Consider the following 57,671-nt stretch of genomic DNA (forward strand, 5'->3'; position numbering starts at 1 on the left):
GCCAGAACCTGAAAGGTTTTTCTGGGCGGTCAGTGAGGCTACGTTGGTGTTGATTCCTAGCATTTTAATTCTCCAAGCAATTTAATTTGATTTACCGGGTCAGTCGCCTTCAGTGTCTAGCACTGTCGTGCGCTGCCTTGTAATTCATTAACGCTCGGAAAAAATGATTCTTTAGGGTTGAGGCGAACTTTTTTTAATCTTTGCCTTTCAGAAGTTGACTCCATGCCTTCAAAGCCAATAACTGTGCGGCCAGGCTGGATTTGATCTTTTCATCAATCACATTGCCGTCGGCATCAAAGCCTCCCGCAAAAGCGTTGGCAAACACCTCTGGCTTGTTCAAAGGGTGCAAATCAAGGTAGACGCAAACCTGCCGCAAATGATACTGGGCACGCGAAGTACCCATGCCCCCACCCGCGCCGCAAATGGCCACTGCCTTGCCAGACAGCAAGGCGTTGTCTGGGTAACGGGAAGCCCAATCGATCGCATTCTTCAGGGCTGGTGCAATGGAATAGTTGTACTCAGGGCAGGCCAGCAACAAAGCATCGGCTTGCTGCAATTGATCAAAGAAAGCTTGCACAGCCGCAGGCCTTTCACCTAGATCTGCATTGAAGAAAGGCAGGTCAATCAAATTGGCAAACTGAATTTCCATGCCTTGGGGCAACTGGGCCGATGCAGCCCTCAACAAACCTGTGTTGCAAGACTTAGCCCGCAAGCTGCCTGAAATTCCCAGTACGCGAATGGTATTGCTCATTTTGAAACTCTCCTTCCTGAATGGTGATCAGTCTTTTTTGGGCGGAATGGCATACGTGCCCACAGCATGTGCAACCGGTTCGGGCAAACCTTCTGAAAACACAGACACCTCGCCAATCGCCAGGGTTTTTCCCACCTTGATCAATTTGCACACACCAATAATGTCGCGGTCCGCCGATGGTTTTCTTAAAAAGTTGATATTCATATTTGTGGTTACAGCCAAAGGCACAATTCCGATTCGTCCCAGTATGCCAACGTACAGCGCACAATCTGCCACCAGAAACATGACCGGGCCTGCCACCGTACCACCTGGGCGCAATTCAGCCTCGGTAATTTTGTGGCGAATGGTGGCTGAATCGCCATCGACGTGTTCAACAGTAATCTTGCTTTGTGGAAATTGCGTGTTGATGAATTCATTCATCATTTCTTTGGTGATCAAACCAGGTCTCCGTTTTTTGGAATTCTTGTGTTTACGATAATACAACCCAAAGCAGGCCCAACAGCGCACTTGCCCCCAGTACTTCCATCACACTGCGCTTGAAAACAAACAACGCAACAGTGGCTGCAAGCGACAAGGCCGCCGATACCCCGTCGAATTCTCCGGCAAAGCCGTCGGGCCACCACACGTGATAGGCAAAGAACAAAGCCAGATTCAGGATAACGCCTACAACCGCAGCAGTAATTGCCAACAGGGGAGCCGTGAATTTCAAATCATCATGCGTGCTTTCTACCAAGGGGCCACCTGCCAGAATGAACAGGAATGAGGGCAAGAAAGTAAACCAGGTCACCAAAGCTGCAGCCAGGGCACCAGCCATGAACGCATGTTCGGGTCCAAAGGCGGCTTGCACATAGGCACCCACAAAGCCCACGAACGCCACCACCATGATCAGCGGCCCCGGTGTGGTTTCGCCCAATGCCAAACCATCTATCATCTGAGTGGGGGTCAACCAGCCATAGTGCCCAACCGCCCCTTGGTACACATAGGGCAATACAGCGTAGGCACCACCAAATGTCAGCAACGCCGCCTTGGTGAAAAACCAGCCCATCTGCGTGAACGTGTTTGCCCAACCCAAACCAGCGGTCAACAAACCCATCGGCACAAGCCACAACAAGGCACCTGCAGCAATAACCTGAGCCAACCGCACTTTGCGGAACCGGGCATGCTCAGGCGTGGGGGTGTGGTCGTCAATCAAGGCTGCGCCATATGATTTCCGCGCGCTTGAATGTGCCACACTTCCATTGAATTTCTCAGGGAAAAACTTCCCGCCAACAAAACCGATCAATGCTGCCGAAACCACAATCAGAGGGAAAGGTACATTCAATGCAAAAATAGCCACAAAGGAAGCAGCGGCGATCGCCCACATCCAGCTGTTCTTCAAAGCCCGCGAGCCAATACGATGTGCCGCGTGCAACACAATGGCAGCCACGGCGGGTTTGATGCCGTAGAAAACACCAGCCACTACCGGCACATCGCCATAAGCGATGTAGACCCACGACAGCGCAATCAGAATAAACAGGGAAGGCAAAACAAACAAAACGCCTGCCAGTACGCCGCCCCAGGTTCGGTGCATCAGCCAGCCCAGGTAAGTGGCCAACTGTTGAGCCTCTGGCCCGGGCAGTAGCATGCAGTAGTTCAAGGCATGCAAGAACCGCTTTTCAGAAATCCATCGCCTGCGCTCAACCAACTCGTCGTGCATGATGGCGATCTGACCAGCCGGGCCACCAAAGCTGATAAAACCCAGCTTCAACCAGAACCAGAATGCCTGAATCAGACTGACTGGCGCTGGGGCTTGTTCCAGATTACTGTTGTCAAGGCGGGAGGGGTGCATGAAGCGGGGAAGCGGTAAATTCGGTAAACGATTCTAACTCATGCTCGGTACGAATCTGGATTCCACGACCCAACAATGTGGACGGTGAAATTCCAAACATTTCCTTGAAAGACGCGCTCAAATGAGCGGAATCATAGAAGCCAGCCCGCAGCGCAGCCTCAGTGAGCGAGTCGCCGGCCTGCAAGGCCTGCATCACCAGTGCCATTCTTCGCCACAGCCTGTAGCGACGAAATGGCACGCCAATCTGTTTGGCAAACAATGCTCTGAATCTTGACACTGACAGGCAAGCAATTTCTGCAGCGTCATCGATGGTTTGAAATTCGTTGGGCGAAGATTCCAGCATCTGCAAAGCGCGGAGAATTCGTGGGCTTGCCTGGGGCTTGGCTTTGATGCCCAATGCGTCTGCAATGGTCTGCAAGTCAATCCCCGACACACCTGCTTGCACCAAGTATGTTCTGGCCGCCAACACATTACTGTTAGTAAGACCGGACACGTCGTCGCACCTCGGATCGAAATAAACAAACAACATTCGGCCTCGGCACAGCATGTGGTGAATTGTTTGACTGGGTATCAAAGCCGCCGTGCTTGAGTGCCATTCACCCCAGCCGCTTTTCGGATGCCAGAAACGCACGTCAAGCGCGCCTTCAAGCGCCAGCGCCACAGTGCAGGCCACATTGAAATGGGGACTCAAATCGAACGCGGGGCCCATATACGCAGCACGTGCATTGCCAAGAATCAACTTTGGAAGATCAGTCACTTTTTAAAAGTCAGGCCGATTGAATTGCTTCAATATAAGTGAACTCTAGCCAAAACGAAAAGGTGTTTCAATGAACTGGATCAGCAATTTAGCCTTGGCAATCGCCGCAATCATTCACTTTTTGCCGGTCAGCGGAATCCTCGGCAAATCGGCACTTCAAAAATTATACGGCGTTGGAATTGACGACCCCAATTTATTGATTGCCATGCAACACCGCGCCTTGCTGTTTGGCCTGCTCGGTGTGCTGTTTGTGGTCGCAATTTTCAAAGCTGATTTGCGGCTACTGGCCATGGGTTTTGGCCTGGTCAGCACAGCTGGTTTTATTGCCATAGCCTGGCAAGTCGGCGATTACAACCCACTGATCGCCCGCGTGGTCAAAGCCGATGTGATCGTGATTGGTGCCCTACTGATTGGTCTGGGCAATGAAATCTGGCTCACACGCTCGTAAAAAAGCCCCCAAAGACCGTCACGAGTCCTCGGGGGCCCCACTACACCCACTCCACTCAATCATGTCAGGCCACTACGTCAGCTTTCACCTGCCGGTAGGCCTTCACATCAAACTTGCCCATTTGCGCGGCATACTGCGTGGCAAAACCGGGGAACATGGTGGCGTTGAATCCATCCTCGGTTAAATACCAGCTTTTGCAACCTGAATTCCAGTTGGTTTTCGCCAATCGTTTTTGAATATTGGCATTGTGTTTGGCCTGCACATCGGGCTTCACATCCAGCATTTTCAGGTTCGAATCCAGAATGGTCCGAATGCCCTTCACCGCATAAGCAATTTGCTGTTCCATGTACACCAGCGCGGAATTGTGGCCAGGTCCACTGTTGGGCCCAAACATGATGTATAGGTTCGGGTAGCCACTCACATTGATGCTTTTATAAGCTTGCGCACCGCGCTGCCATTCTTTGGCCAGCTCCCTGCCCCCCACACCCAGAACCGGATAGGGTGTACCACTTTTCGGCACATCAAAACCCGTGGCAAACACAATGCAATCCACACGGTGTTCAATGCCTTCTGAGGTTCGAATACCCTTTTCAACGATGTTGGCGATTGGCCAAGTAATCAATTCGCAGTTTTCTTTTTGCAAGGCCGGGTAGTAATCGTTGCTCACCAAAATGCGCTTGCAACCCAGTTTGTAGTCGGGTTTCAATTGGCGGCGCATCCAAGGGTCGGGCACTTGCGATTTCAAAAAGGCTTGGCCCAAACGTTCGCCAATGCGAGTCACTGGGGAACTCCAGATCACCGCCAGCGCCATGCTTTCATGCGTCCAGTACAGCGCTTCGCGAATCGCTTTTTGTGTGAAAGGTAATTTCGCAAAAACCTTTTTACTGAACTCCGAAGTTGAAAAATCCGGACGTGGCATCACCCACGCTGGCGTGCGCTGAAACACCTTCAGCTTGTCTACTTTTTTCACCAACTCAGGAATGATTTGAATGGCACTGGCTCCTGTGCCAACCACCGCCACACGCTTGCCAGTGAAGTCGTAATCGTGATCCCACTGCGCGCTGTGAATTTTTTTGCCCTTGAAATTCTCGATACCGCGAATTTTTGGGAAGCTGGCATTGGCCAGAGGACCACTGGCCATGATCACGGTTTTTCCTTTCCACACACGCCCACTGTCGGTGTGAATCATCCAAAGGCCTTGAGTATCGTCCAGCTCCACACGCGTTACATTTTGCTGGTACTGAATCAGTTTCTCCAAACCAAAATCATTCACCAGGCTGTGTACATAACCCAGAATTTCCTGGCTGCCTGAATAGCTGCGCGACCAGTTCGGGTTGGGTGCAAATGAAAAGCTGTACAGGTTTGAGGGAATATCACAGGCCGCACCCGGGTACTGGTTGTCACGCCAGGTGCCGCCCACTTCTGCCGCACGCTCAAGAATGGCCACATTGTGCACACCGGCTTCACGCAGTTTGATCGCAGTTCCCAGCCCCGCAAAACCAGCGCCAATAATCAAGGTGTCGTACACATGATCACCGCCTTTAGCTGTCTCTTTTTTAGCAGCTGTTCTGCGGCGCACCGTGGTGCGCTCGCCCAAGGTTGCATTCAACGCCTTTGCAGGCTTTCTTTTTTCATTGGTCATTGTGTTGTCTCACCTTGTTCAAGCCGTGGTGTGCCAAGTCAATTTATTTACCCAACTTGGCACCTCGGGCAGCCAGCTTTTTGGAATGTAATTGGATGCCTTCACTGCCGCATCCACAGGTGCATGGTAGAAACGGTTCTTGCGGTTGATCACCCACTTGCCGTGCATGCGCATCACCTGGTACCAGGGGTTGCGTCGGCCTTCCGGCGTTTCACCGCCGTACTTTTCAAACTTGACCATGGCTTCATACAGCTTTTCTTCCTTCAAACCCATGGTCACAATGTTGTCGCGCATGCGGTTCAACAAGGGGAAATACACCGCAACACCCAGCAATAGTTTGGGGTTGATGGCCGTGGCAATTGATTCCAAAGCCAAGCGGTACATGGGTCCATGACCGAGCATTTCCAGCACATGAAAATCCACGCCCAAATGGCGGGCTTCATCGGCGTTAATTTTTTTGAACACCTCGTGACACACCGGGTCTTTCACTTCATCCAGCAGGAATTTGCACAAGGCACCATCCAGCGTTACTTCCAGCATGGGAATTACACTGCCCAGCACGTTCAGGGGCATGTCATCGCTGTACTTGTCCAGCCATTCAATGGTTAAGCGCAGGTTGATGTTTGGCTCTGGAATCTCGCCCTCTTCCAGCATGCCCCAGCGCTGCATCAAGGCCAGCTCTGCATTGGCGTGGCGCTGCTCTTCGGCGTGAAACCAGGTGTAGATTTCTTTCAAGGTATCGTTCGGTGCTTTCTTGGCCATGGCTGCAAAACCACGCGCACCAATGTGTTCAATCCAGGTCAAGTCAGCCATGAAGGCCTTCAGCTTGGGCCACTGTTCTTCAGTGATCATTTCACGGCCCGGTGCATCCCAGTCAATATCGGCCAAAGCCCATTGATTTTCCTTGATGCGGCGCAGTGTTTTTTCCAGATCGAGTTGAGGCATTTTGTGTACTCCTTAAAAAGCTTTTGCGGCCACACGGGCCAATAAACCAGCACCGCGCGTGTAGCTGCGGGGCATCAGGCGCTTCATGCGCCAAATCATGCGGGCATCCAACTGGGGCAATACATACAGCTGCCCCTTGTCCAATGCGTTCAATGTTTCTTTCACCACACCGTCAGCGCTGACGCCTGTCCACTCCATCAGCTTGTTGGCCAGTTGATTGGATGCGGCGTCAATACGGCCGTCTTTGGTGATATTGGTTTTCACAAAGGTGGGGCACAGCGCTGTTACATTCACGCCAGTGCCTGCCATCTCGGAAGCGAGCGTTTCGGTCAGTGCCAAAGCACCGGCCTTGGTCACGTTGTAAGCGCTCATCAGTGGCGCAGCGGCAAAGCTGGCTGTAGAGGCCACATTGATGATGCCGCACTTCTGGGCAGTACCCTTCTTGCGCAAGCGTGGTGCAAACACATGGCAACCATGAATCACACCCCACAGGTTCACGCCAAGGGTCCATTTCCAGTCGTCAATGGTTGTTTCACCAATCGGTTTTCCACCGGCGCCCACACCTGCGTTATTCACCACCAAATCAATTGCGGTGTCGTTCTCACTCCCCCCGAAAATCTCCTCGGCCTTCAAGGCGAGCGCCTCAACATCTTTCAGCTTGCTGACGTCGCACTTCACAGCCCAGGCCTGCGGCACAAACACCAGGTCAGGATTCTTCATTTTGCCCGCCACCATGTCCATAATCAGGTCCACGGTTTCCTGTGCGCGGTCCAGGCTAATATCGGCACACACCACGCGGCCCCCCCTGCGAACAATTTCAAGCGCGAAGGCTCGGCCTATGCCGCTACCAGCACCGGTGACCACTGTATTGGCCCCCTTGGTAATCTTTTTTCCGAACATGTGTGAATCCTGTTGCGCTTGACATAGCGACCGTGACATTGAACAATGTCATATTAAAACGAACGTTTGTTCGGATTCAATTCGGATTTTTTCATGACCAGAAAACCCAAACAAAACAGATCTCAAAACACAGTTGAAACCATTGTCCAAGGCGCATTCATAGCACTGGCCAAACACGGTGCAGAAGGTGCAACCACGCGCCAGATCGCAGAATATGCGGGGGTGGGGGTGGGCTCAATTTACGAGTATTTCGAAAATAAAGAGGCTATTTTCAGCGCCATGGGCCAACGCTTTTCTCGCGAGCTGGTGGGGGTAATTCAGGGGGCAACCACAAACGTTGTTCGGCTTTCATTGCGCGATGCAGTGTATGAATTGATCGCTCAAACCGCCGAATTCTTGAAAAAAGACGACGAACTATACCTGCGCTGCGCGCGTGAATCGGCGCTGATGGAAAAGCATGTGCCTTTTGGTGCCGTGTACCGGGCACTGGCTGACCTGTTTGTTCAACATGCCATTAAACACCCTGAAATTTTACGGCTGAACAACCTGCAAACCATGAGCTACATTTTCATCAACAGCGGTATTGCCACCATGATTCGTTATTTGAACCATCCCAATCCCGGTTTTTCTTTTGATGACCTGGCCAAGGGGCTGGCCGACATGGCCGGGCATTACGTCGAGAAGGAACTGCAAATAATCAACAAATAAGCTGCGGAAACAGTCCAAAAGGAGGATCGTTATTTTTAACTAAATGTTTTACTATCGAAAGTTCGATACATGCAACAACGGTTAAATTTTCAGATGAACCAATCGTTCCGGCTGTTTGTTGTTGATGATGAACACGCTCAGCTAGAAGCACTGTGTGCCTTGCTAGAACAAGAAGGATTTAGCGTCACAGGATTTGCCAACCCACAAGATGCCCTCTTAGCGATTCAATCTACTGGCTGCGACCTGCTTCTCACCGACCTGCGGCTACCGGGCATGAACGGCACGGCATTAATCCAGCAAGCAAAAAAATCGGACCCCGACTTGCCTGCCATCCTCATGACTGGTCACGGAAGCGTAAACACAGCAATTGAAGCACTCCATCTGGGTGCAATTGATTACGTGCTCAAGCCATTCAAACTTTCTGTTATGTTGCCAGTCATTCGACGCGCACTTGAAAACAAGGTTTTGAAGAAGCAAAACGCGAACCTTCTGGAATCGGTTACCCGCGCAAATCAGCAGCTCACCGCACTGAACTCTGACTTGGATACATTTGCCGCCAGGGTTGCCCATGATCTGAATTCCGTCATGCATTTGATTCAAGGGCATGCAACCAGCCTGACCAGCCGCTCCAGCAGCAGTCTTGACGAACAGGAAAGGCGGCACATTCAACGCATCAAAGAAACAAGCAGCAGGGGCAGCCAACTGGTGTCCGATCTGCTGGCCTTTGCGCGACTGGGCAATACGCAAATCAACTTCAAACCGGTTAAATTAAAAGATGTGGTTGGCCGCGCAAAAATATTGACTGAACTCGACAGCGATGGCCCACTGCCAGACTGGCAAATTGATGCCCTTCCTGAAGTTCAAGGTGACGAATCACTTCTGGAACAAGTGTTTGTAAACCTGTTTTCCAATGCCTTGAAGTTCAGCTCGAAACGCGAGCACCCAAGTGTGGAGGTCAGGCACTCGGAAACCGAAGACCAGCACTTTGTACTTATTAAAGACAACGGCGTTGGCTTTGATGCAGAAATGGCTGGAGACCTTTTCAAACCTTTCCATCGATTGCACACAACGCACGACTTTCAAGGACATGGCATGGGCTTGGCCAATGTCAAGAAAATCATTGAAAGCCACCACGGAAAGATAGAGGCAAAATCAGTTCCTGGAGAAAGTGCCACATTCATCATTCAACTTCCCAAGCGCCCTCAATCAAGTGTTGAAGGTCAACCTGCTGAATTGGCCAGACCCACAAAGTTGCAGACCAGTCTGCATACCTTGAACATGAACAGCGACGAACTAAGTGACCATCAGCAGGCATTGCAAGCTTTGAAATTCAGCCTTGCTTTGCAACGCATGGGCGGACAGCTTGGAAAAATGGGAAGTTGGTGTATCGACCTTCAAGCAAACAACACCGTTTACTGGTCAGAAGAAACTTTTCGTCTATTGGATGTAGACTCCGGCATCCCCCCGGACCTTGAACGGGGCATGGACCGCTACGTCGGTGAATCACGAACCACACTGGCCACAGCCGTTGAAGCGTGCAGCATCCACGGAACACCTTTCGACATCACGGCCGAGGTGCGCACATTCAAAGGCAGACTAATCTGGGCGAGGGTCTTGGGCGAGGCAATTCGGGATTCTCATGGCAAGCCTGTTCTGATTCATGGTTGCTTTCAGGACGTGACCGAAAAGCAAGAAACTGATTTGATGATGCGCAGAATGAACCGTTTGTTGCTGGCGCAAAATCAGGTCACCGTCACGCTCAATCAATTGGACAGCCCGCAGGCTATGTTCGAAGAAATTTGCCGTGTCGCCTCCACAATTGGTGGTGTTCCCTTGATTTGGATTGTGCAGGTTGATGCACAAAAACAGGCACTTCAGGTTATGGGCAAGGCAGGCGAACACACCGACCTGGTTTCAATTGTGATGGACAACTTAGCAGTCGACCTCGACGACCACTTGATCACACCGCTTCGAGCTGGTCACCTTTATGTGTGTAACGACGTCAGCCAAGAAGCGCTGGCCATAAAATGGCACCAGGAAGCAAGCGCTCGCGGACTGGAATCCTTCGCAGTCATTCCGCTTCATGTAAATGGCAAGCTGAATGCGGCGCTGATCAACTTCGGCCGAGGAAAAAATTATTTCAGCGAAGAAATGGTGGTTTTGATGCAGTCGGTTGCCAAGCACAGGTCATTGGCACTTGAGAGGCTGGTCAACGACATTGAACGGCACCAAACCATGGAAAGCCTGAAGCTGCTTCAAACCTGTGTGGCCCGACTCAATGACATGGTGATCATCACCGATGCACAAGCGGTGAATGAACAAGGTCCCAGAATTTTGTATGTGAACGACGCTTTTGTTCACCACACAGGCTATTCGCATGACGAAGTAATTGGTCAATCACCAAGAATACTCAAAGGCCCACAAACGCAACAAAACGCACTGGAACGCATTCGGCACGCACTTGACCATTGTGAGCCCGTTCAGGAAGAACTCATCAATTACACGAAACATGGAAAACCAATTTGGGTTGAACTTGAGACAGTGCCCATTGTTAACACCGAAGGAAAACACACCCACTGGATTGCGATCCAAAGAAACATTACCGAGAGAAAACGCAATGAAGCAGCCCTTGAAGAAAGCCTTCAGAAATTTCGTTCACTGACTAAGGTGACCAGCGACTGCATCTGGGACTGGGATTTGAACACCAATTCACTATGGTGGAGTGACGGGCTGCAATCCATTTTTGGCCATCCACTTCCAACGCGCGAATCCACGATCGTGTCATGGACCACTCGAATTCACCCTCAAGACCTGGATCGAGTTCAACGCAAAATCAAAGACGCGCTGCAAGACAGCGCTGTCGAGATGTGGCAGGATGAATACCGATTCGCACACATCGATGGGCGATGGCTCGACGTTATTGATCGAGGCTGCTTCATGCGAGACAAACACGGCAAGGCCGTTCGCATGGTAGGTGGCATCACCAACATGAGCCACATTGTTCAAGCCAAGCGTCAAAGCCAGACGCAACTTGAACAAATGCGTCTGCTACACCAAATTACGCGCGCGATCGGCAAACGACATGACATGGACAGCATCTACCAAGTGGTCACCAACCATGTCGAAAAACAGTTACCAGCTGACTTTTGTTTGATGGCCTCTTATGACGCCAAGACAAACACCCTGTGTCCGCGTTCTGTCGGAGAAAACTCCAAAGACCTAGCTAAAAAACTCGGGATAGACGTCGACGCCACCGTGCCGGGCGTGGGTATTCATCTAGAAGATGCATTGAGAGGCAATTCTGTTCACAACGCCAACCTGGGCATCATGCGGGGTCCAATTGGCGCAGCCATGCATGCAGTCGGTGGGCTTCACAGCTTGGTTATCACCCCGCTGATGAAAGACAACTTGGTGCTTGGCATTGCGGTGATTGCACGCAAGGGAATTGATGCGTTTACTGACGACGAAATCACATTCTTAAATCAGCTGGGGGAACACGTTGCGCTGGCCCTGGCGCAAACAGAATTGTTAAGTGAACTGCAAAATGCCTATCGGGACTTGAAAAACACCCAGGAGCTTGTGCTTCAGCAAGAACGACTTCAGGCACTGGCAGAAATGGCGAGCGGGCTTGCACACGACATCAACAATGCCATTTCGCCAGCAGCCCTGTACGCAGAATCACTCATCGCCAATGAACCGACCCTGAGTGAACGGGGCTCGAAACATCTACAGATCATTCAAACAGCCATCGACGATGTGGCCCACACAGTGGCCAGAATCAGCCGGTTTTCACGCCAGGAAGATGAAGCCGAAATTGTTCAGTCCGGTGAGGTCAACCGTGCTTGCATGGAATCGATTGAATTAACCAAGGTCAAATGGAATAGCATCGCGCTGAAGAACGGTATCAACATTCAGATGCGTACCAGTTTTCAGCCCGACTTGCCAGTTGTTGCAATGTCAGAGTCGGAAATGAGGGAGATTGTTACCAATTTGATACTGAATGCAATTGACGCCATGCCCACTGGCGGTGAAATTTCGATCGGAACGTCGTTCTTGAATACCAGCCACAATGCTCAAGTTGTAATTGACGTTAAAGATACGGGAATCGGGATGAACGATGAGCAGCGTGCCCGCTGCTATGAACCCTTTTTCACCACCAAGGGCGAGCGTGGCACCGGCTTGGGTTTGGCCATGGTGTACGGCATTGTGAAACGCGCAAATGGTCAGATGGAAGTTTTTAGCAACCCTGGTGAAGGCACACAAATTCAAATCAAACTACCTGCCAAGAAATTATTGCCTGAAGACAGCAACTTGGATCAAAAAACACAGGTGACCGGCGTGGCTTCACCGTTGAAGCTGCTTTTGGTGGACGACGATTCAAATGTGCTAAGTGCAATGAATGACATTCTGAGCGCCAATGGACACCATGTCGAATTCGCCCGCAATGGAGCCCAGGCAATCGAAATATTTGTAGCAGAGAATCAAAAACAACTTGCATTTGACGCGGTGATTACCGATTTGGGTATGCCCGGTATTGATGGTCGCGAACTGTCTACCTTGATTAAAACCATGCGGCCAGGAACACCAGTGATCATGCTGACGGGTTGGGGAAAACAAATGTCCTTTACGAAGGAAGAATTGCCGAATGTCGACATCCTGCTAAGCAAACCTCCCAAAACCGACGAACTTGAACACGCATTGAACGTACTTTGCAAGAAGTAACCTATACTTCAAACACTATAAAAAAACGTCGTACGGAGACTTTCAATGCGCCTAATTCTGCGCCCAATTCAACAAATTTCCCTGGCGGCTTGCACAGCCCTTTTGGTAGCTTGTAGTCCACCTGCCCCAGATTCACTTGAGAAAATGGCAAACGGCAATATTGTTGAAGTGCAAGGATTAAACAGCGACACGATTACCTTTGTTACTCGCAACCGCATGGTTTCTTTGTTCGCCACAGATGCCTACAACATCATGCGAGAAATGAAGCGATACTATCCGCAGGAATTCAACAGCCACCCCACATTGTCTGTGCAGGCGGTCACGGAGCTGCAAAATCAGCAAGGTGAAGTATTCAACAACCAACCATTGTTCACTGTTCACTGGCGGCGCCCAGATTTGAATCAGATGGATCTGGATTCAAAATTCAGCTTGAACACCGAAGAAATCCTGTTGTATGCAGACCGTGTTGAATCCCACAGCTTGATTGGCGACCAGATTCTGATCGAGCACTGCACGGTGACGGGCGATGGTGAAAAACGCATCCGTTTTTGCGACCAGGTTATTGACGGATTATTCAACAAATAGAAAACGCGCCCTGATCATTTCAGTGATCTAGAAGACGAATGGTTGGGTTTGACGGTAAATGCGCTGTACATTCAGTTGATGCCGCTCAAGGGATTTGGCGCTGGCTTCAGGATCAGTTTGAACATATACAGGGTTCATGAAGAGGTCTGTCTGAGCGCTTAACTGCTCAATCATTTCTACCTCTCCAATGCTAGCTTCCAAACCATACAAAACCGCTTGATGAACCCGCACGAAATAAGCCAGATTCCGTTCAATCCAGTCTGGTCCTAAGGCCCCGAACGAAGTCAACACTGTGTCATCGCTTGTCATTTGAGTCTTCAAACGTGCCAGAAAATCGATACGCTCAGTGATGTCCCCATCATACAAATCAGGTACCTCCCGATTTTGAACAGCGCTAGCGACCCACCACAGCTTCAATTCCTGATTGCGCAAAACAAGAGTTTCATCCGCTTCAAGATTTTGGTAGAGCCTGTATTTCCAAGGCACCCAGTCACTCTGCAAGATCCCGAGATGCCCTGAAAGTCTCTTTAAAATGCGGTCGGGTACTAGAAACTGTGTACCCGACACCGTTGGGCTACCGGTGATTTGCGAAAGTCGCTCGATGCAGCTTGTACAGTGCAGGCGCATTTGATCTGCGGTGCGCTGACCTGCCACCAAGCGATCGCTGAAGCTTTCATCGCCCCGCAACGTGCCTGCAAAGGCGTCCTTGAAAGCGGTGTTGCCCAACACGTGTTCAGCTTTGGCCTGAGAATTCAAAATCCAAACTGGCTTGGTACCAAATTTCGAACGAATGGCAGCCGCAGCACTTTCTCCCACTGCAGCCGTAGCGCCTGAATCAATGACCATCAGCGCCTTGGGTGACTCCACCACCACAATGGAAAACGCATAAGGCTGGGCCCTTGCAGAAAGGCTTTGACCTGCGCAAGTCCACTCATGAACGGTCGCCCGGTGCTGTTGCCAGCATGTATCGAGCTGCGCCAAGGCGTGAAATGGCAAAAGTGCAGCGAGAACAAAGGCATGCCGGAGGATTCTTATTTTGACAAACATGTAAGTTGTGTAGCCTGAATTTGAACGGACCGAAAAAGGATAGCCGATTCAAGCGAGGGGTCGAACCACCTTGGACAGAACCGATGAAAATGCCGCAAGGTACCCGAACAAGTAACTGCGATCACCTTTTATGTCATTCGTATTTTCCCGTAATTTGACCAAAAATGCCTTGTTTTGCCTTGCAACCTTTCGCGTTCTCGGGGATATTCAATTCACAAACAAAAACACGACAACACTTCTCAGGAGGAATACCGCATGGTGCTTCGCAAAGTAAAAACTGCAATTCTGGCCGCTGCCATCACTGGCTTGGCATTCGCCGCAACCCCCGCAAAAGCAGAATTCATTAACATTCTGACTGGCGGTACATCCGGCGTTTATTACCCAATCGGCGTTGCACTGTCCAAGGTATATGGCGACAACATCAAGGGTGCACGCACTCAAGTTCAAGCCACCAAAGCGTCCGTTGAAAACCTGAACCTGCTGCAACAAGGTCGCGGTGAACTGGGTATTTCTTTGGGTGACTCTGTGAAGTTGGCCTGGGAAGGTGATGCAGACGCTGGCTTCAAAACACCCTTGAACAAATTGCGCGGCATTGCTGCGATTTATCCCAACTATGTTCAAATCGTGTCATCCAAAGCATCTGGAATCACAACGCTTGAACAGTTGAAAGGCAAGGGGCTTTCTGTGGGTGCTGCGAAATCAGGCACCGAACTGAACGCACGCGCAATTCTTGGTGCAGCAGGCATGGGTTACAAGGATTTGGGTAAAACCGAATATCTGCCCTACGCCGAATCTGTTGAATTGATGAAAAACCGTCAACTCGATGCGACGCTTCAGTCTGCCGGTTTGGGTGTTGCTTCATTGAAAGACTTGTCTTCCACCATGGACATTAACGTGGTTGCCGTACCCGGCAGCGTGGTCAAGAAACTGGGCCCTCCCTACATTGAGGGTGTCATTCCTGCGAATACCTACCAAGGTCAAACCAAGGATGTACCCACTGCAGCAATCGTAAACTTCCTGATTACTCATTCAGAAGTTTCAGACGAAACGGCTTATCAAATGACCAAACTGCTCTGGGAAAACTTGGCTGCACTGCGCTCTGCACACAAAGCGGCTGAGGCCATCAAGTTTGAAAACGCATTGCAAGGCATGCCAGTGCCATTGCACCCAGGTGCGGAAAAGTTTTACAAAGAGAAAGGCCTGATCAAGTAATCAAGCCCAAGCCATTGCAGTGTGCCGCACCCCGCCGGGGTGTGGCTTAAAACCTCAGTAACCTGTGGCCCGATCCGGGCCTTTCGTCTATGTCAAACACTCTATCTAATCCTCCAGATCCCGCAACATTCCATGACCCAACCTCCGAGGGCTTTACCCGCTCGTTCGAAGGTCGGCTTTTGTTCTGGATAGCAGTGGCGTTTTCCACCTTCCAGATTGCGACTGCTGCGCACCTTTTTGATTTGCCAAGCCAAGTGCAGCGTGCCTGCCACGTCGGTTTCCTGTTGCTGCTGACATTCCCGCTTATCGCGATGCAAAAGAATGCGGCATTTAAAATCATTGCATGGATTCTCGCTCTGTCGGCCGTTGGTGTCGCAGGGTATCAGTGGGTTGAATACGAGCCCTTGCTGCTTCGCGCAGGCGACCCCACTGAGCTGGACATATACCTTGGCATTGTTGCAATCTCAACCGTGTTTGTTGCAACCTGGATGTTGATGGGACCGGCCTTGCCGATCATCTGCGGCACGTTCTTTGCCTACTGCCTTTTCGGGCAGTATTTACCCGCGCCATTTGACCACCGAGGATACGACGTCCATCAAGTCATCGAGCACATGGCCTACGGTACCGAGGGCATTTACGGCATTCCGACTTATGTGTCAGCGTCCTTTATTTTTCTGTTCATCCTGTTCGGCTCTTTCCTCGAAAAGGCTGGCATGATCAAACTGTTCACCGACTTTGCGCTGGGCCTGGTTGGTCATGCGCAAGGTGGCGCAGCCAAGGTGTCCGTGGTGTCATCGGCTCTGATGGGGACCATCTCTGGTTCCGGCGTGGCCAATGTGGTGACGACGGGTCAGTTCACCATTCCGCTCATGAAGCGGTTCGGCTATCGCGCAGCCTTTGCAGGTGGTGTTGAGTCAACGGCATCCATGGGTGGGCAGTTGATGCCACCAGTGATGGGGGCAGTGGCTTTCATCATGGCCGAAACCCTGGGTGTTCAGTATTCGGAAATTGTGAAAGCAGCCATCATTCCGGCGATTCTGTACTTTTTTGGTGCGTTCTGGATGGTTCACCTGGAAGCCGGCAAGCACAATTTGAAAGGCATGGAAAAGAAAGACCTGCCCAACCCTTGGAAAGCAGTTAAAGATCAGTGGTATCTGGTGATTCCATTGATTGCTTTGGTGTGGCTGCTCGTGGGTGGTTACACGCCATTGTTCGCTGGTACCGTTGGCCTGGCTTTCACCGTGGTACTGATTCTGGGTGCATCCATCGCAATCGGCTTGCCCAACAAGGTTATTCGCATTCTGTTCTGGATTGGCTTGGGTCTTATCTGTGCTGCCTTTTTGCAATTTGGTATCTGGGTGATCGCAAGCGCGATTCTTGTGTTGATCGCCATAAACGCCATGAAAAAAGGTGGACGTCAAACTTTGGCAGCTTGCCGTGATTCACTCGCCGACGGTGCCAAATCCGCCTTGCCTGTGGGTGTGGCCTGTGCAATGGTAGGTATTATTATCGGCACCATGACGCTGACTGGCGCAGCAAACACCTTCGGCCAGTTTGTAGTTAGCGTCGGACAAGACAGCTTGTTCCTGTCGCTGGTGCTGACCATGATCACCTGTATCGTGCTGGGCATGGGTATACCCACGATTCCCAACTACATCATTACGTCCAGCATCGCAGGGCCTGCCCTGGAACAACTCGGTGTACCACTGATTGTCAGCCACATGTTTGTGTTCTACTTCGGCATTCTGGCCGACCTGACCCCACCTGTGGCACTGGCCTGTTTTGCAGCGGCGCCCATCGCCAAAGAACGCGGTCTGACTATTTCAATGGAAGCGGTCAAAATTGCAGCGGCGGGTTTTGTGATTCCCTTTATGGCGGTGTACACCCCCGCATTGATGCTTCAAGACGGCGGGCCACTGGCCACTGAAATAGGTTACATTCCAGCGGTAATTTACATTGTGGTTAAAACCTTGCTGGCCATCAGTTTGTGGGGGGCAGCAGTAATCGGTTATTTAGGCACCAAGTTGCCCATCTGGCTGCGCGTATTGGCCATGGCGTCATCATTTACCCTGATTGCTGCTTTGCCTGTTACCGACGAAATCGGATTTGCATTGGCTGTGGTGTTTGGCTTTTTCGCATGGCGCAATATGCGCGCAGTTAAAGGCAAGCTTCAAACTGCATGAGTTTGTGCGTGTTCATAGCAGGGAAATCAGCGGCTTGCCTAATGGGCATGCTGTTTTCCCTGAGTTGGACCCACTCCATTGAAAAAACCAAGTGGGTTGAACACTGGCAAGTTCAAAAGCAACAGTTGGTATTGCAAGAAACATTCGTGAAAGGCAGTGGTGCTGGAGTCGATCCGGCACCTCATGCTGTTCTCCAGAATGGCTGGTATCGCTGGAAACCGGAACAGGCGGTTGTGTTACCGTCCATTTCCCTGGCCAATTCTGAATTAACTCCCGACAACTGGACACTTTGTGCGCTAGATTCAACGACACTTGAATCAGGCGAATGCATTGACTTTGCTCAGTTCGAAAATCGAGACGTTGATTCATTCACGATCAAATCTTGCCAGTGATCTAGGAATATTCGTTCTGCTCAAGGCATCTGCAAAGTCGCATGCCCTCTGATTAGCACCTGCAAAGTCGCATGCCCTCCTCCGCCTGAAAGCCTGAATACCCCCCTTTTGTTGCATTTCCTGACCTAAGCGCACCCGCTACAAAGCGAGCGGGTGCGCTTTCGGCTTTGCCGAACGGACAGGAAATGCAACAAACGGGCAGGCTTTCTTGAAGGCGGCGAGACGGCAAAGCGAACTTCGCAGTTGCCAACCTTGACCAGCGGCTTGCGCGAACATGCTGCGCAATGTGTGGTTTGGGTGATGCACCGCCTTGCCGGATTTGCAAGGCTTCCCGGCGGGTTCGCAGCGCGGGGCGATTGCGAAAGCAATCGATGCGAAGACGCGTTCGCGTTTCGCATGCCCCAAGCCAGAAGCATCACGCCGGAATCAGAAGCATTGCTTAGGCAAGGTGGTGCATCACCCAAACCTCACCAAGCACCAAGCACCAAGCACCAAGCACCAAGCACCAAGCACCAAGCACCTTATCCTCCGCCACGCAGCGTGTACATCTGAAACTGCTTCGAGAATTGCGCCCTTGCATCGGCGCTTACACCTTCAGAAAACGCCAACACCACTTCCATGCGGCTTAAACGAATCAAGGCAATCACGCGATCAGGCATTGGCTTCCACGCAATGCGGGCTGTGCCACCTTCAATGGTGAAATCGGCACAAGAAGATTCTTCTGAAACCATGGGAAAAATGCTGGCAATCATTTGCAGCCAACGCCGCAGTTCACGTTCGGTACAAGACATATCAAGGGCAACATCGGTATTAAAAATCGCCATTTGAAAATCAACCACCTGCAATCGGTGGCCAAATGGCCAACACATCATCGGGGGTCAATACCTTGGTGGCACGATCAGCTGGGTCAACATAAACGCCGTTGACTAACACCAAGTGGGTCAATTTTTCCGGCAAGTGAAATTGGTCGATTATTTGTTGCACGGTGCTGCCGTCTTTAACTTGCAGGCGAACAGCGTTGTCAGTTCGGTTCGCAGGCAAGTAGCCCGTCAGTGTTGCAAAAAGCTTGAATGTAATTTCCATGTACTTTGGGATTGTGCGCAAGCCAAATAGGCTTCCATTAATCGGGTTGGATCTTTCAGCAAATGATCTTTCCATTCACCCAGTTGAATTTTGCCTTGAATCAGCCCGCGCATTACACCCACATGGTTCGTTAACCCCAAACTGGTTGCGCCAATCAGCACATCGCCAAGAAACTCCAAACGCAAGTAGGTAAATTCTTCCTTGTTCTGCAACTCAACGCTTTGCCCACCGTCTGCGCCCCACCACTGCCCAAAAGAGACGGCGATCAAGCCCAGCGTGTCCAGCACATTCATGGCCAAGCTACCCTGAGTTTGCGTGCCTTGCCCCATCATGTTTTGTGCGGCAATTCGTGCGTCGTCTGCGGCTGCAGGTTGAATCATGTTCACAGTTTTCTGACCAGTGGAAAAATCACGCACCTGAGCCACATCGCCTGCAGCATACACATCGGCAACATTGGTCTGCATGTGCTCGTCGACCAGCAAACCCAGATCAACATCCAGGCCACTGTCTTCCAGAAAATCCAGGTTGGGCTTCACACCCGTGGCAGAAATCACCAAATCGCATTCAACGACTTCGCCTGTAGACAGCACGGCACGCAATGGCGCGCTGCCATTCAAATTATTGGCAGCATCGCCTGACTCAATGGCCTCCACTCTGGTGGAACAGTGAACATCCACACCCTTTTTGATGCACCAATCGCGAATCATGGAACCCGCGCCCTCGGTCATCATGCGCGGCACCATTCGGTTGCCCATTTCAACCACTGTCAGCTTCACGCCGCGCAGGGCCAGTGCTTCCATGATGATGCAGCCAATAAAGCCAGCGCCCATTTGCAACACCCGTGAACCCGGCTTGGCCAGCTCGATAATCTGGCGGGCGTTTTCCAATGTCCAGCAAGGGTGCACGCCGGGCAAATTCACACCGGGGATGGGGGGCGAAACAGGGCGTGCGCCGGTTGCAATCAGCAACTTGTCGTAGTGCAGCACATCGCCACTGTCGAGCATCACTTTTTTTCCAGTCGTATCCAGCTTGGTGGCGCGTGCAAGAATTTCCTGAATGTTCTGCTTCTTGAAATGGTCCGGGTCTTTGCGAAGGTAAGTACCCTTTTCGCCCACTTTGCCAATCAGCAGGTAAGGAATTGCCATGCGTGAATAAGGCGGCTCTGGTTCCGCACCCACCATCACGATTGAATCACGCGGCCTTTGCTTGCGAATTTGCTCGGCAACAAGCACGCCGGCGGGCCCGTTACCCAAAATCAAGTAACGGGTTCGTTGAACCTCGTCGGTCATAATCCCAAACGCACTAGCGTTGCGGGCGTTGGGCGACCCTCGATGTCCCAGCCTCGAAGCTCAAAGTACTCGGGCAGCATTTTGTCAATGCCATTGACCAGACCTTTGGCTGGGCCTACTTTGGCAGCGTCTTTCTTCAAGCGCGCCGGCAGGTCATCGTCTGCCTTGGTAAAGCCAGCATTCAGGTTGAATTGGCGCTCCAGGTTCCAGATGCGCTCGCCCATGGTTTCCAGATTGGCCATGTCAAACTCGTCGCCGCACGCAGCGGCCACTTGGGGCTGCACATCGGCCAGGGTCCAGGCAAAACTGGTGAACACGCAAATACCCGCTGAATCAAACACAGCGGTTGCATCCTGAAACGCCTTCACCAAAGCAGGCTTGCCGTCGGTTACCAGCGGGTCTGTTTTCACAGGAATGCCCAGCACCTCGGAAGCCACTGTGTAGCCCCGCAAATGGCAGGCACCGCGGTTTGACGTGGCATAGGCCAGACCCATGCCTTGAATACCGCGTGAATCATAGGCCGGGAATTCCTGCCCCTTCACGCTCATCGACAACTCAGGGTGACCGTACTTGGCGGTTAAACGCTTGGAGCCCTGACCAATTTCCACGCCAAAGCCTTCACCATTGCAAGTGTCTTCACTCAACTTCACCAAAGCTTGTGCAGACCCAAACGGGGCTTTGCAACCCAAATGTGCCTCGGTCAGCACGCCCATTTCGTAAAGCTCCATCACCGCAGAAATTGTGGCACCCAATGAAATCGGGTCGATGCCATGTTCATTGCACAAGAAGTTCACATACGTCAGCGCTTCCAGATCGTTCACACCGTTCGATGATCCCAAAGCCCAGGCGGCTTCATATTCCAGCCCGCCTGATGCACCATGATATTGGGGCTTGTTTTCCACGGTGAAGTGGGTTTCATCAATTTTCGAAATACGGCCACAGGCAATGGTGCAACCGAAACAAGCCTGGTTGGTCACCAGATTGGCCTTGCCGTCGGTTTTACGGGGCTCATGCATTTTCTCGCCAGAGATATCTTTTGCACCATCAAAAATCACATCGCGGTGATTGTTCGTGGGCATGGCACCCATTTCGTTGATGACGTTCATCAACACCTGCGTGCCGTAAGTGGGCAAGCCAGTGCCAGTCACTGCGTTCTCTGCGAGGATTTTTTTCTTCTCGTAGGTTACCTTCATGAATTCCTTGGGGTTGTGAATGTTGCCAACACCCTTGGTGCCGCGAACAGCAATCGCTTTCACGTTTTTGGAACCCATCACAGCGCCAACGCCTGACCGGCCAGCCGCACGGTGCAGGTCGTTCACAATGGCGGCGTACAACACCTGGTTTTCACCGGCCTTGCCGATGGAACAAACACGCATTAGCGGGTCTTGGTGCTTGGTTTTGATCGCGGGTTCGGTGTCCCACACGCTCTTGCCCCACAGGTCAGAAGCGTCCATCAGTTTCGCACTTTCATTTTCGATCAACAGGTACACAGGTTTGGGCGACTTGCCTTCCATAATCACCATGTCCCAGCCTGCGCTTTTCAGTTCATTGCCGAAATACCCGCCGGAATTGGAACATGCAATTGCGCCGGTCAATGGGCCTTTGGTGATCACTGAATAACGCCCGCCAGTGGAAGCCATCGTGCCGGTGAGCGGGCCTGTTGCATAAATAATTTTGTTGTCGGGTGAAAGTGGATCCACTTTCGCATTCACCTCTTCAACGAAGTACTTGGTGGCCAAACCACGTTGGCCAAGGTAGCTTTTCGCCCAATCCATTCTCAGGTCTTCGCTGGTGCAGGTGCCTGTTGTCAGGTTCACGCGCAATAATTTGCCGGTCCAAGCCATGTTGTCTAACTCCCCTCATTGAATCTAAGCGTGTGTCTGATTGCTAAGGCGCTCTGCCCATTGCTTCATTTTGTTCAACCCAGTCCAGTTGGAATCCACGTAGGTAATTGCACCGGTTGGGCAGGCGGTTACGCACGCGGGGTCGCCACCACACAAGTCACACTTCTGAACTTTGCCAGTTTCCTGAACGTAATTCACGGTGCCAAACGGGCAGGCAATGGTGCACACTTTGCAACCCACGCAAGTGTCTTCCGACACCACTTTCACGCCATTGGTTTTGTCCATGGTGATGGCCTCGACCGGGCAGGCGTGCATACACCAGGCTTCATCGCACTGGGTACAGGTGTAAGGCACTTTTTTGCCAGTGTGATGGAAGTCGAACACTTTGATTCGTGACAGCGAGGTGTTGAAAACCTGGTAGTTTTCATAGCTGCACGCCATTTCACACTGAAGGCAGCCCGTGCATTTGTCGGGCGTCATGTGAAGAGATTTTTGCATCTGGATTGTCTCCTGCTTTTTTTGGGTTTATGGCATTTGTATAACGCACAATATGTTTTTGTGCAACAGGTCGAATTTGTGGAACCGCCACGCAGCGATATTCACTAAAAATTTACTTTTAATCGTCTACCCTTCAATTTCATGCAACTCGTTTCCCGGCAGTTTGTACCTTCACTTCAAACACCAAGCTTACAAAATCCGGCCAGCACCGCCACCACAAATCCTTTGCGAAACAAAAATATCCATCTGGCCCAAAGACCCGGCAACATTCGCATGGCGCGAATACAGGAGGCTGCTCAACAAATACAGTCTGCTTGGGAACACACCATGCAATTGTCCAAACCAGGCGTGCACTTTGGATCTGGATTTGCGCGAACTGCGGTTGATTCAATGTTGAGCACTGCTGTGAACAGGCATGTGAAACACCCACACACCAAAGGCGTTTTAACCCAGCTGTCAAAAACAGCAGGCTTGGCCGCACAAATTTCAATGCTGAAACCGGGCGCATTTACATTGGGTATGGGCGCAATAATTGGATTGGGTGGCGCGGCCAGCCACACCGTCAAATCGCTGGCGCGACTATTGGGTCATGTTTACCTGGTCAAGGCGTTGCTGGAAGTGGCGCGGGGTAATTTTGCTGCAGCGAGCAGCTTAGTGGCTTCAGTGGGTGGTGCGTATGCAGGCAAAATGTTCGGCGAAATGGTGCAAAAGCATCATACCAGCAAGCCGTCTGACGCCGAACAAATCGGAAATACCGCTTTCCCAAGAGGGGCTGGGAATTTCGCCCTGCCGATTCCGCATGGGGTATTACACGCCTTGGCCACAGTGACTCAATCCATGCGGAAAACAGACAGGCAACTGAGTGAGGCGATTGACCACTATTTGCACCCCAATTTTTTACTGCGGCAATTGTTGCCTGGCGACCAACTTCAAAATATTCAACCAGCACTAACTGCGCGTGTGTCGATTGGTGCACGCGTTGAGTAATACACAGGCCAATCAGTTCATTCGATTTGCGGGTATGGCTGCAAGCACGAACAAATCGCGCAAGCGGCCAAGCGAATCTTCGATATAACATTGAAGTGCCCACACGGGCACCTCATCCAGCCGCATTCGCTGCTGAAACTGCACATGAAAACCCGACTCATCCAGCGTAAAGCAAGCTGGCAGTGCATTGTCACGTAGCAAGTCTCGGTTCAGATGCAACAACTGCGCCAAGGTAGCAGCATCGGCCACACTGAAGCCTGTTAAGGTAAATACAAACAACACTGAAGCACTGGCTTTTTGTAAAGCCAAGGGCACCAATTCAAGCCGTGCATCATCATCAAGTACAAAAGCAGTTTGATTACAAAGCACAGGTTGCCCAATCGCAGTTCCGACTTGGGTTAACAAACGCGAAAACAGTTTGTGACCAGCATCGTCGAGTACGCTCATAAACCCACCCTTTGTTGGTTTGCAAGCCGAGCGGCAAACATTTCCTCAGCCTTGTTTTCAACCGCCTGCCCCATTCTCTGGCTGGCCTCGGTGGTTTGCCCGCCAACGTGCGGCGTTGCAATCACATTCTTGTGTTTCGCAAGTTGATCACTAACGCTGCCTGGCGGCGCGGGGTCGTGTACAAACACATCAAGTCCGGCACCGGCAATCTGGCCATTGTCCAGCGCCTCAAGTAAAGCCTTCTCGTCGACAATTCCACCGCGTGCGGTGTTAATGACGACTGCGTTTCGACCCGAAAGTTGGGCAATTTGTTTAGCGCCAATCAAGTTTCGGGTGGAGTCGCTCAATGGCAAATGCACGGTCAGTACATCGGCCCTTTGGCACAGTTCATCCAGCGAAACTTTTTCGCTCAGGTACGGTGGCAACTCCTTTTGCTCAGCGGGTTGGCGTGTGGACATTAAACCAATCACGTTCATACCCAACGCCTTTGCAACAGTTCCAACTACACCACCAATGCGCCCTACGCCGACAATGCCCAAAGTTTTTCCGCCAAGTTCTGAACCAGTCAAAGCGCCTCGATTCCATATTCCATCTTTGACCTGTGCGTTGGCCTGTGAAATTTTGCGACTCACATCCAGCATCAATGCCACCGCCAATTCACCCGTGGCTTGCGTGTTTACGTCGGGCGTGTTTTGACAGGCAATCCCAACACTCTTCAAATAATTGATGTCGAGATTGTCCATTCCGGTACCGGCTCTTAGCACGCAAGAGGGGCGTTCATCTTCACTCAACTGGTCAATTAATTGTTCGTTCACTGGGCAGTTGCCGCGGACCACTAGCAAATCGGTTTTTCGATCTTTCATGGCTGCTACCACAGCGCTTTGCAAAGCCGATGGCACTACTGCGGGTACCGAAGTGACCTGCGCCTTGCGTGGTGGAAGTAAACCAATCGGTCCCATGGCGGCGGTGCCCATCGGTTCGGCCAGCAACACCTGAATCGGTTGATTGTGATCACGCGCACCGACATTCTGCAACGCATCGCCAAAGGATATTCGTGACGCCAGAGCGCCATTCGTTGATAAACCATGATTTGTTAGTGGAGGCTGCTTGTATGTTTGATTTGTGTTTTGACTACTTGTGGTTGAGATGTTTTGCATGGTGCTCTCTTTTGTAGTTTGTTTTGACTAGGCGCCATTAAGTAACAAAAGAGAAACACAGAGTTCATTCACACAATCGAACAGCGAGAAATTCGACGCACACACGCAAGCGCGCGGAGCTTGCCAAACGCGATGGGTACACTGCATACACATTGGCCTCCTGAAAGTACTTTGGCAGCACACGCACAAGCTTTTTGCTGCGCAAAAAAGGCGCTGCATCCCACACACTTCGCAGACCAACGCCGTGACCGTCGACGATCCATTGCCGAACCGATTCGCCACTGTTAGAAGCCATGGCGCCGCGCACGCGAACAGTTTCCTCACCCCGCGGCCCCTGTAGCACCCACCGACCAGGCTGTTGATCGCGTTCCCGAATCACCAGGCAAGCATGGTTTTGCAAATCGGCCAACTCTTTCAGTTCAGGTGCGCTTTTTAGATAGCTTGGGCTGGCACACAAAATTCGCTGGTTGCCTGAGATATGGCGGCAAATCAAATCGGGTTCACTCGTTTCGCCAAGCCGAATGTCGAGATGGAAACCCTCAGTGAGCAGATCGATGGGGCGATCAATCAACTCCAGTTGAACTTCAAGGGCAGGATACTGTTTGACCAGCTCTGACAAAGCTGGCGCCACGCGCGAATGCCCGTAGCCTGAACTTGAGCACACCCGGAGCAATCCCTGCGGTACTGATCGCTCTGCCGACAACGCATCCATCAGGTCTTGTGACGAATCGAGAACACGCTGCCCCCACTCCACAAAAGTTTCCCCAACCTCGGTCAATGCCAGGCTCCGGGTTGTGCGATGAAAAAGTTTCAACCCCAAACGTTGCTCAAGCTGTGCCAAGCGCTTGCTGACATAAGCTGTTGAAACGCCCATGGACAATGCGCACGCGGACAGTGAGCCATTGCGGCACAGTCCAAGCACCAAATCCAGTTCATCCAAGGAAGGATTCTTTAAATTCATTAATTAACCTTTTGGTTGATAGTTATTTAACTTATATCAACATTATCAACCGAATGGTTAAGCAATATACTAGGCGACTGAATAAAATTTTCTGACAGGAATACGCATGAACTCTAGAAAAATCGCTGTGTTGCCCGGTGACGGCATTGGCAATGAAGTCGCTCCCGAAGGACTGCGGGTGCTGGAAGCGGCCGCGCGCCGCTATAACCTTGACTTGCAATTCACGCATTTTGACTGGGCGCATTGCGACTATTACCTGAAGCACGGTCAGATGATGCCGACCGACTGGTTCGATCAGCTGGTTAATTTCGACGCACTGTTTTTCGGTGCTGCTGGCTGGCCCGACAAAGTGCCTGATCACATTTCACTGTGGGGTTCACTGCTGAAATTCCGCCGCGAATTTGACCAGTATGTGAACCTGCGCCCCGTGCGTTTGATGCCCGGCATTCCCTGTCCACTGGCCAATAAAAAAGTCGGTGACATTGACTTCTATGTGGTGCGCGAAAACACGGAAGGTGAGTATTCTTCCGTGGGTGGCCGCATGTTTGAAGGCACAGAACGCGAAATAGTGCTGCAGGAAGCTGTTTTCAGCCGCAAAGGCACAGACCGCATTTTGAAATACGCGTTCGACCTGGCCCAAAGCCGCCCCAAGAAACACCTGACATCGGCCACCAAATCCAACGGCATCGCAATCAGCATGCCCTACTGGGATGAACGTGTTGAGTCCATGGCCAAGCAGTACCCTGAAGTGAACTGGGACAAATACCATGTCGACATTCTGGCTGCGCGTTTTGTACTTAGCCCTGAACGTTTTGATGTGGTGGTGGCTTCCAATCTGTTCGGCGACATTCTTTCTGACCTGGGCCCAGCCTGCACGGGCACCATCGGTATTGCTCCGTCAGGCAACCTGAATCCTGAAGGCGACTTCCCTTCACTGTTCGAACCTGTTCATGGTTCAGCACCCGATATTTTTGGCAAGAACATCGCCAACCCGATTGGCATGATCTGGTCGGGCGCCATGATGCTCGATTCAATTGGAAAAGGCGACCCACGTTTCAAAGCGGCTCATGATTCAATTTTGAAAGCCATTGAAACCGTTTTGGTTGAAGGCCCACGCACACCCGACATGGGCGGAAATGCCAGCACGTCGGATGTCGGCAAGGCTGTTGCAGAATGTGTTCAGTAAGTTGCTAAAAACCGAATACCCGCGGGTCATCCACAATTGACCCGCGGCTTGGCAGTGAAATAATGGCGCAGGTTTTACCCTCTGGCCCCAACCCCATTATTCCAACATGAATCAATTCAATGTGCTCTCTGAAATTCTGGGAGTCACCGCCCCTGTGTTTGCCATGGTCTTTATGGGCCTGGTACTTCGCAAAGTCAATCTGATCAACGATTCATTCATTCAAACCGCTTCCACGCTAACCTACAAAGCCACCATGCCCACTTTGTTTTTCCTGTCCATTTGGCAGGCGGATTTGCAAAGCGCATTCAATGCACAACTGGTGTTTTTCTTTTGTGCGGCAACCATTGTTGGGTTTCTGGCGAGTTGGTGGTGGGCAGCCAATTTCACCCCCTATGGCCAGCGGGGCGTGTTTGTTCAGGGCTCATTTCGGGGCAACTGTGGCGTTGTTAGTTTCGCACTGGTGGCGAGTTATTACGGCGACTATGGCCTGTCGGTGGGCGGCGTGTTGGTGGGTTTTACCATTTTGTTGTTCAATGTACTTTCTGTGCTGATTCTTTCAGTTTACAGCCCCACCCTGAAATTCAGCCCGGCCGCTGTGGGCAAGGAATTGATCAAAAACCCACTGATTATTGCGGTGGTGTTGGGCATGCTAGCGAGCGCAATCGATTTGTATATTCCGCAGTGGCTGTTAAAGTCGGGCGAATATTTTGCGGGCCTTACCTTACCGCTGGCCTTGATTTGCGTGGGTGGCACCCTTTCGCTGGCTGGGGTAAAGGCTTCCGGCATGGCGGCCATTCAATCCAGCGCCATCAAGATTGCCATCTTGCCCGTACTGGCCTGCTTTGTGGCTTGGTTCATTGGCATTGAAGGCCGTGAACTGATTATTCTGTGGATGTTTTTTGCAAGCCCCACTGCGGCGGCAAGTTTCGCAATGGCTGTGGCTGCCGGGGGCGATGGCAAACTGGCGGCCAACATCATTGCGCTTACCACCTTGGTGTCGATCGCCACGATGACAATCGGCATTTATGCGCTCACCGCGCTGGGGCACTAGGGGCGCGCGTTAAACTGCTGAATCGCAGATGAAAATAACTCAAACAGCGGGTAGCAGTACATGGAAGCAAAACCGGCATGCAGTGTGAACTTGACCCCCAAAAGGGAATGGGCTTTGTTGCTGATTCTTGCGGGCATTCAGTTCACCCACATTCTCGACTTCATGATCATGATGCCGCTGGGACCGCAGCTGACCCAGGCGTTCGCCATTTCAGACGCCAAGTTTGGTTTGCTGGTTTCGGCTTACACATTCGCGGCCGGTGCGTCGGGCCTGATGGCCTCGCTATACATTGACCGCTTCGAGCGTCGGCGCCTGCTGCTGGTGTTGTATGTTCTATTTGCACTGGCCACACTTGCCTGCGGCCTGGCGCCCACGTATGAAACGCTGATGAGTGCTCGCATTGCAGCCGGCTTGTTTGGGGGTATTTTGTCGGCAATGATTCAAACCATTGTGGCCGATGTGGTGCCCTTCGCGCGCCGTGGCAAAGCAATGGGTGTCATTATGACCTCATTCTCGGTTTCCACGGTGATGGGCGTGCCGCTTGGCTTGTATGTGGCAGCCAATTCGGATTGGCACACACCCTTCTTCGGCATTGCGGCCATTAGTTTCATTTTGTTGATCGCTGGCTGGTACGTTATTCCAAGCTTGCAAGGTCACCTGCATGCGCGGGGTGAAACTGGCCCGTTGCAAGGCATTGCCCAAGTACTACGTGACACCAATCACTTACGCGCATTCTGCTTCTCGTTTTGCATGATATTCGCAGGGTTTTCCATCATCCCGTACATCACGATTTACATGCAAATCAATGCAGGCTTGTCGCCTTCTGACATTCCCCTGATTTATTTGGTGGGCGGTGCTGCCACTTTGGTCAGCGCCCAAGTGATTGGGAAGCTGAGTGACAAAATCGGCAAATTGCGCATGTTGCAAATTATCGCCTGTGTTGCGATTTTGCCTATGGCCTTGATCACATCCACTGAAGGCATGGGACTGGTCGCGATATTGCTTGTGACAACCTGCTTTTTTGTTTTTGTCAGTGGAAGAATGATTCCCGGCATGGCATTGGTCAGCGCGGCGGGCAACCCCAGAAACCGGGGCACGTTCATGACCTTGAATTCATCCATGCAATCAGCCGCCATGGGGCTGGCGGCATTGGTCGGCGGATATGTGATTTCAAGAAGCCCGGAAGGCTTGATTGAAAATTTCTGGATGTGCAGTGTTATTGCGATCTTGTTTAACCTGACCGCCCTGTTGATAGCCAAAAAGCTCAGGGTGTACCAATAAGAAATTAAATTGCTTAGCTGGCCATGCGGCGAATGATGGACGACACCACCATGCGCAAGCCCTTGATTTCTTTCACTTCAAGCGGGCGCTTGTCCTTAAGGTCTTTGTCTTTGCTCAGCTCTTCAAGCTTTTGCTCAATTTCTTTCAACAGCTCAAGTTGTTGTTTCATGATCATGGACCCATGTGTTTGCGTACGCGAAATATACACGGATGCGCATACTTATTGGATGACAGTTTTGTGACAAAACCAGACTCACGATTCAAGTACTATCCAATGATTGTCAAGTTCAATTGCGGGTTTTGACAGCGCAGGCTTGTGGCCCAGCCACACCTTGTTGCCGCTACTTGCCAGTGCACAGGCAGCATCTGCGGGCGTTATACCCAGCCGCCTGCCCTGCGTATCCACATGCAGCACAACATTGCTTTGGGTACAACTGACCACAAAACCTTCCGGTGTAGCAGCAATGTCGCCAGCATACCCTTTCATGTGTGTTGAAGCAGGCACAGGTTTCAGTCCTCCATGGCTTAACATGGCCAACACAGGCGCGGCATCGCGTTGCTTTTCGGTATTGTGGTGTGCCTGCATGGCAATTCCAAGCACACCGCTTTGATGTTGTACAAGGTGTCGCAAACTTAACCGTGAATCATCAAGGGTCCACTGCTTCAGCAGTTTGCCGGTGCTTGCATGAATCGCGACCAATGAAGAGTCCATGGGCGATTGGCTCAACTGGGTGCGCCCCATGTCAGCGTGGGTTTGAATTCCGCCATTGGCCACCAACAAACAAGGCTCGGTTATCCCAAAGCAGCCCTGCGGCAGAACCAAAAGTTCGTGCGGATCGTGGCCGTGTGTAGGCCACACATCAAGCAACTTCAATGTTGCGCGGTCGCGAACACCCAAAGCACCGTGACCTGTCAGCAAATCCGTTTCTGCAGTGAAAAGCAATTTGCCACATACAGCACTGTGACCATTCAAGTGGCGACCCGAGTCTTGCCAAGTGCGCTGAGTGGTACGAGTGTGAAGATTCAATTGCATCAACCAGTCGCCGGGGCGGCGAGCAATTACCAAATAATCATCGCCCTGAAAGTGCATCAAACCGTGTGGTCGAGTTGGCAAATCGATCGCCCACTGCACCTCAAAAAAACCATCCGTGTGCGGTTGCAGTTCCAAAATACCGGCCTGATAGTTACCGCTTGCCTGTTGCCATGCAGCCAACAAGGTGGCTTTGGTATCGTTAAGTCGTAGAGGTGTTACAGCCCTCGCCAAAGGCATGGCCATGCACACCGTGGCACCACCTGCCGCTGCCAAAAATGCTCTGCGATTCACTTTCAACTATTAGTCCCCATCAGAAGATGAAAACTGAATCGACACGCTCAATTCCTTGGCAAGCTCTTGTGTCATGAAACCCTTCAACACTTTTACAGCTTTCACTGCCCTTTCTGTGCTGTTCGCACTTGCAGGGCGGCTTAAAAGCAAGGCAGTGTTTACCGCTGTGCTGTGTTTTACCAATTCATCGGCCAAATCAATTTTCCCAAGGCCGCGCAAGTACGCTTCCAGCGGTACCACGTTCAAGTTTGCCTGCGGAACCACTTCGCTTTTCAAGACCAACAGAGGTTCGATTCCGTGCCAATGTGCAAGCCAGCTTTGCTGTGCCAAACCCAATCCGGAAAGTGGCCAGCTTGCCGGTTCACCGCGCGCTTCGGCATCCTTGTTTTTTAACATGGGCTTTTCCATTCGTTCCCAACTTAAATTGTGGAGTGCACCCACTTGCTGGTTAAAGTACAAAGACATGGTCAGCTTGTCCGCGGGCTGCCATTTTAAAGCGCCAGTTGTTCGGGCGATGTCTTGCACCAACTCCATGGCGTAAGCACACGGCGCAGTGGCTGGTTTGAAGTTTGGCTGCAAAAGCAAATATTCAAGCGCTGGGAAACCTTTGGCTGGGCTACCCACCAAGGCCATGCCTTGTACACCTTTGGGCTGCTGATTGATGGCTCGTTCAAGCAAGTTGGCACGCACTGGTCGAAAATCAATTTGGCGAACCGTGTTGTTGTCGAGCATTGGTCCCACCACCACTGCCGATAATTCCAGCCAAGCAAGGTAGGTTCTTGCATATAGCTCTTTCAACGTATCCAGGGCTAGGTCGCCGCCACAGAATTTTGAAGTGCTCGATTCAAGTAATTGCAATTGTTCCAACAAAGCGGAGGTCTCTTTTTCATAATGCTGCTTTACCACACTATTCAATACTTCTTGCGGCTCATAGTAAGGGAACAACATGGTGCTGCGGTCGAATGCTTTGGCCTCATTGAACCAATTCAAAAGCAGCAACAAAACGCCTGCCGCAGCCACCCAGATCAAGCCCCGCAACAGGCCGTTTTTGAATTCATGCTGATGCTGAGGTTTCATTACAAAGACTCCACAAATCGAATGAGGGCGGCGCGTTCTTGCGCCGAGTAGTTCATGAACTTGTTTTTACTTTGCTCTGCTTCACCGCCATGCCACAGAATCGCTTCTTCCACACCATCGGCCCTGCCATCGTGCAACAAGCGCTGGTGGTTGTTCACGTCGGGAATCAGTCCAATGCCCCACAGCGGTGGCGTTTTCCATTGCCTGCCGTTGGCTTTGAAATCAGGGCGATTGTCCGCCAGGGCTTCGCCCATGTCATGCAACAGCAAATCGGTGTAGGGCCAAATTTTCTGCCCCTGCAGTGCGCTGCTGCTTAAAGCTGGAAACGGCACTTTTCCGGTGGTGTAAGACGGGCGATGACACACAGCACACTGCGCGCTTTCAAACAACTTCTGCCCTTTCAAAACCTGTGCGTCATTCACATTGCGGCGGGCTGGCGGTGCAAGAACAGCCTGATAAAACACAATTTCATCGAACAGCCTGTCGCTGAGTTCAGGTTCGCCGTTTTCTGAACCATTGGGCGCCTGCAGGCAATCCGTTTGTGATTCGGTGCAGTTCTCGGATGGAAACAAGCTGCTGGTTATGCCGATGTCGCCAAGAAATGCCCCACCAGTTTGGTGGGCAAGGCTGGCCACATTGGCCTTCCAGCCAAATCGCCCTAGCATTTCTTTTCTGGCGTACGAATCCCAGACATAATTGGGCACGCCCTTGATTGAATCTGCGCGCGCAGCCTGCTGCTGTGAATTGCGCAACACCTCTTGTTCATCAATCGCTTCAAGCAAACCCAGCCCGATGACCTGTGGTGCAATACGCGGGCTGACCATTACATTGGGGTGCATTGGCCCGTAAGCCAAATTGGTAAAAGAATAAGTTGGCTTTTGCAGCACGTAGGGTGTGCCGTCGGGGTACACACCTCGCACTGGTGTGGTTTCAATTTTTATTTTGCCTTCTGGTTTCACCCCGTTGACCGCAGCGTTGTTGAGCTGATCGCCATACACAGGCTCCGGCACTACACCGTGTATGGAATCTTTGCCTGGAATAGACAAACGGAACAGCAAATCAACGGGTTGTTCTGTGTTTAAGTGCTCAAGAATTTCAGGCGGTTTTCCACGACCATCCTGAACATGGCAGCCACCGCATGAACGCGCAATAAAATGAGGCCCCAGACCGTCCCGTGCTGTGGTGGATGCGGGGGCCTGCACCCAGTTGCGCTTGAAGAACGAATTGCCGATTGCAAAGCGAGTGCGTTCATCGTCTGGCAAATTGGCAGCGGGAAACGAAAATGCATTTCTGCCATCGACAAACACGGTGACGTCGCCTGCAGTGCGCGGATCCATTCCTTCCACTGCGGCCCATGCAACACTCAAAAATAATCCCGAAACCGCTGAAACAAGCGCTACTTTCTTGATGTCCACAAGCTTCTTCCTCGTGGACCGTTCAAGGCAGTGTTAGGGTAAGTCGTGTGATACCGATTGCACTGGCCGATTCAACCAGCAAAACGCTTTGCTCGACCAAACTGTCAATAGTGGCTTTGACCCGTTTGGGTCCAGCCGCATTGGAACCCCCAATAATTTCACGGTCGAATGGCGCTTGAATGGCAGAGGCCGCATTCACCGAATTCTGAATTTGTTGCGTGGTGCGTTTTGCAAGATCAACCGACTTTGCGCCCACCAATTCAGCCAATGATGGCACCTTCAACACAGCACCGTCGGCTTGTTTGTAAGTACCCGTCCACACGTTCAAAATGCCTTGGGCGTTGGTCACCGCATCGCGGTGTGTGTTGTCTGAAAAACAGGAATGCTCGTCTTCCTGATCTTGGCTGAACAGCGCCACTTCGAGACGCTCACCCGCCAATTCACCACGCGACAAAGAACCCAATCCCACCAATATTTTACGAATTGATTCTTTGCCCCCTTGTTCAAATTCAGCGCGGAAATTATCTGCCTCATTGGGCGCCCACGCAGACTGTACAGTATTCAAATCGTGAATCAGCAGTGCCGTGATTTCGCGCAAATAGGCGGCACGGCGTTCTGCATTCAAACCCTTGCCCGGCACGTAATCGGTGTAAGGTCGATTGCCTGGGCCGTCGGTATTCAAATCCTGCCCCCACAGCAAAAACTCGATTGCATGCCAGCCTGTGGCAATATTCTCTTCGCCGCCGCGCTCGTTTTCCGCAATCAAGGCCTCGCGGTTAATGTTGAATTGGGTATTGTTGATGAAGCCGGCCTTTTGATTGCCCTGCACGTAATCCACATACGATTCATCCATGGGCCAGGCATTGATTTGCCCCTCGGGTCCGTTTTCATCATCAATTGGACCGCCATAAAAACGAAACGCTTCGGTTTGCCCGTAATACTCACGCGCATTCAGCCAGGCTTTTTTCGCCGCATCCAAACCAGCTTGCGATGGGGCTGCCAAAAAAGCATTGATTGCGTTTTGCATTTGCTGGGCTGAATTCAATGAATCAGCGTAATTTGCATACACCAGTTTGCTGTAGCCCTGCACAACACTTTCAGGCGTGGGTGCCGCGCAAACTGAGTTGTGAATGGCCAAGACCATACCCGCAAACACTAACTTTCTTCCGAGCAACAACTTTGAATACTTCATGAGAATTACGAACCTTTGAAATAATCGACGATGATCGACATGCTAATAGTAATGAGAATTATTTGCAATAATAAGACTATTGGACTACACTTTGCATCAATGTTCAATCGTCATTCACTGATTAAAACTCGCCATGAATACTCCTACATCACCCAACAAAACCAAAGGTTCCACGGGCAAACCTGTCGGATTTGAGCCATTGAATACAAAAGCACTGTTCCCCACGGGCAGCAAGGAAAGGACCATAGTTCACGAAGACAGCGAATACCGCCTGCGAATTACCGCGCAAGGCAAGTTGATATTGACCAAATAAAGTTTCTCTCATCCTCAATCGCAAGCCAGCCAAAACCAATTCAGCCAGCCAGCGTTTTTTTCATCAAATCACCATGACCACGAAAAAAATCCTGCCCTGCGCAATCAGCGCCATCACCCTGCTTTGGCCACAGTTTTCCAATTCGCAAGAATCCGCAACCCTGCCCGCGGTCAAAGTGGAAGGTCAAGTTCAAACCGAGGAAAAGGCTTCCACGCCAGTGGAAGGCTACAAGGCCAACAGCTCGTTTTCCGCAACCAAAACCGGCACACCCATTGTTGAAGCACAGCAATCGATTTCCGTGATTACAAAAGACCGAATTCAGGATAAGGGTGCCTTGACCGTGCAAGACACGCTGGGCTACACCGCGGGTGTTAGTGCTGGTTCATATGGCTTCGACAACCGGGGCGACTGGGCCTTTATTCGTGGAACATCTTTCGTGCAGTATCAGGATGGCCTGCGTCAGCTATTTGGTTTTTACAACAATGTACGCCCCGACCCCTTCACGCTTGAGCGCGTAGAAGTTGTGAAAGGCCCTTCGTCTGTGTTGTATGGGCAAGGTGGGTTTGGCGGGCTGGTGAACATGGTCAGCAAACGCCCCCAAGGCCAACAAGCTGGCGAGGTGGGTGTTCAGCTTGGCGAGTATGGCCGAAAACAGCTTGCGCTTGATTTGACTGGCCCCTTGAATGAAGAAGGCACGCTGCTGTACCGCATGATCGCGCTGACCCGTGACAGCGACACCCAAGTGAATTTTGTACCCGATGACCGCGACTTGTTCGCACCCTCCATCACCTGGCGGCCCAATGCGGACACCAGCCTGACTGCTTATGCGCAGGTTCAGCGAGACCGCACCGGGTCGTCAGTTGGATTTTTCCCGATTGTGGGCACACGCTTTGAAGGCCCGAATGGAAGAATTCCCTCAGACACTTTCATTAGCGAGCCTGGTTTCGACTTGTACCTTGCCAAGCAAACTTCTTATGGACTTGAATTTGATCATCGCTTAAACGATGTATTTACCTTCAGCCAGAAAATCAAGCAAAGCGACAGCGCGGTGTCTTACAACTCCATCTACTCCGCATTCACGCCTGCCATCAATGCCGATGGCAGAACAATCAATCGCGTAGCCATTTCGCAATACAACGCTGCTGACAGCTTCACCAGCGATTCACAACTGATCGCCAAATGGAATTTGGGCGCATTCGAGAACACCAGCATTGTGGGGCTTGATTACCAACGCGTGGCGCTGGGTGGTGCACGCGGTGTAGGTGGCAGTGCCGCCCCCATCGACTATTTAAACCCGGTGTACGGCAATTTTGTGGCCCCTGTGCTGGTCGACATTGCGGGCACACTTCAACGACAAACCGGTGTGTATGCCCAGAACCAGGTGAAATACAACAAGCGCTGGCTGGGCACAGTGGGCATGCGCCGCGACTGGGCAAAGTCTGAAACAGACAACGCACCCGCCGCCAGGCTGGATACATCCACCAACACCGCAAAAGCCAGTTTGGGTTACATCACTAACCTCGGCGCCATGCCCTACGTCAGCTATTCCGAATCATTCTTGCCAATTGGCGGGCTCGACTTCTTTGGCAACCCTTTCAAGCCCCAACAGGCAGAGCAAATTGAGGGGGGCGTGAAGTATGAAACGGCAGACGGAAAATCACTGTTCACAGCGGCCGTGTATGAGATCACCGAAAGCAACCGACGTACCGCAGACCCAAACCAAGCTGGCAATCAAATTCAGGTTGGCGAGGCCAAAAGCAAGGGCGTCGAACTTGAGGCCAACCACCGCATCAGCCCCACGGTTGACGTACTGGCCGCCTACGCCTACACCACTGCCAAGGTAACCCGCGACAACGGAGCAAACCAGGGCAAGCGACTGGCCACAGTGCCCAAGCAAACGCTTAGCTTGTGGGGTCGCCAGAAATTCTCAATGCTTGGTATGCCGGGCTGGCAATGGGGTGCCGGTTTGCGCTTTATTGATGAATCCTGGGATGGCGCCGATAAAGTGCGCACACCCAGCGTAGCGCTGCTGGACGCCATGCTTTCTTACGAAACAGGCGACTGGCGTTATGCCGTGAACGCAACCAACCTGGGTGACCGTGAATATGTGTCCACCTGCCTGGCGCGCGGCGACTGCTTCTATGGTGTCGAACGCAATGTGGTGTTCAGTGCGAATTACAATTTCTAAAAAAAGTTTTGAATATCAGCAACAGGTCATTCATTGGCCTGCTGCTGTAACTGCACAAGTATTTCCATCTTCATTGGATAATCAACATAACGAAGTATTTTAGGATCCGCTTGCGCGGCCCGCAACACGAAATTCCGATTGGTTTTAAGCGCATCACTTGCGAATTTCATTGCGTAAGAATCATTTTGAACTGCTGCAAAAACAATGCCTTCGTCATGTTTGAGTGAATCGCTGGCGTGCTCTAGTTCACGCCCGCTGGACTGAACTGCAATCATCACCAACTCCCTGTCATTTTTCAAACGTTCGCTGGCTTTGAAAAGGGTGGTGGCAAATTGTTGAATTGCGCTCCTCATTATTTCCTTGTCGTCTAAAAACCGGCTAGCAACATGGTGCACAGCCAAGCCGTCGTTCTGAACGGCCACCACGACAAACTTTCGATCTGCCTTGAACTGTTGATTGAAAAATCTAAGCACGTTGCCTTGATGCAAAATTGCTGCCATCGCGATTTCTTTGTCAAGCTGCAGCGCTTCGCTTAAAGATTGATAGGCCATAGCACCATTGCTGACTGCTTTCAATGCAAAAGCTTTATTCTCCTTGTATTGATTGCCTGCGCTGTTGAGTACATTGCCATCATTTTCAATGGCAGCCCAAACCACCTCGGGATCGTTTTTCAAATCCTCACTGGCAAACTGAAGGGCATTCCCGCAGTTTTTTACAGCCGCCAGAACAATTGCTTTGTTGCTTCCATGTGTTGCTTTAACCATGTGCAAAACGTAACCATTTTTCTGCACTGCTGCCAAAGCAACTTGTTCGTCTTTTTGAAGCTCGTGACTTACATGAGCAAGTGCATATCCGTTTTGACGAACCGCAGCGAGAGCAAGGTCCTTGTCATGCTCAAACCAATTACCAAGATGTCTTAATGCAGCACCATCTTTCTGCACCGCAGCCAATGCAATTCTTTTATTGACCTTCATTTGGACACTTGCGAATTTAAGCGCCTCGCCATTTTGCTGAACAGCGGCCAACACCACTTCCTCGTCGTTCTTGAATACGTCATCAACAAACTCGAGCGCGTATCCATTTTGCATGACTGCGGCCAATGCAATTGCTTTGTTCTTTTTTAACGTATCGCCCAAATACTGAATTGAAATTCCGGAGTTTTTAACAGCAGCCAATGCCACTTCTTCATCATTTTTTAAGTCATCACTGGCAACATTAAAGCCATGCTCACTCCCATTATTAAAAGCGAGCAACATAAGTTCTTTGTTGTTCATCAATGTGGTGTGCGCAAATTCTATGGCGCTCGGCATCAGCTGCAACACCCTTGATACAAATTCTGGATTGCTGCGTAGCGCTTCGCTGGCATGTGCAAGCGTCCAACCATCCCTGGAAAACTGCATGGCCTTGAGCACAACTTCTTCGTCACTACGAAGTTCTTCGCTGGCATTTAGCAAAGTATTGCTGTCTAGCTCAACTGCCATCAATACAAGCTGCCTGTCATTTTTCAATCGATCACTGGCAAGGTGCAGCATCAATGGGTAGAACTCAACAACCGTCCACACAATTTCCCGGTCATCTCGCAGTGGTTCGGGCAAATGAACAAAGGCCTGACCTGCATTTTTCACTGCGATCAGCGCAATTTCCCGATCACCTTGCAATTGTGGGTCTGCAAATTCAATCGCAAATCCATTGCGGGAAACTGCTGCCTGCACCACCTCGCGATCGTTTTTCAAATCTTCGTGGACATGCTGCAAAATCATTGGCGCAACTTTCACTGCGCGCAAAACAAATTCGCGGTTGGCTTTAATTGCATCGCCTGCATGTCGAAAGGAGGTATTAAATCGATTCATGGCACACCACACCACATCGGGGTCGTTCCTCAGATCTTCGCTGGCGGTTTCAAGCGCTGCCGTGTTGATTCGAAGCGCAACCAGCAAATCGCGCTTCTGTACTGCATATTCAAGCTGAGTTTTTAGTGGCAACCTGGCTTCGTCATTGCAACGCTGAAACAGTTGATGCATGGTGTTCAACACTTCGGTGTCCAAGGTGTACAAAGTCTGCTTTTCGCTGATGGGCTGCAATAGCACTTCACACAATTCGGTTAACTTGCCGATCGCCCGGTTGCTCACTTCCACATCAGCCAAGGTTCGTGGCCTGTTGAGTAACAGGGGATCAATGTGGGCCTTGCAAAGGCCCAATGACACAGCAGGCAAAAAGCGGTTCAACGGCAATGCACACCGAAGTTCAAATGCGCAGGGCAACTGGTCGACTGTGCAGGCGTTGACCAACTGGCTGAGCCCGTTGGATTTACTGAAATCAGTATTTCTGGACGCAGCCACCGCCATGTTTGTTGCTTCAAAGAATCCTTGGTTGCCAAGAAGCTCAGACACCTTCAGCAGCCGGCTGGCGGGATTCTCGAATTCAGATTCTGCCGACCGAACTGATGCTGAAGACCCGCGCATCAGGCAGCAAGACAAAGCTGTTACAGCGGCTTGAATGGCTTGCCTGAAAGACCGCGGGGCCCCTGCCTGTACCGCAACTGTTTCGATAGAATTCTGATTAACAACATTGGAACGCATCGGCGTACTGCCCAAACAAAGAACAAAAATTAATAGAATGAATGCTCATTGAGTTGAATTAGTTGATCACATAGTTCAACCAAAGCGTAGAAAAAGGGGGTGAGAGTATAATCAAGCATCATTTCACCGAGCAGTACCTATGATTACCCGCCTTGCCACCGCCGCCCTTTTGCTGTTTGCCAGCCTCACCACCCACGCCCAAGCCCAGTCGCCGAATATGGCTGAGCGTGTTCAGGCTTGTGTGGCCTGCCACGGGGCCGAAGGCCGCGCCAGCGCTGAAGGCTACTACCCTCGCATTGCGGGCAAACCGGAGGGTTACCTGTACAACCAGTTAATCGCGTTTCGCGATGGTGGCCGCGAACACGCCGCCATGAATGGCATTGTTCAGCACTTGTCGAACGATTACCTGTTGCAAATGGCAAAGTACTTTGCCGCGCAAAACCCACCCTACCCGGCACCTGCAAGAACCACCGCCACAGCCGCAGAACTTGAGCAAGGAAAGCGCCTGGTGTTTGAAGGCCTTGCATCGAAAAAAGTACCCGCTTGCGCAGCCTGCCATGGCCAAGCGCTTACTGGCGTTGAACCCTACACGCCAGGATTGCTGGGCCTGCCACGCGACTACCTGAATGCTCAACTGGGCAAGTGGCGAAACGGGCAGCGCCAAGCTGCTGACCCTGATTGCATGCACGCCTTGGTCAAAGCATTGAGTTCTGAAGAATTGAATACAGCCACAGCATTTTTGGCAGCGCAGCCGGTGCCTGCCAATTCAAAAGCCGCCCCAACAAACAGCATGAAATTTCCGCTGAAATGCGGTACACACACTGAAACTGCCGCGCCGAACAACAGCAATGTGTCGCCCGAGGCCATTTCACTTGAATTGCTTTCAGAACAGGAAAAGCGTGGTGCTTACCTGGCACGAATCGGAAACTGTGCAGGCTGCCACACAGCAGACCCCCGGAAGCCCTACGCGGGTGGCCGCGCCATTGAAACACCGTTCGGTCAAATTTACGCCACCAATCTGACCCCGAATCCGGAAACTGGTTTGGGCCACTGGACCTCTGATGATTTTTACAAAGCCATGCACAGTGGCGTGTCGAAGAATGGTGATTATCTGTACCCCGCATTTCCGTACACCGATTACACCAAAATGAGCCGCGCCGAGGTGGACGATTTGTTTGCCTACCTGAAACGCTTGCCCGCAGTTGCGCAAAAAACTCCGCCACCCGCCTTGCATTTCCCCTTCAACCAACGGCCGTTACTTGCCGTGTGGCGCGCACTGTATTTCACAGAAGGTGAATTCAAGCCCGACATGACACAAACTGCACAGTGGAACCGCGGCGCTTATTTGGTGAATGGCCCGGGCCACTGCGCTGCCTGCCACACTCCGCGCAATGCGCTGGGCGGATTAAAAGATAATCTGCACCTGAGCGGCGCCACCATACCGGTGTTGAAGTGGTTTGCACCGGCGCTGAACAGTCACCCCATTCACGGCTTGGGCAAATGGAGCGAAAGCGACATTGCACAGTATTTACAAAGTGGCGTGAACAAACACGCCGCCACCTATGGGCCCATGAGCGAAGTGATCGCGCACAGCATGCAGTTTGCAAACAATACAGATACACAAGCCATGGCGGTGTACCTGAAAAGCCTGCCAGCGAGTGCACCTTCCGAAAAAGAATCCACAGGCCTGGGGGAGCGTACGCTCCAACCCTTGATGGTTCAAGGCAAGGCCATCTACACTGAATCTTGTGCGGAATGTCATGGCCAACAGGGTGAAGGAAAAACCAGTCAATTTCCGGCACTTGCCGGCAATGCGAACGTGATCGCTCCCAACCCTGCGAATCCCATTCGCATGGTGTTGAATGGCGGCTACTCGCCCAGTACAGCTGCCGTACCCTATCCTCATGGCATGCCACCGTATCGGGTTGAATTGAACAACACCGAGATTGCCGCGGTGGTCACCTACATTCGAAGAAGCTGGGGTAACCAGGCCAGTGGAGTCGCATCAATTGAAGTGGACAAGCTTCGGGGCCTGAAACATTGAACTAAGTGTCGGCAAATGGGACTCAGTGGTCCAAAACCAAAAACCTGAAGCCTTCTTTATGCCGATTTCATCAATCTCCAGGCTCGCAAACATGGGCTTGCAAAACCTGCACTGTGCATCCGTTCCTGTCGGGCTGCGGGCACTCCGCGCTTTGGGAAAAGCACACCCCGGCGTAAATCCCGAAAAGCTGCTTGCCACCTGCAATCAATTGTTTGGCGAGCCGCGCAACTACACATTCATCGGTTCAACCTCCTTGCACCTGCAAGCCCTTCGATTTCTGAAACCTGAACAAACCTTGCCGTTGCCCAACGACCTGGATGTTACGGTGAATTCAACGGGTATGCGCCAGTTCAACAACATCGGCAAGCGCGTTATGGAAGATCTCCAACTGACATCCGATCCGTGCGGCATTGTTTTCATGCCACGTGAACGCGGCGACACCCTGAAAATTGATGTGACTTCCGACCATGAGTTTGGATTTGCCAAGTACACGCAATGCCCCAACTCCATTGAAGGAATGAATGTGGCGCAAATTACTCACACCTACGACGAAGACCTGCTTCGCTTGATTGACCCGCTTTACATTGAACTGTGCGGCGGGCTGGACAACACCAAAAGACTATTCAATGAACGTTGGCAGCATTTTGATCAAACACAGTTGCGAATGCTAAGCATGACTCTGTGCCCGCCCATTCAAGCAATACTCAATTTTTCTCTTAAACCTGTTTCGGATGTGGTGGTGATCAATCACAGCACAGGTCGTAACCAGGTCAAATAAGCTTGGAATTATATGGAACACATGAATTCAGCCCCCACAACCCCACGTGATCAAATCATTTCAAACCGGAGTTTTTTTGAAACCCCACCGGCCTCGCAAACCAAAGTGAACTCGAGCAGCGAAGCAACGCGTGCATTGGCACAAGCATTTCCCCAGGTAAACGCCGCAAGCCTGCTAAGCAATCTGCACCAGTTTTTGGGTTCTAAACACAATTACAGCATTGCGGGTAGCGCTGCGCTTTACATTCATGCGTGCTTGGCCCCCAACGCAGCCAATACCCTGCCTGCAAGGCCTAATGATCTGGATGTGGTTGTGAATTACGCAGGCTTAACACGCAGCGAATACATGGCGACAAGCATTCAGGAACTTGGTTTTGTTGAGGCGGAAATGCACCCCGGCCGATACCACTACACAGACGCCGCCAACGGGCACACAGTTGACGTGGACTTGATACCCGAAAGCCGTCGATCTTTTGGAAGATTTTTAAGAGATGCACAATGGGTAGAAGACTTTCAACTGGCCAAGCTGGATGATTTACTGGATGCGGCGCACGAGCAAATCAGTAGTAATTCCTTGTCTGCAAAAGACCTAAGTGCCGAGAAAAAAGCGCACATACAAACTAGATTGAATTACTTCAACCGACAATCGTAATGATTCTCGCAAACTTGGTAACAAGGACCTGGAAGTAAGTTCCCTCCATTTAAGTACAGGTGAGCCACGTTTTTCAGTTCAACTGCCGCTCTGTTAGGTTTTCTGTACCCACCTAACACTTCGGAGCAACTCAATGACATCAGTTTCAAACTTCGTTGAAACGCAATTAGGCTGCAGGCTTTCAGCCGGGCTGGCAACAAGCAATACAACTGGACTTGCCACCGTTGCCGCGAACGCGCCAAGGCGCCTGAACTCGTATCTGTATGATGCCGTAGTAGGCCTTTACCAAGAAATAAGGCTTGACGGTCGCCTTTCAGAAAATGACTTGAATCTACTTCTTGATTTGAGCGAACAATCCCGACAAATAACATCATCGCCATTGACACAAAATGCCTTAGAAGAATTTGGTTTCATGTGCCGAAGGTACATGCAGTTGTTAAACAACTCCACACAGACCAACGCACCCCAGATCATGAACAAGCAGGTGGCGAATTCAGCATTCCCTAACGCGGTTCCGAAACACACCTTGATTGCCACGAACGGTCAACTGTTTGAGCACTACACATGGATCAACTCGACAGAATTGGTGCGCATGAATTCGAGATATTCGTCGGTCAATGGGCTTCAAGCCTTGAAAATAGACAAAGAAAAAATTCATACCCGGTATGGCGCTACAGAGAGATTAGCGAAATGCGCAGTGGGCAAAGGCTCGTATGGTGTGGCTCGTTTAGGTCGATCCGTAAATGATGATCAATACATCGTCGTTAAGAAATCGCACCCAAGATATACCGACGAATTGCCCCAAGCGCTGCTCAAGATCATAAAGCCCAAAAAAGTGGCTGTTATTCCACACTTGAATGATGGCTCTTTGGCAGGTGTCTCTAAAGTGTATGCCTCACATTTGGCCGCCTCAACGGCCTCGTCAAGAAGCGTAAGCGGAGCTTCTTCGTTTTCATATCTTGAACTGGGCGTCGCTGATTTACATGGCTTCATTGTCGATTTCAATTTGCTAAGATTTGTCGTTGAGGGGGGGCTCAGCTCGGAAGGTCTGGGTTATGAGCTGTTGCACGACATGTGTGTTTCCCTTGTCCGAAACACCAGCAAACAGAAAAGCAAGTCTGAAAAAAATGCCTTGATATTGGCGCAGATCGATCGGTTGAATCAAAGTCCATTTACCAATCCATACAAAGTTCGACGGTTCTTGAACCGACTGGCTTATCAAATGCTTGAATGCGTACAGCAAATGCACAATCGCAACGTCGCACACAACGACATTAAACCCAACAACTTTGTTTTGGCAAATCATGATGGCAAACTTCGGGTGAAACTGATCGACTTTGATATGAACTCCGCCATAAAACAAACAGCTGACATACCGCTGGTGACTTCCACCGAACTCTATTCAGCACTGCAAAGCCTCGCCTTTGAAGCGGACCTTGATCCCGAAAGCCGCGATGCCTACGCTGTAGGATGCTCGATTCATCAGATATGTGGTGATGCACCAATAGAAATCGCAGGCTTAAGAAACAGGATTAAAAGCGAAACTTTGGAATTCATGGGGATAGATATGAAATCCGTTGAAGACCGCCAAAGGGTGGAAATCATGCAAAAGATTATTCCGGAACTGGCTAGCTTGAGTCAGGTGGCAGACTTGTTGTGCCAACCCGATACGGAAAAACGATATTCTGTTGGGCAAGCCATGGAGAACATCGTGTTCAGTCAGAGTAATTCCATGGTCAGCGAATCCGAATTCAGCGAGTTGGCCATCACTGCGCTGCGCGACGGCGGGCTGATCAGTAAAGAATTTAAAGAACGCCTATTCCCCCCAGGAAACCAGGAAGCAGCCATATTCAATGAACTTGAAATATCGCGTGCCAACAAGAAAACAGCGCGGGATTATTTACTGAAGCAATTCACCGACGAGTACGGCGAGCGCGAATTAATGGAACGCCTTCAATGCGTTGATCAGGCGGTTTGCTGACTCATATTGCTGACCTGAACCAGAGTGTTGTGCGCTTCAATTTCACTTTGGCAGTGCATACGGCACTGTCCACAACCAGAACATGCACCGGTTTTCATGGTGATGTCGTCTACAGAACCACAACCGTTGCGCACTGCTTCAGAAATGGTGCTGTCACTAACGTTGGCACAAATGCAGACGATCATGGCGAGACCTCAAAAGCGTTGAACTTGATATTAATAATAATGATTCGCATTACTATAATCAAGTATTTTTTCAACGCACTTTGAAATCGTTGGTTTCTGATAGATATCGCTTATTCTGAAACACCCATCATGGACTGCTCAAAATTCTGCAGACCCACCCGGTCAATCAGGCTGAGTTGGGTTTCCAGCCAATCAATGTGTTCTTCGGTGTCGTCCAGAATGACTTGAAGAATGTCGCGTGACACATAATCACGCTCTAATTCTGCGGTCGCTATACCATCTTTGATGGTCACTTGCGCAGCACTTTCCATTTTCAGGTCACTTTCCAGAATTTCGCGAGTGTTCTCGCCAATCATCAGCTTGCCAAGGTCTTGCAAATTGGGCAAACCATCCAGCATCAACACACGTTCAATTAACAAATCTGCATGTTTCATCTCACCAATTGATTCCTCGTACTCCTTCTTCTTAAGTACTTCAAGGCCCCAGCTTCCAAAAATTCGCGAGTGCAGAAAATACTGGTTGATCGCCGTGAGCTCGTTCTTCAATTGAGCATTCAACGCGGCAATTACCTTGCTGGAACCTTTCATCGTTCTTCTCCCTAAGCACTTAATTTGATTCAATACGACAGTGTACAACGCGGGCCAAGGCAGCCAAAACCCTTTTCCTGCAAGACTTTTAAAAAAACCCTTGCAAAATCCAAAAAGCTAAATAATAATGAGAACACTTCTCGTTAACATCTTTCCGAACGAGATTGCCGTGGGTCTACCGCTCAATCTCCTTCTTCGCAACAGTTGGCATCCTCGTCGGTGGCCTTCCTTGTTCGGAAAGATCCTCCTTGACCAGTCAGCAATTCGCTGACTGGTTTTTATTTGATGTGAAGTGAACAAACTTGCTTTGGTGCCGATGTGGCAGACTGCGAAAGGCATTTGCTGATTTAATGAATACCCAATCTGTTTCGATGAGTTTTTCTCTGAATATCCATTCGCAAAAACTGATTAACACGCTGACATTTGCCGCAGTCTTGCTGCTGCATGCATTGGGCCTGGTGTGGGCTGCGCAACAACTCAGTATTACTGAACCAGCAATTACACCACCCAGCGTGGTTGGCGTGTTGGTGGCTCCAGAACCTGTGCCTGCGCCGCCACTGCCGAAGGCGGTTCCGCCATCATCCAAGCCCGAGCCCAAACCTGTGCCCAAACCCAAGCCCGTGGCAAAGCCGACTCCTGAGCCCAAAACCGAGCCTGCACGTGAAGTCGCCTCCGAACCCGTGTCACCAGCTGCGGCGAGCGTGCCCGCGCCTGCGGCACCGTCAATGCCGCCAGCCTCACCGGCGCCCGAGGCCTTGGCCCCGGTGACCCCACCACGCACCGATGCCGCCCATTTGAATAATCCGGCGCCGCAGTACCCGGCATTGTCACGCCGACTGGGTGAACAAGGCCGCGTATTGCTGGACGTTTATATTTTGCCCAATGGGAATGTAGGCGAAATCAAATTGAATCAATCAAGCGGTTTTCCAAGGCTGGACAACGCCGCCCTTCAAGCCGTGAAAACCTGGAAATACGTACCCGCCAAACGGGGCGACAAGCCAATTCCGTTTTGGTACGTACAACCTGTTTCCTTTGTATTGAATAACTGAGAACATTGAATTTAAGCGAGGTTTATTGAAATGGAAAACAACCCTTACGGCATGGCTGCCATGTGGGCCCAAGGCGATTGGGTCATCAAAAGTGTGGCATTGTTGCTGTTGATTATGTCGATTGCGTCTTGGTATGTAATTATCAGCCGCAGCATTCGCCTGTATCGGCTTCGCAAAAATGTGGGTGCAGTCGACCAGTTCTGGCACACCCACAGCTTTGCGGAAGGTTTGCAGGTGTTGGGCAAAGACACCGGCAACCCTTTTCATCACATGGCCATTGAAGGCCAGGCTGCGGTGAACCACCACAGCACCAATAAAGACGACCTGCACGGGCAAATCAGCCTGGCCGACTGGCTTAGTGAGGCTCTACGCGGCGCGATGGACGAAGCTGCCGAGAAACTACAATCAGGCCTGTCAATTTTGGCTTCTGTGGGTTCCACAGCACCATTCGTCGGTTTGTTCGGAACAGTGTGGGGCATCTACCATGCGCTTGTGGCCATTGGCGTGTCGGGTCAGGCCAGCATCGACAAAGTGGCTGGCCCTGTGGGCGAGGCATTGATCATGACCGCTTTTGGCCTCGCTGTGGCCATTCCAGCCGTGCTGGGTTACAACGCATTGACACGCGCCAACAAAGGGCTGCTCAGCAAATTGAACCGTTTCGCACGACAATTGCATGCTTACTTTCTAACCGGTTCGCCCATGCAGAAAGATTCTGCCGTGCGCACCATGCCTTTGAAAAAGGAAGCGTAAGCCATGTCGTTCAATTCTTATGACGACCAACAGGAAATGAGCGAAATCAACATGACCCCCTTGGTGGACGTGATGCTGGTGCTGCTGATCATTTTCATTATCACTGTGCCGGTGATTACGCATTCCGTGAAAGTGGATTTGCCGCAAGCCAGCCAGCAGCCCACCGAGGTGAAGCCTGATGTAGTCACGTTGACCGTGCAGCGCGATGGCAGCCTGATGTGGAATGACGAAACACTGACTTTTGAGAACCTGGAGCTTCGCTTTCAAGCAGTGGCGCAGCAAGACGCGCAACCCGAACTGCGCATTCAGGGCGACAGGGCTGTGGAATACGAGAAAGTTGTGCAAGTGATGGCAGCCGCGCAACGCGCTGGCGTTGAAAAACTGGGATTTATGACGGAACCGCGTGGTACTCCGTAAATTGACTATTTACCATTCACCAAGGCCATCCGTTGAACAACGCGATGGCTTTTTTATACCCCCTTGCAGTGACCCACCCGACACACTGCTTGGCGTGTCACGGGCGCAATGCTAGCGTGTGCAATTGCCTGAAACAGAGAGACCATCGAAGCTTTTGATTTGATGATGTGACAAGCAAATTGTCGCAAAGTCATGCGAAACTTGAACGAACAGTCAAGTTAAACACTTTTATTCTCTATTTGTAATCATGTTATCCAATTGACGGCGCAACGCATGAAACCATCTTCCACGACTACTTCGGCCTTGAACCCAGGATATTTGTCCCGGTCAATTGGCCCACTTCACATTAATCTGGATCGCCAACTCTACAACATCAGCCATGTTTTGAGTTTCGAGCAATCCGAGGCCAACCAGCGCCTTTCAAGCTTTATTCAAAAAATGTTCAGCGGGCAAGTAGTCAACGGCACTGAACAGCGCCCCGCCGGCCACTGGGCGTTGCGAGCGGCCTGCAATGCGCAAGCGTACCCGGCGCCCGTGTCGCTGTTGGTGAATGGCCGTGATGAAATCGAATTGGCCAGGCAGGTTCAGGAACACATGCAACTGTTTGTCGAGCAGGTGCGTTCTGGCCGCTACACCACACCCGATGGAGTACGCTACGACAGCATTTTGCACCTGGGCATCGGTGGTTCAGACCTTGGACCGCGCTTGCTCAATGATGTGTTCAGCAAACTTGAGCTGGGTGGTGAAGATGCGATGAAAATACGCTTCGCTGCAAATGTAGACTTTCATGAAATGAAAGCCGCACTGGCTGCCTTGAATCCAAAAACCACCTTGGTGGTGACTGCAAGCAAATCATTTTCCACCCGCGAAACCTTGCACAACGCCCAACATATTTTCAAATGGCTGGATTCAGCAGGCCCCGACTACCGCGGAAAGGCTTTGGTGGCGGCCACCTGCAAACCTTCCAAGGCGATGGAGTTGGGAATTCCACCCGAACGCATATTCGAGTTCAGCGAAACCGTGGGTGGCCGTTATTCCCTGTGGGGGCCCGTGTCCATCGGCGTGCGCATGGTGCATGGCAACTTGGTATTCAATGAATTGCTGGAAGGCGCCGCATTGATGGACGGTCACGTGTTACAGAGCAAGGCCAGCCAGTGCATTCCCACCCTGCTGGCCATGAGCGATTTGTACAATCTGGAACAAGGTGTAGCCTCGCTGATGCTGAGCCCCTACGATTCCCGCTTGTCCCAATTGGTGCCTTACCTGCAACAATTGTGGATGGAATCACTTGGCAAAGGCGTGAACAACCATGGCGAGCTGCTGTACAAACCGAGCTGCCCAATACTGTGGGGCGATGTGGGTACCAACGGTCAACATGCGTTTTTCCAAATGCTTCATCAAAGCAGAATAGCAAGCTCGGTAGAGCTAATGGCCATTATTCACCCCAATCATGATGAAGAGCAGTCTCACCAAGTACTTCTTTCTCATGCTTTGGCGCAGTCTGAAGCATTCTCGGTGGGTCGCCTGAACTCCATGGAAGAGCTTGCCGACACTGTGAATAATTTCAAGGCGTGCCCAGGTAAGCGGCCGGTGCAAATGGTGTTTATGGACTCTCTTACACCCTATTCACTGGGTGCGCTATTGGCCATGTGGGAACACCGCACCGCTGCATTGGCTGCAATGCAGAACATCAACCCGTTCGATCAATGGGGCGTAGAACTTGGCAAGGGCATCGCGGAACAGCTGGAACACAGTGTACCTCCTGGCGAAGCCCCAGCTGAAAATCCGGTTACAGCACACTTCATCAATCATTTCTTAAAAAACGCGGGCCAACGATGAACTGGCAAGCACTGCAACTGCCTGCATGTGGTCTGGCGGAAAGCCCCCGCTATGCCCATGGCTGCTGGGCTTGGGTGGACATTGACCAGCGGGTGCTGTACCGGCTGAATCAAAGTGATATTTTGAGTTCGGGGCAACCCAATTTACACGCCCTTGAGCTGCCCGATGAAATTGGCTGCGTGCTGCCCACCGCACGGGCCGAAACCTGGGTGCTTTTGGGTCGCCAAGGCGCATGGCTGCTTGAACACAATTCACTCACCTTGAAACTTGCTGCGCCCTTCGATTCTGCCAAACACCGGTTCAACGATGGACGGGCAGACCCGGCAGGCCGCGTGTGGATTTCATCGCTGGTGGATGCTCGCAGCCCTGCCACTGCTGCGCTGTATTGCATTGAATCAGGAAAGGCAGAACTGAAGATAAATGACCTGATTGTGGGCAATGGCCTGGCATTTTCACCCCAAGGAAATTCCATGTTTTTAAGCGACACACGCCACAAGTGCCTGTGGCGATTTGACTTTGACAGCGCCACAAGTGTGCTGAGCAACAAGCGTTTAATCAAGCAATACACGGAAGGACCAGCGCGTCCAGATGGCGCCTGTTTTTCAAACGACGGGAGCTACTGGGTGGCCATTCTGGAAGGTTACCGACTTGAACGTTTTTCCGAGCAGGGTGAGTTTATGGAAAACATAGAAATTCCGCTAGCCAAACCCACCATGCCCTGTTTTGGCGGCGAGCACGGGAATATATTGCTGGTCACCTCGGCCAAAGCCGATGAAAAACTTCCCAACAAACCTCGCTTCGGTGACGTCAGTTTGATTGCCTGCGAATCTGGTTTCAAAGGCCTGCCAGAGTCATTTGCAAACCCCGCTCACTTGAATTGAAGTTTTTGATCCTCCCCTACTTCGCGTAGCGGCTTTCAATCAGATTCTTTTTAAGACGTGCCATATTTTTTTGCACGCTGTCGCCCAATTGCAATGCAACCTGGGTGGCCAAAACATCCACAATACACAGATGTAAAAGTCGCGATACCATTGGGCTGTATTGCTCATAATATTCGCCATGGTCGGCAGGGATGTGTACCTGAACCTCTTCAGCCAGCGGCGAACCTGATGCTGTGATGGCAATGGTTCCCGCACCGGCCTGCCGCGCAATCCGTGTGGCGTCGAGCAGGTCTTGACTTCGACCAGAATTGGAAATGATGATCAGGGAATCGCCCTTGTTCAACATCGACGCAGCCATTATTTGCAAATGACCGTCCGAATAGGCTTGCGCAGCACACCCCATGCGAAAAAATTTGTGCTCAGCGTCCAGAGCGATGAAACCTGAATTACCCACACCGTAGAAGACCAGGCGCCCCTTGGTTGAAATTGCCTTCGTGATCAATTTGGCGGCTTGACTAATTGGTTGGGCTGGCGCCGTGTTCCGGAAGTTACTCAAGGTGTGAATTGCATTGTCGAGCACTTTTTGAATCAGTGTTTCACCGGTGTCGCCTTGTTGCACAGCCTGATGAATGAAGGGCACACCTGAATTCAGACTGGCCGCGAGTTTTAGCTTGAAGTCGCTTAAACCTTCGTAACCCAGGGTTCGACAAAATCTGACCACAGAGGGGCTGCTGACTCCAGCCCGCTTGGCCAGGGTTGTGACTGGCAACTTTTGAAAGCCACTGGGGTCTTTCAGCACCAGCTGCGCAACTGCTTGTTCTGCGCCAGACAACTGCTCCAGTTCCCTGCGAATTCGATCCAGAAGATTCATACGCGTATCCCAAGACAGGTTACAAAGTAATAAAATTACATTGTACTAGTGTATTAAGCCGCGTGACTTGAAGTATTGAACCAACACATTGGGCTCAAAAGGCTTTGAATAAAAAGCGTCGATGCCCGCCGCCATCGCCCTGGTGTACTCTGCCAAACGCGAGCCTGCGGTCACAGCGACAATCGGCGTCTTGATGTGTTCTTTCATGTCACGTATGTGACGAGTTGCGCTGAAACCGTCCATCACAGGCATGTGCAAATCCATCAGTATTGCGGCCACACCCACACTTTTGTCTTGAAGCATCTCAACTGCAAGTTGCCCGTTTCCAGCCACAATGACTTGTGCGCCCAACTTGCGCAAACGTATGGCATTAATTTTTGCAACGGTTGCATCGTCTTCAACCAGGAGTAATTTCAAGTTGCTCAAGGGCAATTCGCCTTGATTGCTGTTTGAGGTCAAACATTGACCAATCGCCTTGCCCACGACCTGCAAGGGCAGATGAATGATGGCTTGAGTGCCCTGCCCCAGTTCACTCTGCAGCTTGAATTGACCCTTCATCAGTTCAAGGTATTTGTGGGTCAGATAAAACCCCACCCCCATGCCACCACCGCCACGGCTTCGTCGCTGAGACTGATTGGCAAATGGCTTACCAATGGTTGTGACCAAAGATTCTTCCATGCCCACACCGTTGTCTTGGACTTCAAAACGCAGTTGCGAACCTTGTTGGGCATCAAATGTAATTTGCACTTGAATTTGACTGGCATCGGAAAATTTCAGTGCATTGTCAATCAGCCCGTGCATCATACGACCCAGACGGATTTTGTCACCCAACACCAAAGGATCGAAATCGAATTTTTCTCGAATTTTCAGCAAATGGATTTGACCTGGATGTGCGCGTTGAACCAGGCGCAAACGGTCCAGCCACAGGGCACGAAGATCGAACTCTTCTTCCTCAAGCTGGAGTTCACCCAGCATGCTGTCAGCGTAATCCATCAACATTTTTACGCTTCGAGTCACATCGATGTTGGCTTTGTCCAAATCCTGAAACAACTCGGCCTGGTCTTCATTTAGTTGTGTGGCCGAAAGTTGATTCAACATTTCGAGCGAATTGTTCAGCGGAGTTCGCAACTCGTGACTTACAACATTCAAAAAATAGTTCTGCTGGCGTACCACCTGCATTAATTCTCGAGTCTTGTGACGCAAGCGTTCGTTGCCCATCCGAAGCTCACTCAGCACGCGTGCTTGTTCGCTCACATCGACAATAGCCAGGGTTAGTGTGATCGCATTTTCGTACCGAAGAATGGTTATTCCAAGCTGCACAGCAATTTCATGCCCGGCTTTGTGAAGCGCAGGAAAATGTTGTACGCCAGCGCCCTGACCAACGACCCGACTTTCGTCAGATTGAACAAATCGGTTAAAGAACTCCCCATTCTTAGAGCGTATTTCAACAGGTAACAAAATGCTGAAGGACTGCCCCAACAGTTCATACACTTCGTACCCGAAGATGTCGGCACAAAGAGTATTCAACTTTAGGATTTTCCCAAGCTCGTCGACCTGCATCAAACCAATTGGGCTTTGCTCCAACACATCGGGGGTGGCATTTTCAGAGTTCAAGGTGGACCGGTTTGCATGGAGTAATGCTGAACAGTGTGACCGACCCAAAAAAAGCACAAGGGGGCATTAAGACGGTAAAGCCCCCTCTACTTTTGCAATTGATAAATTAAAGTTCTCGAAACCTTAAAATTGCGACTCAATCAATTTCGGAAGGCAGTTGAAGACCAACCTCGCCTCGAGTTTACTGGCCCGGCCGGCAAAGGCACACCACCAATCAGTTTCTCTGAGGCTGTGCCATAACGCAGCCAGGTTTGAGTGGGTTGTGTACCCACGCCGGGCTGGGTGTAATCACACACGCCTTGAGGAAATATTTCTTTGACTTGCACCACAAAAGCTGCGGTGTCGATGATGGACAAAGCGCCAGCATAATCAGCGGCATCCACTGGCTTCAATACGCATTTGTTGGTCAAGGTACGAATGTCGTCGCCTGCCACTGTGCGTGGTGTTCCAAACCGAGTTTGAACCAAGACATGCTGCAACGCTGCCACAGGGCCTGTGAGTTGAGCCAACATGCCGGTTGGGTCAAATGCCGACAAATCCAGCCCACACACCTGATTGCTCAACTGATCAAAAATTTGCCCAGCCTCGGGAGGTGGCTTGGGAATGCTGCTGGAGTTGACCACCGGCAAAATTGGCTCTGGATAAAACAAGTTACCACTCAAGGGTATGAAAGGGCCATCGTCAGCGTAAATGCTTTGAGCAGACAAACACTTGTCGCGCGCTGCGGCAGGTTTGTTGGCCACCACTTTTTCAGGCAAAGGCTTGTTACTACCATCGGCCTCAATCTGGCTTAGCCAGCGGTCCATCACCAACAGCGCTTCCGTGCTGTACGTGGAGTCGCCAGCCAACACAAGCTGACCAAACCAAATGACATGATTGTCAAAATGACCCTGGACGGCATTCAGGCGCGCGCGCATTTGCCAACTGTGAAAGGCATCATGTGCAATGCCGGGGTCAGGACCACGCAAATCAATAATTGGAATATTGCTAAGGTGTTCGGCCGTGTTCACCGCACCCGTTTTGTAAGCGTTGGTCAATGCAAGCGGGTCGGCCACGGTGCGGTTTGCCACACGCTGAATGTCCACATCAAAACCACCGATATTGCGGTTCAAGTCCAAAAACTGGTCGGCGGTGATTGTGCCTTGCTGCAGGGCGCCCAGGCCATATTGCACGCCCACGTTGTCCAGGGGAATGCCGCCAAAACCCCGACCGATTTTCTTCTCGTTTTCACTCCACACATCGACTGTTCTAAAACCAAATTGCGAACTCATGTAGTCAATCAAACCGCAGCGCAAACCACCAGGATTGTTCACTGGATCGTAAGGTGTCGCCGCGCCATTCAGTCCACGGCAATTGCCTGCAAACGGAAACGCCTTGGGGAAAAACGCATTGTCGGACAACACAGGGTTAACAGGCAAATGCCCATACACTGCGCTCCACTGCACAAAAGGCAAAAAGTTTTGATTGAAGTTTGGAAACTGGCTGGAATTTTCGGCCTCATTGACACCTGGGTAACGGTTGCCAAAGTAGGAATTCAGCAGGTTGTAATCCGCAAACTGGGAAGCCGTGGTCCACACATCCGGATAGGAACACTGCACGATGATGCCCTGGTAAATACCAGGGTACGCATTGGCAATGTGCTGCTGGGCAATTGCCCCACCCGAACAGCCAGTGCCCATGGTGTAACGAATTTCACCGTATCGCTCCACGATGCGTTCTTTCACCATCATCAGCGATTCTGCGGCTGTCACCAAATTCACGTTGTGCCCCAAATTGGCCAGCGCAGTTGATGTGGCAATGAAGCCTCGACCCAGCGCCACGGTGATGCTGTCACCCAACAAGAATTCCGCACCATCCGGTGCAGTGCCAGAGATATCACCATTTGGCGGGTTGCCTGGCCCGTAGGTTACACCTACGTTGCCACCATGGTGAATCAACACCTTGCCGTTCCATTGAGGCTGGGGTTTCCAGGGTTGCCAATCCTCTGCGGGATTGAACAAAGTACGAATTTGGTAGCGGTCACGGTTTTGTACACCACGCTCGGTGCGAACAATGAACGGCACGGTGGTGCCATTGTCGGTTGTGGTGGTTGCGATTTCGCTGGCGGGTGGCGGGTTTTCAGGGTCGTATGGCAAGAAGGTAGGTGCGAATTCCTGTTCTTGAAAATTGGAATTCATCAACACATGCTGCAATTTGTTGGCTGGTAAATATGAAAAACTGAATTCTGCAGGCTGGTTGCATTGTGCATCCATGGCGGTCTCATTGGTGCAAGTCCAAGGCTGCACCTGAGGCCCCGAAAACACAGGACCACCGTTGGGGTGATTGATGACTGTGGTCACAATTCGCCCCGTATTTTTAAGTACAGCCATGATGCGGTTTTCACCCAGCGCCAGCCCTTCCAGGCGGCCCATGTAACGGCCATTTTCTCGCATGGAGAATTGATCACTTACATCCAAAGTGCCCAGCATCACTTTCACATTTTCCAAATTGCCTGGATTTTGTGCAGTAATTTCAATCAGTACATTGCCATCACTGATTAAATCGGATCGATTAGACAGTATTTGAATGCTGTCGCCCGGCTCCAGCTCAACGGGAGTTTCTTCATTGGGATCGGTCACTGTGGGGCCATCGCCACTTGCCACTGTGGACGAATTGCCACCACCCAGGCAGCCTGAGATCAGAGCAAGCGTGCTTAAAGCAAGCGCAAGGTGAATTGATTTGGTCATGATTTCTTGTAAGTTTGAATTGTCTCCAAACCTTCATACTTCATGCCCTCATTTTCAGATTCACCTTGTAAATCAGTTACTTACTTTACGAAGTAATTTACTTAAGTACAAAGACAAGAATTACTGACGGTGTTTTTTCGGCATGATGTGGATCAAACCCAATTCCATTTCAACCACGCAGGACGCTCCTTTCTTCAAACCAAGGCGCTGCATACCGGGTACCGCCATTTTCAGATTTTCAAAGGGAGCAACATCCATGATCAGGTCGATCAAACTGAGTTCGCCCAAATCCCGGTGACTGGCCACATGAACGGGCACCAGCACAAATCCGTGGCGTTGCAAATTGTAACCCTCGGGTTTTAAGGCGAGTCCATCGCTGTGGACCACCCAGTTCACCGGAAATCCAGCAGGAATTTTCCCCTTGTCTTTCACGCAAAGTTCAAAGCTGTTGACATCGTCGGCTTGTTGGGTGTCCAAGTTTCGTGTCCACTTTAGAAGGCCGACACCGGCTGCATCAGCTGGCCCCAGCCATGTGCCGTGAAAGCGGTTTTGTATGCCCATCAAATCAGCCACGCGGGAATTGCGGGGCCGGCGGTGCACATCGAATGCAAGCCCTTCCTGCAACACTTCCCCTTGGTCCAGCACCACAAGCTTGTCACACAGCATGCGGGCTTCGTTCAAGTCGTGTGTGACCAACACAATTGGGATGTTCAAATCAGCACGCAATTCAGCCAACAAACGGTAAAGGCTTTCGCGGTTCATTTGATCGACGGCGGAAAACGGTTCATCGAGCAACAACAGTCTTGGCGTTCTTGCCAATGCACGTGCCAAGGCCACTCGCTGTTGTTGCCCACCAGACAATTGCGCTGGCTTTCGCAAGGCTTCATCAGTGCTTAGTCGCACGCGCTTTAACCACTGCAGCGCTTCAATAATTCGATCAGTTTTGGGCAAGTGCTGCAACGCCAAAGCCACATTGGCTGCTGCGCTTAAGTGCGGCATCAATGCATAGTTTTGAAACACCAGGCCAACCCGGCGTTGCTGCGGGGTTTGAAACACGTTGTTGGTAGTGTCAAGCCACACCTGCCCACCCACTTGAATGCGACCTTTTGCAGGTTTCATCAAGCCCGCCAAGACTCGAAGAATTGAGGACTTTCCCGCACCGGAAGGCCCCACCAAAGCAAGCAACTGGCCCGCCTCACAGCTGAACTTTCCGCGAAGCGGCATTGGCTTTTGTTGTTCAAACTCGATATGCAAGGAATTGGCTTGGCTCATTTGTTGTGCCTTTTGCGCCCCGACAACAACAGGG

The 57,671-nt window shown here is 51.2% G+C and carries 53 protein-coding genes (1 of these 53 running past the window's edge); 24 read left to right on the plus strand and 29 right to left on the minus strand.

Translation table 11 applies throughout. The annotated features are described in order from the left end of the window. Positions 1-193: 193 nt before the first annotated feature. From NSP04_RS02300 to NSP04_RS02315, 4 genes are read right to left on the minus strand one after another with little or no spacing between them, the layout of a single operon-like run. A complete protein-coding gene (locus NSP04_RS02300) occupies positions 194-751 on the minus strand; it encodes an NADPH-dependent FMN reductase (protein ID WP_257510728.1) in 558 nt (185 codons plus the stop codon). Between the two features lie 27 nt (positions 752-778). Beyond that, positions 779-1,189 carry a PaaI family thioesterase gene (locus NSP04_RS02305; protein ID WP_257510729.1) on the minus strand — a complete coding sequence of 137 codons (411 nt, stop codon included), beginning with the start codon at positions 1,187-1,189 and terminating at the stop codon, positions 779-781. Positions 1,190-1,220: 31 nt separating this feature from the next. Then, a complete protein-coding gene (chrA, locus tag NSP04_RS02310; RefSeq protein WP_257510730.1) occupies positions 1,221-2,579 on the minus strand; it encodes a chromate efflux transporter in 1,359 nt (452 codons plus the stop codon). Beyond that, positions 2,560-3,336, minus strand: coding sequence for a helix-turn-helix transcriptional regulator (locus NSP04_RS02315; RefSeq protein WP_257510731.1), 777 nt, complete (start codon positions 3,334-3,336; stop codon positions 2,560-2,562). Before NSP04_RS02315 ends, chrA begins: the two co-directional genes overlap by 20 nt. Before the next feature lie 70 nt (positions 3,337-3,406). Here NSP04_RS02315 and NSP04_RS02320 point away from each other — a divergent pair, with 70 nt between their 5' ends. After that, positions 3,407-3,784: a phosphopantetheine adenylyltransferase gene (locus NSP04_RS02320; RefSeq protein WP_257510732.1), complete on the plus strand. Its 378-nt coding sequence runs from the start codon at positions 3,407-3,409 to the stop codon at positions 3,782-3,784. Between the two features lie 64 nt (positions 3,785-3,848). Here NSP04_RS02320 and NSP04_RS02325 read toward each other — a convergent pair whose 3' ends face one another. Genes NSP04_RS02325 through NSP04_RS02335 form a run of 3 tightly spaced genes read right to left on the minus strand, consistent with a single transcriptional unit; the run spans position 3,849 to position 7,271 of the window. Then, positions 3,849-5,426 carry a flavin-containing monooxygenase gene (locus NSP04_RS02325; protein WP_257510733.1) on the minus strand — a complete coding sequence of 526 codons (1,578 nt, stop codon included), beginning with the start codon at positions 5,424-5,426 and terminating at the stop codon, positions 3,849-3,851. 18 nt (positions 5,427-5,444) lie between these two features. Next, positions 5,445-6,371, minus strand: coding sequence for a hypothetical protein (locus tag NSP04_RS02330; protein WP_257510734.1), 927 nt, complete (start codon positions 6,369-6,371; stop codon positions 5,445-5,447). 12 nt (positions 6,372-6,383) lie between these two features. Then, on the minus strand, positions 6,384-7,271 hold the full coding sequence (locus NSP04_RS02335; RefSeq protein WP_257510735.1) for an SDR family NAD(P)-dependent oxidoreductase: 888 nt from the start codon (positions 7,269-7,271) through the stop codon (positions 6,384-6,386). 93 nt (positions 7,272-7,364) lie between these two features. Here NSP04_RS02335 and NSP04_RS02340 point away from each other — a divergent pair, with 93 nt between their 5' ends. The 3 genes from NSP04_RS02340 (at position 7,365) to NSP04_RS02350 (ending at position 13,286) form a co-directional block, all read left to right on the plus strand. Beyond that, positions 7,365-7,979 carry a TetR/AcrR family transcriptional regulator gene (locus NSP04_RS02340; protein WP_257510736.1) on the plus strand — a complete coding sequence of 205 codons (615 nt, stop codon included), beginning with the start codon at positions 7,365-7,367 and terminating at the stop codon, positions 7,977-7,979. Between the two features lie 93 nt (positions 7,980-8,072). Then, on the plus strand, positions 8,073-12,701 hold the full coding sequence (locus tag NSP04_RS02345; protein ID WP_257510737.1) for an ATP-binding protein: 4,629 nt from the start codon (positions 8,073-8,075) through the stop codon (positions 12,699-12,701). 45 nt (positions 12,702-12,746) lie between these two features. After that, on the plus strand, positions 12,747-13,286 hold the full coding sequence (locus tag NSP04_RS02350; RefSeq protein ID WP_257510738.1) for a hypothetical protein: 540 nt from the start codon (positions 12,747-12,749) through the stop codon (positions 13,284-13,286). A gap of 27 nt (positions 13,287-13,313) precedes the next feature. Here NSP04_RS02350 and NSP04_RS02355 read toward each other — a convergent pair whose 3' ends face one another. Further along, the gene (locus NSP04_RS02355) at positions 13,314-14,333 is read right to left on the minus strand and encodes an MBL fold metallo-hydrolase (protein ID WP_257510739.1); all 1,020 of its coding nucleotides are present in this window, start codon (positions 14,331-14,333) and stop codon (positions 13,314-13,316) included. A 255-nt stretch (positions 14,334-14,588) separates the two neighbouring features. Here NSP04_RS02355 and NSP04_RS02360 point away from each other — a divergent pair, with 255 nt between their 5' ends. From NSP04_RS02360 to NSP04_RS02375, 4 genes are all read left to right on the plus strand, one after another. Then, a complete protein-coding gene (locus tag NSP04_RS02360) occupies positions 14,589-15,545 on the plus strand; it encodes a TAXI family TRAP transporter solute-binding subunit (RefSeq protein WP_257510740.1) in 957 nt (318 codons plus the stop codon). Between the two features lie 89 nt (positions 15,546-15,634). Next, the gene (locus NSP04_RS02365; RefSeq protein ID WP_257510741.1) at positions 15,635-17,728 is read left to right on the plus strand and encodes a TRAP transporter permease; all 2,094 of its coding nucleotides are present in this window, start codon (positions 15,635-15,637) and stop codon (positions 17,726-17,728) included. Then, entirely contained in the window at positions 17,725-18,120 is a 396-nt protein-coding gene (locus tag NSP04_RS02370; RefSeq protein ID WP_257510742.1) for a DUF1850 domain-containing protein, read from the plus strand. The genes NSP04_RS02365 and NSP04_RS02370 overlap by 4 nt, the downstream gene beginning before the upstream one ends. Before the next feature lie 252 nt (positions 18,121-18,372). Next, positions 18,373-18,672, plus strand: a complete 300-nt coding sequence (locus tag NSP04_RS02375; protein WP_257510743.1) for a hypothetical protein — start codon at positions 18,373-18,375, stop codon at positions 18,670-18,672. Here the strand turns inward: NSP04_RS02375 and NSP04_RS02380 are convergent. Genes NSP04_RS02380 through NSP04_RS02400 form a run of 5 tightly spaced genes read right to left on the minus strand, consistent with a single transcriptional unit; the run spans position 18,642 to position 22,834 of the window. Continuing rightward, a complete protein-coding gene (locus NSP04_RS02380; protein ID WP_257510744.1) occupies positions 18,642-18,944 on the minus strand; it encodes a hypothetical protein in 303 nt (100 codons plus the stop codon). The genes NSP04_RS02375 and NSP04_RS02380 overlap by 31 nt on opposite strands. Before the next feature lie 7 nt (positions 18,945-18,951). Next, positions 18,952-19,203, minus strand: a complete 252-nt coding sequence (gene thiS / locus NSP04_RS02385) for a sulfur carrier protein ThiS (RefSeq protein ID WP_257510745.1) — start codon at positions 19,201-19,203, stop codon at positions 18,952-18,954. Beyond that, positions 19,170-20,492, minus strand: coding sequence for an NAD(P)/FAD-dependent oxidoreductase (locus NSP04_RS02390; protein ID WP_257510746.1), 1,323 nt, complete (start codon positions 20,490-20,492; stop codon positions 19,170-19,172). The genes thiS and NSP04_RS02390 overlap by 34 nt, the downstream gene beginning before the upstream one ends. Further along, positions 20,489-22,336 carry an aldehyde ferredoxin oxidoreductase family protein gene (locus NSP04_RS02395; protein WP_257510747.1) on the minus strand — a complete coding sequence of 616 codons (1,848 nt, stop codon included), beginning with the start codon at positions 22,334-22,336 and terminating at the stop codon, positions 20,489-20,491. Before NSP04_RS02395 ends, NSP04_RS02390 begins: the two co-directional genes overlap by 4 nt. 24 nt (positions 22,337-22,360) lie before the next feature. Next, positions 22,361-22,834 (minus strand): 4Fe-4S dicluster domain-containing protein, encoded by a 474-nt coding sequence (locus NSP04_RS02400; protein WP_257510748.1) that lies wholly within the window; start codon positions 22,832-22,834, stop codon positions 22,361-22,363. A 273-nt stretch (positions 22,835-23,107) separates the two neighbouring features. Here NSP04_RS02400 and NSP04_RS02405 point away from each other — a divergent pair, with 273 nt between their 5' ends. After that, positions 23,108-23,821 carry a hypothetical protein gene (locus NSP04_RS02405; protein ID WP_257510749.1) on the plus strand — a complete coding sequence of 238 codons (714 nt, stop codon included), beginning with the start codon at positions 23,108-23,110 and terminating at the stop codon, positions 23,819-23,821. A gap of 12 nt (positions 23,822-23,833) precedes the next feature. Here NSP04_RS02405 and NSP04_RS02410 read toward each other — a convergent pair whose 3' ends face one another. The 3 genes from NSP04_RS02410 to NSP04_RS02420 all read right to left on the minus strand — a co-directional run bounded on the left by NSP04_RS02410 (position 23,834) and on the right by NSP04_RS02420 (position 26,386). Further along, entirely contained in the window at positions 23,834-24,268 is a 435-nt protein-coding gene (locus NSP04_RS02410; RefSeq protein WP_257510750.1) for a type III secretion system chaperone, read from the minus strand. After that, positions 24,265-25,302: an NAD(P)-dependent oxidoreductase gene (locus tag NSP04_RS02415; RefSeq protein WP_257510751.1), complete on the minus strand. Its 1,038-nt coding sequence runs from the start codon at positions 25,300-25,302 to the stop codon at positions 24,265-24,267. The genes NSP04_RS02410 and NSP04_RS02415 overlap by 4 nt, the downstream gene beginning before the upstream one ends. Positions 25,303-25,489: 187 nt before the next feature. After that, positions 25,490-26,386 (minus strand): LysR family transcriptional regulator, encoded by an 897-nt coding sequence (locus tag NSP04_RS02420; protein WP_257510752.1) that lies wholly within the window; start codon positions 26,384-26,386, stop codon positions 25,490-25,492. A gap of 106 nt (positions 26,387-26,492) precedes the next feature. On the opposite strand from NSP04_RS02420, the gene NSP04_RS02425 reads away from it, so the two are divergent. The 3 genes from NSP04_RS02425 to NSP04_RS02435 all read left to right on the plus strand — a co-directional run bounded on the left by NSP04_RS02425 (position 26,493) and on the right by NSP04_RS02435 (position 29,904). Continuing rightward, positions 26,493-27,572, plus strand: coding sequence for a tartrate dehydrogenase (locus NSP04_RS02425; RefSeq protein ID WP_257510753.1), 1,080 nt, complete (start codon positions 26,493-26,495; stop codon positions 27,570-27,572). A 106-nt stretch (positions 27,573-27,678) separates the two neighbouring features. Further along, complete coding sequence (locus tag NSP04_RS02430) at positions 27,679-28,623, plus strand: AEC family transporter (RefSeq protein ID WP_257510754.1); 945 nt, start codon at positions 27,679-27,681, stop codon at positions 28,621-28,623. 60 nt (positions 28,624-28,683) lie between these two features. Then, on the plus strand, positions 28,684-29,904 hold the full coding sequence (locus NSP04_RS02435) for an MFS transporter (protein WP_257510755.1): 1,221 nt from the start codon (positions 28,684-28,686) through the stop codon (positions 29,902-29,904). A 13-nt stretch (positions 29,905-29,917) separates the two neighbouring features. On the opposite strand, the gene NSP04_RS02440 is transcribed toward NSP04_RS02435, so the two are convergent. The 5 genes from NSP04_RS02440 to NSP04_RS02460 form a co-directional block, all read right to left on the minus strand. After that, positions 29,918-30,073, minus strand: a complete 156-nt coding sequence (locus NSP04_RS02440; protein ID WP_257510756.1) for a hypothetical protein — start codon at positions 30,071-30,073, stop codon at positions 29,918-29,920. Positions 30,074-30,157: 84 nt separating this feature from the next. Then, positions 30,158-31,228, minus strand: a complete 1,071-nt coding sequence (locus tag NSP04_RS02445) for a DUF1513 domain-containing protein (RefSeq protein WP_257511203.1) — start codon at positions 31,226-31,228, stop codon at positions 30,158-30,160. Positions 31,229-31,237: 9 nt separating this feature from the next. Then, positions 31,238-32,305: an imelysin family protein gene (locus NSP04_RS02450; protein ID WP_257510757.1), complete on the minus strand. Its 1,068-nt coding sequence runs from the start codon at positions 32,303-32,305 to the stop codon at positions 31,238-31,240. Next, positions 32,305-33,672: a di-heme oxidoreductase family protein gene (locus NSP04_RS02455; protein WP_371824987.1), complete on the minus strand. Its 1,368-nt coding sequence runs from the start codon at positions 33,670-33,672 to the stop codon at positions 32,305-32,307. The genes NSP04_RS02450 and NSP04_RS02455 overlap by 1 nt, the downstream gene beginning before the upstream one ends. A 70-nt stretch (positions 33,673-33,742) precedes the next feature. Continuing rightward, positions 33,743-34,864: an imelysin family protein gene (locus NSP04_RS02460; RefSeq protein ID WP_257511205.1), complete on the minus strand. Its 1,122-nt coding sequence runs from the start codon at positions 34,862-34,864 to the stop codon at positions 33,743-33,745. Positions 34,865-35,045: 181 nt separating this feature from the next. Here NSP04_RS02460 and NSP04_RS02465 point away from each other — a divergent pair, with 181 nt between their 5' ends. After that, entirely contained in the window at positions 35,046-35,225 is a 180-nt protein-coding gene (locus NSP04_RS02465) for a hemin uptake protein HemP (RefSeq protein ID WP_257510758.1), read from the plus strand. A gap of 73 nt (positions 35,226-35,298) precedes the next feature. After that, positions 35,299-37,413 carry a TonB-dependent siderophore receptor gene (locus NSP04_RS02470; RefSeq protein WP_257510759.1) on the plus strand — a complete coding sequence of 705 codons (2,115 nt, stop codon included), beginning with the start codon at positions 35,299-35,301 and terminating at the stop codon, positions 37,411-37,413. A gap of 26 nt (positions 37,414-37,439) precedes the next feature. On the opposite strand, the gene NSP04_RS02475 is transcribed toward NSP04_RS02470, so the two are convergent. Next, the gene (locus tag NSP04_RS02475; protein WP_306815231.1) at positions 37,440-39,434 is read right to left on the minus strand and encodes a DUF4116 domain-containing protein; all 1,995 of its coding nucleotides are present in this window, start codon (positions 39,432-39,434) and stop codon (positions 37,440-37,442) included. Between NSP04_RS02475 and NSP04_RS02480 the strand changes: the two genes are divergently transcribed. From NSP04_RS02480 to NSP04_RS02500, 5 genes are all read left to right on the plus strand, one after another. Then, positions 39,433-39,909 carry a hypothetical protein gene (locus NSP04_RS02480; RefSeq protein ID WP_257511226.1) on the plus strand — a complete coding sequence of 159 codons (477 nt, stop codon included), beginning with the start codon at positions 39,433-39,435 and terminating at the stop codon, positions 39,907-39,909. The genes NSP04_RS02475 and NSP04_RS02480 overlap by 2 nt on opposite strands. Positions 39,910-40,131: 222 nt before the next feature. Next, positions 40,132-42,036 (plus strand): cytochrome c, encoded by a 1,905-nt coding sequence (locus NSP04_RS02485; protein ID WP_257510760.1) that lies wholly within the window; start codon positions 40,132-40,134, stop codon positions 42,034-42,036. A gap of 58 nt (positions 42,037-42,094) precedes the next feature. After that, positions 42,095-42,814, plus strand: a complete 720-nt coding sequence (locus NSP04_RS02490) for a hypothetical protein (RefSeq protein WP_257510761.1) — start codon at positions 42,095-42,097, stop codon at positions 42,812-42,814. A 21-nt stretch (positions 42,815-42,835) separates the two neighbouring features. Next, complete coding sequence (locus NSP04_RS02495) at positions 42,836-43,465, plus strand: hypothetical protein (protein ID WP_257510762.1); 630 nt, start codon at positions 42,836-42,838, stop codon at positions 43,463-43,465. Between the two features lie 133 nt (positions 43,466-43,598). Then, on the plus strand, positions 43,599-45,446 hold the full coding sequence (locus NSP04_RS02500) for a protein kinase domain-containing protein (RefSeq protein ID WP_257510763.1): 1,848 nt from the start codon (positions 43,599-43,601) through the stop codon (positions 45,444-45,446). Here NSP04_RS02500 and NSP04_RS02505 read toward each other — a convergent pair. After that, on the minus strand, positions 45,431-45,631 hold the full coding sequence (locus NSP04_RS02505) for a (2Fe-2S)-binding protein (RefSeq protein WP_257510764.1): 201 nt from the start codon (positions 45,629-45,631) through the stop codon (positions 45,431-45,433). The two genes, NSP04_RS02500 and NSP04_RS02505, sit on opposite strands and share 16 nt — an antisense overlap. Positions 45,632-45,741: 110 nt before the next feature. Then, positions 45,742-46,218 carry a bacterioferritin gene (gene bfr / locus NSP04_RS02510; protein WP_257510765.1) on the minus strand — a complete coding sequence of 159 codons (477 nt, stop codon included), beginning with the start codon at positions 46,216-46,218 and terminating at the stop codon, positions 45,742-45,744. 350 nt (positions 46,219-46,568) lie between these two features. Here bfr and NSP04_RS02515 point away from each other — a divergent pair, with 350 nt between their 5' ends. From NSP04_RS02515 to NSP04_RS02535, 5 genes are all read left to right on the plus strand, one after another. Further along, positions 46,569-47,267: an energy transducer TonB gene (locus NSP04_RS02515; protein WP_257510766.1), complete on the plus strand. Its 699-nt coding sequence runs from the start codon at positions 46,569-46,571 to the stop codon at positions 47,265-47,267. A gap of 30 nt (positions 47,268-47,297) precedes the next feature. Then, the gene (locus tag NSP04_RS02520; protein ID WP_257510767.1) at positions 47,298-48,017 is read left to right on the plus strand and encodes a MotA/TolQ/ExbB proton channel family protein; all 720 of its coding nucleotides are present in this window, start codon (positions 47,298-47,300) and stop codon (positions 48,015-48,017) included. A 3-nt stretch (positions 48,018-48,020) separates the two neighbouring features. Further along, positions 48,021-48,434 (plus strand): ExbD/TolR family protein, encoded by a 414-nt coding sequence (locus NSP04_RS02525; RefSeq protein WP_257510768.1) that lies wholly within the window; start codon positions 48,021-48,023, stop codon positions 48,432-48,434. A gap of 273 nt (positions 48,435-48,707) precedes the next feature. Next, complete coding sequence (locus tag NSP04_RS02530) at positions 48,708-50,273, plus strand: phosphoglucose isomerase-related protein (protein ID WP_257510769.1); 1,566 nt, start codon at positions 48,708-48,710, stop codon at positions 50,271-50,273. Continuing rightward, positions 50,270-51,154, plus strand: a complete 885-nt coding sequence (locus NSP04_RS02535) for an SMP-30/gluconolactonase/LRE family protein (RefSeq protein ID WP_257510770.1) — start codon at positions 50,270-50,272, stop codon at positions 51,152-51,154. The genes NSP04_RS02530 and NSP04_RS02535 overlap by 4 nt, the downstream gene beginning before the upstream one ends. A 16-nt stretch (positions 51,155-51,170) precedes the next feature. Here NSP04_RS02535 and NSP04_RS02540 read toward each other — a convergent pair whose 3' ends face one another. From NSP04_RS02540 to modB, 5 genes are all read right to left on the minus strand, one after another. Then, positions 51,171-52,025, minus strand: a complete 855-nt coding sequence (locus NSP04_RS02540; RefSeq protein ID WP_257510771.1) for a MurR/RpiR family transcriptional regulator — start codon at positions 52,023-52,025, stop codon at positions 51,171-51,173. A gap of 45 nt (positions 52,026-52,070) precedes the next feature. Next, positions 52,071-53,639 carry a hybrid sensor histidine kinase/response regulator gene (locus NSP04_RS02545; RefSeq protein WP_257510772.1) on the minus strand — a complete coding sequence of 523 codons (1,569 nt, stop codon included), beginning with the start codon at positions 53,637-53,639 and terminating at the stop codon, positions 52,071-52,073. A 140-nt stretch (positions 53,640-53,779) separates the two neighbouring features. Beyond that, the gene (locus tag NSP04_RS02550; protein ID WP_257510773.1) at positions 53,780-56,365 is read right to left on the minus strand and encodes a DUF6351 family protein; all 2,586 of its coding nucleotides are present in this window, start codon (positions 56,363-56,365) and stop codon (positions 53,780-53,782) included. A 120-nt stretch (positions 56,366-56,485) separates the two neighbouring features. After that, complete coding sequence (locus NSP04_RS02555; RefSeq protein WP_257510774.1) at positions 56,486-57,637, minus strand: ABC transporter ATP-binding protein; 1,152 nt, start codon at positions 57,635-57,637, stop codon at positions 56,486-56,488. After that, positions 57,634-57,671, minus strand: partial view of a molybdate ABC transporter permease subunit gene (gene modB, locus NSP04_RS02560; protein ID WP_306815216.1) — the 3' portion only. The gene runs 631 nt beyond the window's last position; the window shows 38 of its 669 coding nt (coding positions 632-669); its start codon lies off the right edge, out of view — the gene reads right to left on this strand; it ends in the stop codon at positions 57,634-57,636. The genes NSP04_RS02555 and modB overlap by 4 nt, the downstream gene beginning before the upstream one ends.

This window comes from Limnobacter parvus (assembly GCF_024623725.1).
Classification (GTDB): domain Bacteria; phylum Pseudomonadota; class Gammaproteobacteria; order Burkholderiales; family Burkholderiaceae_B; genus Limnobacter; species Limnobacter parvus.

What these genes read in the sequence shown, in the direction of transcription:
- NSP04_RS02300 (WP_257510728.1), bottom strand. Translation starts at nt 751, where the DNA reads ATGAGCAATACCATTCGCGTACTGGGAATTTCAGGCAGCTTGCGGGCT.
- chrA (WP_257510730.1), bottom strand. Translation starts at nt 2,579, where the DNA reads ATGCACCCCTCCCGCCTTGACAACAGTAATCTGGAACAAGCCCCAGCG.
- NSP04_RS02320 (WP_257510732.1), top strand. Translation starts at nt 3,407, where the DNA reads ATGAACTGGATCAGCAATTTAGCCTTGGCAATCGCCGCAATCATTCAC.
- NSP04_RS02325 (WP_257510733.1), bottom strand. Translation starts at nt 5,426, where the DNA reads ATGACCAATGAAAAAAGAAAGCCTGCAAAGGCGTTGAATGCAACCTTG.
- NSP04_RS02330 (WP_257510734.1), bottom strand. Translation starts at nt 6,371, where the DNA reads ATGCCTCAACTCGATCTGGAAAAAACACTGCGCCGCATCAAGGAAAAT.
- NSP04_RS02335 (WP_257510735.1), bottom strand. Translation starts at nt 7,271, where the DNA reads ATGTTCGGAAAAAAGATTACCAAGGGGGCCAATACAGTGGTCACCGGT.
- NSP04_RS02340 (WP_257510736.1), top strand. Translation starts at nt 7,365, where the DNA reads ATGACCAGAAAACCCAAACAAAACAGATCTCAAAACACAGTTGAAACC.
- NSP04_RS02345 (WP_257510737.1), top strand. Translation starts at nt 8,073, where the DNA reads ATGAACCAATCGTTCCGGCTGTTTGTTGTTGATGATGAACACGCTCAG.
- NSP04_RS02350 (WP_257510738.1), top strand. Translation starts at nt 12,747, where the DNA reads ATGCGCCTAATTCTGCGCCCAATTCAACAAATTTCCCTGGCGGCTTGC.
- NSP04_RS02355 (WP_257510739.1), bottom strand. Translation starts at nt 14,333, where the DNA reads ATGTTTGTCAAAATAAGAATCCTCCGGCATGCCTTTGTTCTCGCTGCA.
- NSP04_RS02360 (WP_257510740.1), top strand. Translation starts at nt 14,589, where the DNA reads ATGGTGCTTCGCAAAGTAAAAACTGCAATTCTGGCCGCTGCCATCACT.
- NSP04_RS02365 (WP_257510741.1), top strand. Translation starts at nt 15,635, where the DNA reads ATGTCAAACACTCTATCTAATCCTCCAGATCCCGCAACATTCCATGAC.
- NSP04_RS02370 (WP_257510742.1), top strand. Translation starts at nt 17,725, where the DNA reads ATGAGTTTGTGCGTGTTCATAGCAGGGAAATCAGCGGCTTGCCTAATG.
- NSP04_RS02380 (WP_257510744.1), bottom strand. Translation starts at nt 18,944, where the DNA reads ATGGCGATTTTTAATACCGATGTTGCCCTTGATATGTCTTGTACCGAA.
- thiS (WP_257510745.1), bottom strand. Translation starts at nt 19,203, where the DNA reads ATGGAAATTACATTCAAGCTTTTTGCAACACTGACGGGCTACTTGCCT.
- NSP04_RS02390 (WP_257510746.1), bottom strand. Translation starts at nt 20,492, where the DNA reads ATGACCGACGAGGTTCAACGAACCCGTTACTTGATTTTGGGTAACGGG.
- NSP04_RS02395 (WP_257510747.1), bottom strand. Translation starts at nt 22,336, where the DNA reads ATGGCTTGGACCGGCAAATTATTGCGCGTGAACCTGACAACAGGCACC.
- NSP04_RS02400 (WP_257510748.1), bottom strand. Translation starts at nt 22,834, where the DNA reads ATGCAAAAATCTCTTCACATGACGCCCGACAAATGCACGGGCTGCCTT.
- NSP04_RS02405 (WP_257510749.1), top strand. Translation starts at nt 23,108, where the DNA reads ATGGCGCGAATACAGGAGGCTGCTCAACAAATACAGTCTGCTTGGGAA.
- NSP04_RS02410 (WP_257510750.1), bottom strand. Translation starts at nt 24,268, where the DNA reads ATGAGCGTACTCGACGATGCTGGTCACAAACTGTTTTCGCGTTTGTTA.
- NSP04_RS02420 (WP_257510752.1), bottom strand. Translation starts at nt 26,386, where the DNA reads ATGAATTTAAAGAATCCTTCCTTGGATGAACTGGATTTGGTGCTTGGA.
- NSP04_RS02425 (WP_257510753.1), top strand. Translation starts at nt 26,493, where the DNA reads ATGAACTCTAGAAAAATCGCTGTGTTGCCCGGTGACGGCATTGGCAAT.
- NSP04_RS02430 (WP_257510754.1), top strand. Translation starts at nt 27,679, where the DNA reads ATGAATCAATTCAATGTGCTCTCTGAAATTCTGGGAGTCACCGCCCCT.
- NSP04_RS02435 (WP_257510755.1), top strand. Translation starts at nt 28,684, where the DNA reads ATGGAAGCAAAACCGGCATGCAGTGTGAACTTGACCCCCAAAAGGGAA.
- NSP04_RS02440 (WP_257510756.1), bottom strand. Translation starts at nt 30,073, where the DNA reads ATGAAACAACAACTTGAGCTGTTGAAAGAAATTGAGCAAAAGCTTGAA.
- NSP04_RS02450 (WP_257510757.1), bottom strand. Translation starts at nt 32,305, where the DNA reads ATGAAACCTCAGCATCAGCATGAATTCAAAAACGGCCTGTTGCGGGGC.
- NSP04_RS02460 (WP_257511205.1), bottom strand. Translation starts at nt 34,864, where the DNA reads ATGGTCTTGGCCATTCACAACTCAGTTTGCGCGGCACCCACGCCTGAA.
- NSP04_RS02465 (WP_257510758.1), top strand. Translation starts at nt 35,046, where the DNA reads ATGAATACTCCTACATCACCCAACAAAACCAAAGGTTCCACGGGCAAA.
- NSP04_RS02470 (WP_257510759.1), top strand. Translation starts at nt 35,299, where the DNA reads ATGACCACGAAAAAAATCCTGCCCTGCGCAATCAGCGCCATCACCCTG.
- NSP04_RS02480 (WP_257511226.1), top strand. Translation starts at nt 39,433, where the DNA reads ATGGTGTTCAACACTTCGGTGTCCAAGGTGTACAAAGTCTGCTTTTCG.
- NSP04_RS02475 (WP_306815231.1), bottom strand. Translation starts at nt 39,434, where the DNA reads ATGCATCAACTGTTTCAGCGTTGCAATGACGAAGCCAGGTTGCCACTA.
- NSP04_RS02485 (WP_257510760.1), top strand. Translation starts at nt 40,132, where the DNA reads ATGATTACCCGCCTTGCCACCGCCGCCCTTTTGCTGTTTGCCAGCCTC.
- NSP04_RS02490 (WP_257510761.1), top strand. Translation starts at nt 42,095, where the DNA reads ATGCCGATTTCATCAATCTCCAGGCTCGCAAACATGGGCTTGCAAAAC.
- NSP04_RS02495 (WP_257510762.1), top strand. Translation starts at nt 42,836, where the DNA reads ATGAATTCAGCCCCCACAACCCCACGTGATCAAATCATTTCAAACCGG.
- NSP04_RS02500 (WP_257510763.1), top strand. Translation starts at nt 43,599, where the DNA reads ATGACATCAGTTTCAAACTTCGTTGAAACGCAATTAGGCTGCAGGCTT.
- NSP04_RS02505 (WP_257510764.1), bottom strand. Translation starts at nt 45,631, where the DNA reads ATGATCGTCTGCATTTGTGCCAACGTTAGTGACAGCACCATTTCTGAA.
- bfr (WP_257510765.1), bottom strand. Translation starts at nt 46,218, where the DNA reads ATGAAAGGTTCCAGCAAGGTAATTGCCGCGTTGAATGCTCAATTGAAG.
- NSP04_RS02515 (WP_257510766.1), top strand. Translation starts at nt 46,569, where the DNA reads ATGAATACCCAATCTGTTTCGATGAGTTTTTCTCTGAATATCCATTCG.
- NSP04_RS02520 (WP_257510767.1), top strand. Translation starts at nt 47,298, where the DNA reads ATGGAAAACAACCCTTACGGCATGGCTGCCATGTGGGCCCAAGGCGAT.
- NSP04_RS02525 (WP_257510768.1), top strand. Translation starts at nt 48,021, where the DNA reads ATGTCGTTCAATTCTTATGACGACCAACAGGAAATGAGCGAAATCAAC.
- NSP04_RS02530 (WP_257510769.1), top strand. Translation starts at nt 48,708, where the DNA reads ATGAAACCATCTTCCACGACTACTTCGGCCTTGAACCCAGGATATTTG.
- NSP04_RS02535 (WP_257510770.1), top strand. Translation starts at nt 50,270, where the DNA reads ATGAACTGGCAAGCACTGCAACTGCCTGCATGTGGTCTGGCGGAAAGC.
- NSP04_RS02540 (WP_257510771.1), bottom strand. Translation starts at nt 52,025, where the DNA reads ATGAATCTTCTGGATCGAATTCGCAGGGAACTGGAGCAGTTGTCTGGC.
- NSP04_RS02550 (WP_257510773.1), bottom strand. Translation starts at nt 56,365, where the DNA reads ATGACCAAATCAATTCACCTTGCGCTTGCTTTAAGCACGCTTGCTCTG.
- NSP04_RS02555 (WP_257510774.1), bottom strand. Translation starts at nt 57,637, where the DNA reads ATGAGCCAAGCCAATTCCTTGCATATCGAGTTTGAACAACAAAAGCCA.